The following is a 56009-nucleotide window of genomic DNA, read 5'->3' as shown; positions in this document are numbered from 1 at the left end:
GCAATCCGGCCTGCCAACGAAAAACGCCCCCTGGCTTGCCGCTTCGCGGCGGCGCGGCCCCCCACCAGGGGGCGTTTTCATCCTGGGGCGGCCCGGCAATGAAAAACGCCCGTCCGGGGACGGGCGTTCCACGGGGTTCGACCCCGCAAGTTTACCGGGTGGCGCGCCAGGGCGTTACCGGTTGTGCTCCTGTACCGGGATCTGCTGCACGCCAGCCAGCAGCCAGCCGCCATCGTTCGGCTTGAACAGGTTCCAGATTTCCTCGAATCGGAAGGCTTCCGTGCCCGGCGCCTCGCGCAGCATGCCGGAGAAGCGGACACTGGCGAGGTGGCCGTCGGAGACGGTCTCGATGCCGAGCAGCTCGGCGTTCAGCAGCACCACCTCGGTCACGTTCTGGCCCTGGCGCTGGCCGATCTGCTGGCTGAGTTCGGCCAGCAGGTCGTCGGTGACCCGGTCACGCAGCTCGTTCACGTCGCCGCGGTCCCAGACGCCTTGCAATTGCACGAAGTTGTTCTTCGCATGGCTGAGGAAATTCGCGGTGTCGAAATCGCTGGGGATGCCCCACTCGCCGGTGGGAGCAGCGCCCGCGGCAGCCGCGGCAGCCGCGGAGGCGGCGGGTACGGCCGCCGGAGCGGCGGACACCGGCGCCGCCGATGCGCGCGCCATGGTGGCGGGCGGCTCGTTGCGCGGTTGCTGGAAGCGGCTGTTGCCCGCGCCCTGGAGCGCCGGCTGCTGGCCGCCGCCGCGCAGGCGACGGACGATGAACAGCACGGCGAAGATCGCCAGCGCGATGAGCAGCATGCTGCCGATGAACTCGGCCGCGGCCCCGCCCAGGCCGAAATGCGACAGCAGGGCCGCCAGGCCCAGGCCGGCGGCGATGCCGGCGATGGGGCCCAGCCAGCGCGACATGCCGCTGCGCGCGGCGGTGGCGCCCGCGGCGGCCCCGGCGGCGGCGGGCGCCGCCGACGGCGCGGCCTGCTGGTTCTGCTGGGGCGTGCGCGCGGGCGGCATGGCCTGCCGCTGCGTCACGTTGCTGGACTGGCGGCCCATGCTGCCGCCCCCGCCCAGGCGCTTGGCCAGGGCGTCATGCGAGACGCCCAACATGGCTACGGTCGATACGGCGATGACCAGAGCCGGGATGAACCTGGAAAAAAAACGTCGGGACATTGTGTGGATTCTCCTGTAATCAATGTCGTGGCGCCGCGCTGCCGGCCCCGATGCCGGGTCTGCCGGGACAACGCGGGCGCCATTGCTGCCAGGTGGGGATGCCCGGCGCCGCGCCGCCCCCGCAGACGGGCGGTCGTAGCAGCCTTTCCTGACAATTAGCTGAAATTTAACGGACTATGGCGCAAATCGCCAGTCGGGACGCCCCGGATTTTCGAAGGAATTTGAAACAGAGGCGCTACAGCCGCACGCCCTCGTGCAGGGCGACCACCCCGGCGGTCAAATTGAAATACTGGACACGCGCCAGGCCCGCCTGTTCCAGCATGCCGGCCAGGGTGGCCTGGTCCGGGTGCATGCGTATGGATTCGGCCAGATAGCGGTAGCTGGCCTCGTCCTGGGCCACCTTGCGCCCCAGCCAGGGCAGGATATTGAACGAATACCAGTCGTAGGCCGCCCGCAGCGGCTTGGCGACCCGGGAGAATTCCAGCACCAGCAGCTTGCCGCCCGGCCGCAGCACCCGCGTCATCTCGGCCAGGGCCCGGTCCTTGTGGGTCATGTTGCGCAACCCGAACGCCACCGAAACGCGATCGAAATAGCCGTCCGGGAACGGCAGCTTCTCGGCGTCGCAGACGGCGGTGGGCATCATCAGCCCCGCGTCCAGCATCCGGTCCCGCCCCACCCGCAGCATGGAATCGTTGATGTCGGTCAGCCAGACCTCGCCGGTGGGTCCGGCACGCCGGGCGAAGGCCTTGGCCAGGTCGCCGGTGCCGCCCGCGATGTCCAGCACCTTCATGCCCGGACGCACGCCGGCGCGGGCCACGGTGAAGACCTTCCAGGCGCGGTGCAGGCCGCCGGACATCAGATCGTTCATGACGTCGTAGCGCGCGGCCACCGAGTGGAAGACCTCGGCCACCTTGCGCGCCTTGTCGGTCTCGGCCACCTGCTGGAAACCGAAATGGGTCGTACCCGGCGACGGCGTGCCGCCGGTCGGCTCGGGGGAGTGCTGCTTATCGCTCATTGCTTACCTTCACGGCGTACTTCGGTTGTTGCCATCCCGTCCCGGGGCTCCGGATCCCGCGAGGCGCCCGCCGCTTCCAGCGCGGCTAGATAATCCGCCCACAGGCGGTCCTGGTCGCGGCCCAGCGCGTGAAGGATGTCCCAGGAGTAGATTCCGGTCGAATGACCATCGGAGAACGTCGGCTGGACCCCGTAGTTGCCCACCGGTTCCAGCGAGACCAGATCCACGTCGCGCTTGCCTACCTGCAGCGTCTCCTGGCCCGGTCCGTGGCCCCGGACCTCGGCCGAGGGACTGTAGACACGCAACAGCTCGAAAGGCAGGCGGAAGTTGCTGCCGTCGTCGAAGGCGACCTCCAGTGTCCTGGACTGCCGATGCACGACGATATTGGTGGGAAGGGGGGTATTCTTGTCCAGGCCGGCCATGTTGTTCTCGCGTCAGGACTCCATGGTAGCCGATGGACGCCGCCGCCGTGCCGGCGCGCCGCCCGGGGGCCGGTTCATGTCACATACCTGAAACAATACCGCCATACTATGGACATGCTTCAGCAACCCATCCGGCATACCCATGTCCAGCACTATTCTAGTCGTCGAAGACGAACCGGCCATCCAGGAACTGGTGTCGGTCAACCTGTCCTTCGCGGGCCACAAGGTCCTGCGCGCGGCCGATGCCGAACAGGCCCAGACCTTGATCCGGGCGGAACTCCCCGACCTGATCCTGCTCGACTGGATGCTGCCCGGCACCTCGGGCGTGGCGCTGGCCCGCAAGCTGCGGACCGAGGAGCGCACCAAGGCCGTTCCCATCATCATGCTCACCGCCAAGGGCGCCGAGCAGGACAAGGTCGACGGCCTGGAGGCCGGCGCCGATGATTACATCACCAAGCCGTTCTCGCCCAAGGAGCTGATGGCCCGCATCAAGGCCGTCCTGCGGCGCCGCGCGCCCCAGCTCACCGACGACCTGATCGACGTCGCCGGGCTGCGGCTGGATCCGGTCACCCACCGGCTCAATGGCAACGGCATGACCCTGAACATCGGCCCCACCGAATTCCGGCTGCTGCATTTTTTCATGACCCACCCCGAGCGCGTATTCTCGCGTTCGCAACTGCTGGACCAGGTGTGGGGCGACCACGTCTTCGTCGAGGAGCGCACGGTCGACGTGCACATCCGGCGCCTGCGCAAGGCCCTGGAGCCCAGCAAGCACGACGGCCACGTGGAGACCGTGCGCGGCAGCGGCTACCGGTTCACCGCTCATCCTGTAGTCTGACCCCCCTACGCGCTGACGCGCGCCCCCCAGGGGGCGGCACGGGCGGACCGGCGGAGCCGGATCCGCCGTGCCCTGGAAAATTCACAAAAAACCATAAAAGACGGCAGGGTCCGGGCTCCGGGCAATGCGACAATTCGCTCCATGGTCTGGATACGCAACCTCATCGTCGTCCTCTTGTGGGCCGGCCTGGCGGCCCTTACACGGCCGATCACGGGCAGCTTCGGCTGGGCCGTCTTCAGTTTCGGCCTGGGTACGTTGCTGGTCTGGCATATCTGGCAACTCTCGCGCGTCACGCGCTGGACCACCGACCTGCAGCGGCCGCCGCCGCCCTCGGCCGGCTCATGGGACGAGGCCCTGGCCCGCATCTACCGGCACCTGCGCAACCAGGAACGCCAGCTCGCGATGCTGGAAGGGAACGTGCAGGGCTTCTTCGCCGCCGCCCAGGCGCTGCCCGACGGGCTGGTCACCCTGGACAAGGAATTCCACATCGACTGGTGCAACCGCATCGCGCGCCAGCACCTGGGCCTGCGCCTGCCGGCCGACCGCGGCCAGAACCTGCTGAACCTGGTGCGGGCCCCCGATTTCGTGACCTACGCACGCCAGGAGGACTGGCCCGCGCCACGGCTGGTACGCAGCCCCGGCGGCGGCGAGCGCCTGCTGATGGTGCAGCTCATCTCGTACAACAAGCACCAGCGCATGCTGCTGACGCGCGACGTGACGCAGATCGAGCGGCTGGAGACCACCCGCCGCGACTTCGTCGCCAACGTCTCGCACGAACTGCGCACGCCGCTCACGGTGCTGTCGGGCTTCCTGGAAACGCTGCGCGACCTGCCGACGGAGGCGCTGAGCGACGAACAGCGCGAACAGTACCTGAAGCTGATGCTGGACCAGGCGCAGCGCATGCAGGCCATCGTGGCCGACCTGCTGACCCTGTCCACCCTGGAATCGTCTCCCACCACCGACCCGCAGCCGGTGAACATGCCTGCCCTGATCGAGACAGCCCTGAGCCAGGCCCGCGCCCTGTCCGGCGGCCGCCACGAAATCGCCGGCGAGATCGATGGCGGCCTGGACATCCTGGGCACCGGCACGGAAATCTCGTCGGCCATCTCCAACCTGCTGATCAATGCCGTGCGCTACACACCCGAAGGCGGCCACATCACGGTGCGGTGGCGGCGCGAACCCGACGGCGATGCCCGCTATTCCGTCAAGGACACCGGCATCGGCATCGCCTCGCACCACCTGCCGCGCCTGACCGAGCGCTTCTACCGCGTGGACCGCAGCCGCTCGCGCGAATCGGGGGGCACTGGGCTGGGACTGGCGATCACCAAGCACATCGCCATGCGGCACGACGCCGAGCTGGAAATCGCCAGCGAGCTGGGACAGGGCAGCACGTTCGCCCTGCGTTTCCCCGAGTCGCGCATCGCGATGATCTGAGCGCCGCCGCGCGCGGACGCCTGAACCCCTGACGCCCGTAGGCTCAAGGCCATCCGCCGGCGGGCCTGGCGTTACCATAGGGACATCTGCATCACCGCCGGAGCGGCTTCCCATGGCACAAATCGTCTTGCTCGAGAACATCCATCCCAGCGCGGTCGAGGTCTTCGCCGCCGCGGGCTACAGCGACATCGCCACCCACGCCGGCGCCCTGCCGCCCGACGCGCTGCGCGATGCCCTGCGGGGCGCCAGCGTGGTCGGTATCCGCTCGCGCACCCACCTGGATGCGGGCATCATCGACAGCCTGCCCGACCTGCGCGTCATCGGCTGCTTCTGCATAGGCACCAACCAGGTCGACCTGGCCACCGCGCTGGAGCATGGCGTGCCGGTCTTCAACGCGCCGTTCTCCAACACGCGTTCGGTGGCCGAACTGGTGCTGGCCGAGGCCATCCTGCTGCTGCGCCGCATCCCCGAGAAGAACCTGCGCGTGCACCAGGGCCACTGGGACAAGAGCGCGACCGGCGCCTACGAGGCCCGCGGCAAGACCCTGGGCATCATCGGCTACGGCAACATCGGCTCGCAGGTCGGCATCCTGGCCGAGGCCCTCGGCATGCGCGTCATCTTCCACGACGTCGAAGCCAAGCTGCCCCTGGGCAACGCCCGCGCCTACCCCGACCTGTCCGCGCTGCTGGCCGAGGCCGACGTCGTCACCCTGCACGTGCCCGGCGGCCGCTCCACCGAGAACGTCATCAACGAGGCCACGCTGTCGCAGATGAAGCGCGGCGCCATCCTGATCAACGCCTCGCGCGGCACCGTGGTCGACATCGACGCGCTGCGGGCCGCGCTCGATGCCGGCCTGCTGCGCGGCGCGGCGCTGGACGTCTTCCCGGTCGAACCCAAGAGCGTGGACGAACCGCTCAAGAGCCCGCTCATCGGCCTGCCCAACGTCATCCTGACGCCGCACATCGGCGGCAGCACGGTCGAATCGCAGGAAAACATCGGCAAGGAAGTGGCCGAGAAACTCGTGCGCTTCATCCAGGGCGGCACGACCAAGGGCGCGGTCAACTTCCCCGAGCTGTCCCACCAGGACCTGGCGGGCACCTCGCGCATCCTGCACGTGCACCGCAACGAACCGGGGGCGCTGGCCATGCTCAACGCGGTCTTCGCCGAACGCAAGATCAACATCTGCAGCCAGCAGTTGCAGACCAAGGGTCCGATCGGCTATGTGCTGACCGACATCGGCAACCAGGCGGACGCGGCGCTGATGGACGCGTTGCGCGCGCTGCCGATGACGGTGCGCTGCGACCTGCTATAGCGCGGGCAGAAAACGCGCGGACAGGCGCTCCCGCAGGCGGCGGTGGAACTCCGGCACGCGCTGCGCCGCCGCCCGCGCCCGCTCGCGGAACGTGTCGGACTCGGCGCCGGGCGCCACCCGGGGCGCTGCCCAGAGTGCGTCCGGGAAATGGCGATCGCCGCGCCAGCGGGGAATGACATGCCAATGCAGGTGGGGCACCATGTTCCCCAGCGCGGCCAGGTTGACCTTGTCCGGTTGCATGTGGTCGCGCATGACGGCTTCGACCTCCAGCACCACCCGCATCATGTGCAGCCGGTCCTCGTCGTCGAGGTCGGTCATTTCCGCGACGTGGGTGCGCCATATGACGCGCACGTAGCCCGGGTAGTCCGCATCGTCGACGGCAATCACGCGCAGCCGGTCGTTGTGCCAGAGGGCCGGCGCGCCGTCGGCGGCGCAAAGGGGGCAGGAATCGGGAGAGGAACTCATTTCGGGAACACCTCGTTGGCTATGACGAACCGCCCTGGCGCAGATGCGCCTGGCTGATGAAGTGCTGCAAGGCCAGCAGGCCGTCCTCGTCCAGGCCATCCAGGGTGCAGCCCATGTGATGGCCCTGCCCCGGCTCCCGGCGCGGCGTGACGTGCATCACCTTCAGATCCACCCCCAGCCGTGTCGCCGGACCCAATACCAGCGTCGCGCGCGGCAGCCGCGCCCCCACCGGAAATCGCGGGCTGCCCGGCCGCAATAGCAATCCGACCCCGGTCATGCTGATATCGATGACTTCCAGCTCGATGGGGGAATCGGCCCGGCCCGTGCGCGCCCGCACCACCGGAACCGGGTGCGTGGCCGGGCGGACACGGAAGTACGAACGCCGCTGGAAACGATACAGCTCCAGCGGCAACAGGCAGGCCAGGCGGCTGCCTTCGGCGCCGGGCAGCCATTGCAGGTTCTGGACGCGGAACTGGATCTTGACGTGGTCCAGGTAGCCGACGGCCACCACCCACGGGGCAGCGAGCAGGCTACGCAGGCAGGCATCGCCGGCGGTGCCGAACAACCACAACAGACGCCTGCCACGGTCCACGCCGTCGATGGCCGACAGGCAGGACACCCCATCGGCGGCGGCCAGGGCCACGACTTCGGTCTGCTCGACCATGCGTCCAAGCAGCGTCAGGACCTCCAGCGGCTGGGAGATCCTGAAATCCTCGAGCGAGGCATCGCCGGCGGGCTCGGGCGTCAGCGGCAACAGCGGATGCTCTCTCATGGACAGCCCCTCCGTGCCCGCGCGCCCGCTCCCAAGGCCGGACCTACAACAGGACCCGCTCGATGCCGCCGTCGTTGGCGCGCCTGACGTAATCCTCCATCCATTGCTGCCCCAGTACGTGACGGGCGATCTCGACCACGATGTAGTCCGCGTCCAGGCTCGCGTCGTCGTTGTAGCGGCTGAGCCCCTGCAGGCACGACGGACAGGAGGTCAGCACCTTGACCTCGCCCTGGAAACCGTCGGCGCGCAGCTTGTCCGCGCCCTTGCGCAGTTCTTCTTCCTTGCGAAAGCGGATCTGCGTGGAAATGTCGGGACGGGTCACCGCCAGCGTCCCCGACTCGCCGCAGCAGCGATCGCTCTTGTCCACGCCCTCGCCCACCAGCGCCCGGACCGTCTTCATGGGATCCTGGAGCTTCATGGGCGTATGGCAGGGGTCGTGGTACATGTACCGCGCACCGGTCACGCCTTCAAGCTTGACGCCCTTTTCGAGCAGGTACTCGTGGATGTCGATCAGGCGGCACCCCGGGAAGATCTTCTCGAATTCGTAGCCGGCCAATTGGTCGTAGCAGGTGCCGCAACTGACCACCACCGTCTTGATGTCGAGGTAGTTGAGCGTGTTCGACATCCGGTGGAACAACACCCGGTTGTCGGTGATGATCTTCTGCGCCTTGTCGTCCATGCCGTTGCCGCGCTGCGGGTAGCCGCAGCACAGGTAGCCCGGCGGCAGCACGGTCTGCACGCCGGCATGCCACAGCATGGCCTGGGTCGCCAGGCCCACCTGCGAGAACAGGCGTTCCGAGCCGCAGCCCGGGAAATAGAAAACCGCCTCGGTATCGGCCGAGGTCGCGCGCGGATTGCGGATGATGGGGATGTACTTGGCGTCCTCGATGTCCAGCAGCTTGCGCGCGCCCTGCTTGGGCAGGTTGCCGGGCATCTTCTTGTTGACGAAGTGCACCACCTGCTCCCGCATGGGTGGCTTGCCCACCGAAGCGGGCGGATGCCCGGTCTGCTTGCGCGCGAACTTGGCCAGCACATCGTGGGCCAGGCGCTGGGCCTTGTAGCCGACGTCGACCATGACCTTGCGCGTGGCGTTGATGGTGCGCGGATCCTTCGCGTTCAGGAAGAACATCGCCGCGGCCGTGCCCGGATTGAACGACTTGCGGCCCATCCGGCGCAGCAGGCTGCGCATGTTCATGGACACGTCGCCGAAGTCGATGTCCACCGGACAGGGCTTCTCGCACTTGTGGCAGACCGTGCAGTGGTCGGCCACGTCCTCGAACTCTTCCCAATGCTTGATGCTGATGCCGCGCCGCGTCTGTTCTTCGTACAGGAAGGCCTCGACCAGCAGCGAGGTCGCCAGGATCTTGTTGCGCGGGGAATAGAGCAGGTTGGCGCGCGGCACGTGGGTCGCGCACACGGGCTTGCACTTGCCGCAGCGCAGGCAGTCCTTGATGGCGTGGGAAATGGCGCCGATGTCGCTCTGCTGCATGATCAGCGACTCGTGTCCCAGCAGGTTGAAGCTGGGCGTATAGGCATGCCGCAGGTCGCCGCCGGGCATCAGCTTGCCGGCGTTGAAGCGGTTGTGCGGATCGACGCGGCGCTTGTAGTCCTGGAACGGCGCCAGTTCGGCCTCGGACAGGAACTCGTACTTGGTGATGCCGATGCCGTGCTCGCCCGAGATCACCCCGTCCAGGTTGCGCGCGACGTCCATGATGCGCGCGACGGCCTCGTTGGCCTCCTGCAGCATCTCGTAGTTGTCGGAGTTGACGGGGATGTTGGTGTGCACGTTGCCGTCGCCCGCGTGCATGTGCAGCGCGACGAACACCCGGCCCTTGAGTTCCTTGTCGTGGATCTCCTGGGCCCGGACCAGGATGGGCGCGCAGGCCTGGCCGGAAAAGATGCGCGACAGCGGCGCCTTCAGCTCGGCCTTCCAGGACACGCGCACGGTACGGTCCTGCACCACGTCGAACACGCGGGCCGTGGGCTGGACCTGCAACCGTTCCTGCAAGGCCGGCAGCAGTTGGCCCAGCCCGATGCGGGCGAATTCGCCCAGCGTGTCGGCCAGCGGCAGATCCATGCTGCGCAGGATCCAGTTCCAGCGCTCGCGCACCGCCTCCAGCAGCTCCAGCGCCTGCACGGCGCGGTCGCCCAGGATTTCCTCGCGCGACAGCTTTTCGCCCTCGCCGTCCTCGCTCTTGCCCACCGGCAGCTCGCCGTCGAAGAACTCGGCCAGCCGGTCGATCAGCCGCAGCTTGTTGCGGGTCGACAGCTCGATGTTGATGCGCTCGATCTCGTCCGTGTACTCGCCCATGCGCGGCAGCGGGATCACCACGTCTTCGTTGATCTTGAAGGCGTTGGTGTGGCGCGCGATGGCGGCGGTGCGCGAACGGTCGAGCCAGAATTTCTTGCGGGCCTCGGCGCTGACCGCCACGAAGCCTTCCCCGTGGCGGGTATTGGCCAGCCGCACGACCTCGCTGGCGGCCACGGCCACGGCATCCTCGTCGTCGCCAACGATGTCGCCGATCAGGACCATCTTGGGCAGCGTGCCGCGCTTGCTCTTGGTGGCATAGCCCACCGCGCGCAGATAGCGCTCGTCCAGATGCTCCAGGCCGGCCAGGATGGCGCCGCGCGCCCGCCCTTCGCCGTCCAGGTAGCCCTTGACCTCGACGATGGACGGGATGGCGTCGCGGGCCTGCCCGAAGAACTCCATGCAGACCGTGCGCACGTGCCTGGGCATGCGGTGCAGCACCCAGCGCGCCGACGTGATCAGGCCGTCGGTGCCTTCCTTCTGCACGCCCGGCAGGCCGGCCAGGAACTTGTCGGTGACATCCTTGCCCAGGCCTTCCTTGCGGAACACGCGGCCCTGGATGTCCAGCGTCTCGGTGCGCAGCAGGCGCTCGCCCGGCTTGCCGGCGCCGTCGAACCACTTCAGCTCGAAGCGGGCCACCGGCACGTCGTGGATCTTGCCCAGGTTGTGTTCGAGACGCGTGACCTCCAGCCAGTTGCCCTCGGGGTCGACCATGCGCCACCAGGCCAGGTTGTCCAGCGCCGTGCCCCACAGCACCGCCTTCTTGCCGCCGGCGTTCATCGCGACGTTGCCGCCCACGCAGGACGCCTCGGCCGAGGTGGGATCGACGGCGAACACGAAACCGGCCTTGTCGGCCGCGTCGGCCACCCGCTTGGTGACCACGCCGGCGCCGGTGAACACCGTCGCGACCTCGCGGTCCACGCCGGGCAGCGGGCCGAGGGCGACTTCACCCAGGGTTTCGAGCTTCTCGGTGTTGATGACGGCGGACTTCCAGGTCAGCGGCACGGCGCCGCCCGTGTAGCCCGTGCCACCGCCGCGCGGGATGATGGTCAGGCCCAGTTCGATACAGCCGCGCACCAGCGCGGCGATCTCGTCCTCGCTGTCGGGCGTCAGCACCACGAACGGGAACTCCACCCGCCAGTCGGTGGCGTCGGTCACGTGCGAGACCCGGGACAGCCCGTCGAACTTGATGTTGTCGCGCGCCGTCGTGCGGCCCAGCACCTTCTGCACGCGGCGGCGCAGCTCGGCGGTCTCGTTGAATTCCTGCTCGAAGGCCCGCACGGCGCTGCGCGCCATGTCCAGCAGCCGCCCCACCTTGCCGTCGCGCTCGGCGTCGTCGGGCTCGCGCCGGCGCTCGACCTCGCGCAGCCGGTGGTTCAGCGCCTCGACCAGCAGGCCGCGGCGCTTGGGGTTGTCCAGCAGGTCATCCTGCAGATAGGGATTGCGGCGCACCACCCAGATGTCGCCCAGCACCTCGTACAGCATGCGCGCCGACCGACCGGTGCGGCGCTCGCCGCGCAGGTCGCACAGCATGTCCCAAGCCTGCGAGCCCAGCAGCCGCTGCACGATCTCCCGGTCGGAAAACGACGTGTAGTTGTAGGGAATCTCCCGCAGGCGGGTGGGGACATGCGCGGAAGCGAGGGTGGTGGGCAGAGGGGCGTTCATGGTGGGGGCTGGACTTCATCCCGAGGGTAGCCGACCATTCTAGCCCATTGCCCCGCCCCGTCGGTGGGACCGCCCCCCTTTCCCGACCCATGAAAAGGGTCATATCTCGCGGGAACTGCATCCAACGCGAGGGTATCCGGCCTTCAGCGCCCCAGCCGCTGCGTCCAGCCCGCCTCGGAGAACCCCACGCTGGCCACCCCATCCGCCGTCAGCAGGACCGGCCGCTTCACCAACGCCGGATGCTCCGCTACCAGCGCCAGCCACTGCGCCTCGCTGGCGGGCTGCTTGCGATCCTCGGGCAGGTTGCGCCAGGTCGTGGACGACCGGTTCACCAGCTTATCCCACCCCCCCACCTGTCCCGCCCAGTCCCGCAGCGCGTCCGCGCCCACCGGATGCTCGCGATAATCGATGAAATCGGCCTCCAGCCCCTGGGAAGCCAGCCATTTACGCGCCTTGCGGCAGGTATCGCAATTGTTCAGTCCGTAGACCCGCGTCGTCATATTCCAGATCCTGTTCTTGCTACTTGTCGGGAAACACCCACAGCAGGGCGGCGGTCATCGTGGCGTAGCGCCCGAACTTGCCGATGGCCATGTAGACCACGCAGGCCCGGAAATCCAGCCTCAGCCACCCCGCCACCGCGCACAGCGGATCCCCCACCAGGGGCACCCACGACAGCAGCAGCGTCTTGGCGCCATACCGCTCTATCCAGGCGTGGGCATAGGCGTGCCAGCGATCCTTGCGCGTGGGTTCATGCTCCTCGTCCTCGCCCGGCTCCACGTCATGCCCATGGGGATGCCGCGCCTCGCGCCGCGCCTTGATGCGCTCCACCGCCCGCTTGGCGCCCATCCCCATCCAATAGCTGATCATCCCGCCCACGGTATTGCCCGCCGTGGCCACCAGCACCGCCACCCAGAACATCTGCGGCGCCAGCTTCACGTAGCCAAACACCGCCGGCTCGGACCCCATGGGTAGCAGCGTGGCCGACACCAGGCTGACCAGGAAAACGGCCGACAGCCCCACTTCGGGCAGGGCCAGCGCGTGGAGCAGCCAGTGAACGGAGGATTCCAGCCATTGATGCATGGCGAGGAGTTTAGCCGAGAGGAAGCCCTCCTACGCGCTGCGCGCGCCCGGTGTGGCGGGCCTCCAGCCGCTACGCGGCAGCCCCCCCGGAGCCGGCGCCCGCGGGGGCGGCGCTGGCGGCCCCGCCGGGCCGGATCCGCGGCGCCCCGGGGTAAAAACCGGACCCGACGATTCCGCCTGCGCAGCCCCCTTGGGTCATCTGTGTCACACTAAAGGGTTACGTTTTTTTCCACCAACCCCTGACGCAGCATCATGGCTACCGACTATCTCAAGCGCATTCTCACCGCCAAAGTCTACGACGTCGCGATCGAGTCCCACCTCGACGCCGCTCCCCAGATTTCGGCGCGAATTGCGAACACGGTGCTGCTCAAAAGAGAAGACACCCAGCCCGTCTTCAGCTTCAAACTCCGCGGCGCCTATAACAAGATGGCCAACCTGCCGCCCAAGGCGCTCGAACGCGGCGTCATCGCCGCCTCGGCCGGCAACCACGCCCAGGGCGTGGCGCTGGCCGCCCAGCGCATGGGCTGCCGGGCCGTCATCGTCATGCCCGTGACCACCCCCCAGCTCAAGATCGACGCCGTCCTCGCCCGCAACGCCGAGGTCGTCCTGCACGGCGAAAGCTTCACCGACGCCTACAACCACGCCAAGCAGCTCGAAGCGAAAGAGAAACTCACCTTCGTCCACCCCTTCGACGACCCCGACGTCATCGCCGGCCAGGGCACCATAGGCATGGAAATCCTGCGCCAGCACCCCGGCCCCATCGATGCCATTTTCGTGGCCATCGGCGGCGGCGGACTCATCTCCGGCGTGGCGGCCTACGTCAAGCAGCTGCGCCCCGAGATCCGCATCATCGGCGTGCAGACCGTCGACTCCGACGCCATGGTCCAGAGCGTGAAAAAAGGCCGCCGCGTCACCCTGCCCGACGTCGGCCTCTTCTCGGACGGCACCGCCGTCAAACTGGTGGGCGAGGAAACCTACCGCCTCACGCGCAAGTACGTCGACGACTTCGTGGTCGTCGACACTGACGCCATCTGCGCGGCGATCAAAGACGTGTTCGAGGAAACCCGCAGCGTGCTGGAGCCCGCGGGCGCGCTGGCCCTGGCCGGCCTCAAGAAGTACGCCGCCCAGCACCGCCTGAAGGGCAAGACCCTGGTGGCCATCGCCTGCGGCGCCAACATGAACTTCGACCGGCTGCGCTTCGTGGCCGAGCGCGCCGACGTGGGTGAAGCGCGCGAAGCCGTGTTCGCGGTGACCATGCCCGAAGAACGCGGCAGCTTCCGCCGCTTCTGCGAACTGGTCGGCAACCGCAACGTGACCGAGTTCAACTACCGGATGGCCGACTCCGAACAGGCCCACGTCTTCGTGGGCCTGCAAACGTCATCGGCGGGCGAATCGACGAAGATCGCCGCCAACTTCCGGCGCCACGGCTTCACCGCCATCGACCTCACGCACGACGAACTGGCCAAGACCCACCTGCGCCACATGATCGGCGGCAGCGGCCCCCAGGCCAACCACGAACAGTTGTATCGCTTCGAATTCCCGGAGCGGCCCGGCGCGCTGATGCGCTTCCTGAACTCCATGTCGCCCAACTGGAACATCAGCCTGTTCCATTACCGCAACCAGGGCGGCGACTACGGACAGATCGTCGTGGGCCTGCAAGTGCCGCCGTCCGACAAGAAGGCCTTCGCGGCCTTCCTGGCGGAACTGGGCTACCGGAACTGGGACGAATCGGAGAACCCGGCCTACAAGCTGTTCCTGCGATAGGCCGCCGTCAAGCCAGCTCGAAAACGATATCCTGCGCGCCTTCCCACAGCGTCTTCACGCCCAGGGCGCGCAGGTTCTCCTTGCCCTCGACCACGGTCAGGAAATGGTTCCCCGCCAGCTGGCCCAGCTTGCTGGCGAACATGCAGCTGCCATAGGCCAGGATGATCTCGGTCTCGCTGTAGCCGCCCGGATAGAACAGGATGTCCCCCACCGACGGATGGCTGGTGTGGTTCTCGAACCCCACGCCGAGCTTGAACTCGCCCAGCGGAATCCAGCAGCCCTCGCCGCTCCAGCGCACGTGGATGATCTTCTGCTTGTAGGGCAGCAGCTTCAGGAAGGCGGCCACGGTCTGGGGGGCGTCCGGGTTGGTCTCGGCGATGAATTCGTATTCGGCGGCGCGTATGCGGATTCTGGTCATGGCGATAGGTGAGCGAATTGTCTTCCGGCCACAACGCCGGCAACAAGGGCAGGGAACGCAACGATATATTACGAAGTTCGATCCGCCAACCCTGATCAAGCCATCTCATGATAATAGGAATCGACCTCGGAACCACGAACAGTCTTGCAGCGGCATGGCGAGATGGCGGCCCGGTCCTCATCCCCAACTCCCTTGGTGAAACACTGACCCCCTCCTGCGTCAGCATCGACGATGACGGCTCCGTGCTGGTGGGATTGAGCGCGCGGGAGCGCCTGCAGACCCATCCCGCGCGTAGCGCGGCGCTTTTCAAGCGCCACATGGGAAGTGACAAGCGGCTGACCCTGGCAGGCCGCGACTATCGGCCGGAAGAGCTGTCCTCGTTGGTCTTGCGCGCGCTGAAGGCCGACGCCGAATCCTTTCTGCAAGAAGAAATCACCGAAGCCATCATTACCGTTCCCGCCTATTTCTCGGACTTGCAACGCAAGGCCACCCGTACAGCCGGCGAACTGGCCGGCCTGCGGGTCGAGCGCCTGATCAACGAACCCACCGCGGCGGCCCTCGCCCATGGGATACACGAACGCTCCGAATCACAATTCCTGGTCTTCGACCTGGGCGGCGGCACGTTCGATGTCTCCATCCTGGAACTGTTCGAAGGCGTCATGGAAGTCCGGGCCACGGCGGGAGACAACTTCCTCGGCGGAGAAGATTTCAACGCCGGCCTGATCGCCTGGTTCATCGAACAGAGCGAACTGCCCCCTGCCGCGCGGCAAGACCCTCGGCTCATCCAGCAACTGGCGGCGCAAGTGGAGCTCGCCAAACGCCGGCTGTCGACCGAAACAAACGCCACCATCGGAATCCGATGGAAGGATCTCGACTATCGCCTCGACCTGGACGAAGCCAAGCTGCGCTCGCTGTCCGAACCCCTGCTTGAACGGCTCAGGACACCGCTCGAACGTGCCCTTCGAGACGCCGACATCCGGGCGGCCGACATCGACCAGGTGATCCTCGCCGGCGGCGCAACCCGCTCGCCGATGATACGCAACCTCGTCACGCGCATGTTCGGCCGCTTTCCATCCGCTACCCAGAACCCGGACGAGATCGTCGCGGCCGGCGCCGCGGTGATGGCGGGCCTCAAGATGCGGGACATCGCCCTGCGCGAAGTCGTCATGACCGATGTCTGCCCCTACACCATGGGCGTGGAAACATCTCGGCAACTCAGCAACGGCACCCACGTCGCGGGCCAGTTCTCGCCTATCATCGAACGCAACACCGTCGTTCCGGTCAGCCGTGTGGAGACCTACTTTCCTACCAACGACGGCCAGGCGGACGTAAACCTGCAGATCTACCAGGGCGAATCGCGCCTGGTACACGACAACATCCATCTAGGCACCCTCAATGTCCCCCTCCCCTCGAAAAAACGAGAGGAAGGTGGACTGGATGTCCGCTTCACCTACGATGTCAACGGCTTGCTGGAGATCGAGGCCACTACCCATCTCGACCAGGCGCAACATCGCATGGTCATCGACAGCCGCCACAGTTCGATGACTGACGCGGATATCCAGCGCCGGCTGGCGGAACTGGCAGAGCTGAAGATCCACCCACGGGAGAAGGCTGAAAACAGAGCCTTGCTGGCGAGCGCGGAGCGCCTGTACCAGATGACCAGAGGCGATTCGCGCGATCTCATCGCAAACGAAATCGCCTTGTTCGAAGAAGCCCTACGCACCCAGGACGAGAGAACGCTCAAGCATGCCCGATCGCGCCTGCGGGCGCTCGTCCGGCACATGGACTCAGGCAGCGTCTTTGACCCGTCATTCGACGAGTGACCATGATGACCCATGAAATGTTTTCGCGTCTGGGCATCCCCGCCACCGATGATATCCGTGCCATCAAACGGGCCTACGCAACCGCGCTGAAGAGCATCGACCAACAAACCCAGCAGGCCGAGTTCGAAGCGCTCAGGAGAGCTTATGAAGCGGCGCTGGAACGGGCGAGTCGCCCTGCACCGCAAGCACTGGCGGAGAACGGCGGGCTTCAACCCGAGCCCGCCGCGCCGCCGGATGCCCTCCCGGCCGCGGCCCCCAGCGCCCATCGAGCAGCAGCGCTCGACCATTGGGGCGCCATGCTTTTCCACGCGACGCCGGGCCAAGCCTCCGGCATCCTCGACCAAGCCTTGAACGACCCAAATCTCGATAGCCTGGATGGCCGCACGGATGTCATGCAACTGGGCATGGCGGTCCTGCGCCATCACCCTGCCGAACGCGCAGAAATTTTCGAAGCACTTGCCCAACGTTTTCAGTGGCACCTGGCGGGCCAGCCGATACCCTGGGACCCAGCAGCCTCGGCCTGGATAGAACGCGTCCTCGTTCAAGAAGCAGCGTGGGCGACGCAGCCGATTGCGCAGCGGAAACCTCAAAAGCAGGCACTCGACGCGGCACGCAGCAGGGCAACTCCCAGCCGCCATGCGGCGCTACGCCACTACCCCACGCTGGCCACCCTCCACGAACATTTTCCGGATTGGCTGCTGCTTCGCGTCGACGCACCCTCCTTGCAAGCGTGGCAGAAGCGTTTTGCCGGCATTCCCGCTTACTGGCACCGAGGATGGCACGCCGCCCAGTGGGGCGTGAAGTACAAATGGGGAGTCCTCGGTGTGTGTCTTTTTGCTGTGTCACTGGCTATCAACAACGACACGCCGGCCCCCTCCCCCACCAAACGGTCAGAGCTCGCCACACCGCGTATTCTATCCAAGACATCGACCCCTGAATGGGAGGTCGAAATCACCGGCGTCCCACCGATATACCCGCTTGAAGCCAAACGCCAGCGCATTGTCGGCAGAACGCTGATCGGGATCCAGATCGATAGCGACGGGCGCTTGGCATGGGCGAAAATAGACCAGACCTCAGGTTCCGAGCTGCTCGATCACGCCGCCCTTGCGGCAGCCATCCAGATCAAGCCTCGCGTGTACCGTGGCCAACTCCCCGTGCGAACGCGAATTCCCATCGAATTCAGCCTTAGCAGCCCGACAAAGCACGACTGACTCGTTCGCAACGGCAGCGAAGGGGATCAGGCGGGGCCGGGCTCATCGAGCCACTTCGTCACAGTCGGCGCCTTCCAGCCGGCCAACCCGTCGAGCAACGCGGCCGGATCCGCCTCGATGACGATCATGTCGCGGTGCGCTTCCTTCATGAAGCCTTCCTGCACGGCATGGGTCAACATGGCGCGCATGGGTTCATAAAAACCGCGCACGTTCAGCACGCCGCAGGCCTTGATGTGGTCGCCCAACTGGGTCAGCGTGGCAGCCTCGAACAATTCCTCGTAGGTCCCCAGGCCGCCGGGCATGGCGATGAAAGCGTCCGCCAACTCGGCCATACGGGCCTTGCGGGCGCGCATGTCGAGTACGATTTCGTGCGCGCTGAGGCGAGGATGCAAATGGCCGTGATTGAACAGCCGCTGATTGATGATGCCCACCGCCCGGCCACCCGCCGCCAGCACCGTATCCGCCATGATGCCCATCAGGCCCTTGTGGGTGCCGCCATAGACCAGCGTCAGCCCGCGGGCCGCGATCTGCGCGCCCAATTCCCGCGCGGCTTGGGCGTACTCGTCCGAGAAACCGAAATTCGAGCCGCAGAAAACCGCGACCCTGCCCAGAGCAACCGCTGTAGTGTCCATGCAAAAGATCCCCATCGCCGGCACGCCTGGTCGACCGCAAGGCCTTCGACTCCCCGGTGCCGAAGGGTCAAAGTGTAAACGCAATGCCGGCCGGCACACCGGGCCCGCCGCCGGAGTCACCACCATGTAACGCGAAGCACGCAGGATGGCAGCGCTCCGCACCCGAGCCTTCTTCCATCCGTATTCCGAGAACAATGACCGAACACACCTATCCCGTCATCCCCCTGGACTTCTCCTTGCGCCGAGCCTTCCTGCTCAAGACCTTCCGCACCGCCGGCGCGGTCAGCCTGACGGGCTTCCTGGCCGCCTGTGGCGGCGACGGCGACGACTCCGTGAACCCCGCGCCGGTCGACCCCAAGCCCCCCGTTGACCCCGAACCGCCAGTCGAGAAGTTCAACCCCTTCGCCCAATTCACCGCGCTCCAGCCCGCCGACGCCAACGGCGTGATGCTGCCCAAAGGCTTCTCCTCGCGCATCGTCGCCCGCAGCGGCAAGGCGCCGGTCAGCGGCGGCAGCTTCCTGTGGCATGCCGCGCCCGACGGCGGCGCCTGTTATGCCTCCGACGACGGCGGCTGGATCTACGTCAGCAACGCGGAAATGATCGCCCCGCTGGGCGGCGTCAGTGCGCTCAAGTTCGACAAGACCGGCAAGGTCGCCGACGCCTATCCCATCCTGAAAAGCACCTCGGGCAACTGCGCCGGCGGCCCCACCCCCTGGAACACCTGGCTGTCGTGCGAAGAATTCGAACTGACCCAGCAGATCGCCGGCATGGTCTGGGAATGCGATCCCTACCACCCCTGGTCCGACGCCAACCCGCCGCGCGCCTGGCCCGCCCTGGGCAGGTACGCGCATGAAGCGGTCTGCGTGGACCCGTCCAACCGCATGCTGTACCTGACCGAGGACGCCAGCGGCGGACGGATCTACCGCTACGTCTGCGACGCCACCGACTGGCCCGCCGGCGCCGAGCGCCCCGTCAAGTTCGAGTCCGGCCAGTTGCAAGTACTGCGCATCGACGCCCTGCCCCGCGACGCCGACTCTTCCGACGCGGCCTACGCGAACCTCATCGGCTTCGGCAAGACCCCGGTTTCCGTGACCTGGGAACCCGTGGCCTTTCCCGACCAGGGCCAGAAGAACATCCGCGACACCCTGCGCAAAGGCGGCATACTGCCCCCCGGCAACTACTTCCAGAAAGCCGAAGGCATCTGGTTCTTCAACGGCATCGTCTTCTTCGTCACGTCCCGCAACAGCCGCATCTGGGCCTACGACACCGCCCATCGCACCCTCGAAGTCATCTTCGACGGCAAGCTGGGCCCGGCCGAGACCCACAGCATCGACGAACCGGACAACATCACCATCACCTCGTTCGGCGAAATGCTGGTAGCCGAAGACGCGGGCAACCTGGAAATCGGCGTGCTGCGCGACGACGGCACGTCGCAGGCGGTGATGCGGCTGGTCGGCCACGACGACAGCGAGATCACCGGTCCCGCGGTGTCGCCCGACGGCACCCGCCTCTACTTCAGCTCGCAGCGCGGCACCACGGGCAAGTCGGAGGAAGGGATCACGTTCGAGGTGTTGTTGCCGACAAAGCTGGTGGGGTAGGGTCGCGGGGGACGGGCGTGGGCAGCCTTTGCATTGGCACGGCGGAGGGGCTCGTGTGCTGCCCCGCCATCCGGTCATCAAGCTGATCGAGCGAAATCCCGAGTGCCTGGGCAATGTGGACGAGGGTCGCCTGACGCGGCCGGGCATCAGGACCTTCCATATTCGCGCAGGTCGGTTGCCGCACATCAAGGCGCGCCGCCATTTCCGCCCGGGTGATACCAAGGCACTCCCGCCACGCACGGATCAGGCTCCATCTATTCTTGACCTGAAGGCTGACCACTTCATGAGGCACCGCCTCCCCCGCAGGGATGCGCGGCTCATTGCCAGCCAGCGCGATGTATTCGTCGTAGGGAAGCACAACGAAGGCCGGCCGTCGCCAGTGTCCATGATGGTGTGGTTCGTGCTCACCGTGTTTGCCGCCAAGCTATTGCCGGGATGGGGTTTCAGTCCATCTGGCCATCGCACTGCTTCGCCTCTTGCACTTCGACCATTCGGATTTCGTGATCCGCGTCGAACAGCACACCTTTGTAGAGTCACGCAGCAGGTAGCGCGCCGGGTTCATGCCCCGGAGATCGACGGTTCGAGCCAGTCCCTCGACTTATCCCCGCTTACGCGGGGAACACCATGCCCACCGCGCGGCATCCATTGCCAGGGCCGGTTCATCCCCGCTTACGCGGGGAACACTGCCTGATGAGACATCGATCACGTTCGAAATTCGGTTCATCCCCGTTTACGCGGGGAACACGACGTGGAGGCACTGCGTCGCACCGCCGCAAACGGTTCATCCCCGCTTACGCGGGGAACACATGATGTCCTGGTCGATCTTGCGGTTCATCACCGGTTCATCCCCGCTCCCGCGGGGAACACACCAAATATAAGTGACTGTTTTAAAAAGAAAAAATCAGCCCCTTGAAATCCACCAACTTTTTAAAGAACCAATCCACCAGAAAAACAAACCGTTTTTTGCCTGCCCATCATAGCCAACCAAACTGTCAGCCACGACAAGTTGCAGGCTCTGGACGCCATACATGAACACAGGCTTCCCCGCATGTCGGAACACGACCGCCTAACCACCCGCGGGCGCTCCTCCCCTACTCGTCCGCCACCAAAAACAACCGCCGGTGCTCTTTGATGGCATACCGGTCGGTCATCCCCGCGATGTAGTCCGCGATCGCGCGCGGCTGGTCCACGTTGGCCCGTGCCTGGTACTGCGGCGGCAACAGGCGCGGGTCTTCGAGGAAGGCAATGAACAGGTCGCGCAGCACGCGCTTGGCCTTGGTGGTCATGCGCAGCACGCGGTAGTGGCGATACAGGTTGTCGCGCAGGAACACCTTGAGTTCCTCGGCCTCGGCCTTTACGTCGGGGCTGAAGCCCGCCAGGGGCGGTGCGCGGCGCACGTCGTCGATGGACGCGGGCTGGTGCCCGGCGATGCGGGCCGCCGTGGTTTCGGTCAGGTCGATGATCAGGGTGTTGATCATGCGCCGCACGGTCTCGGTGATGGCGCGCCGCTCGGGCAGGTCCGGGTAGCGCTGCACGACTTCGGCATGATGGCGGCCGAAGATGCCGACCTGCCGCATCTGTTCGAGGGAGACCAGGCCCGAGCGCAGGCCGTCGTCGATGTCGTGGTTGTTGTAGGCGATCTCGTCCGACAGGTTGGTCAGTTGCGCCTCCAGCGACGGCTGGGTGCGGTTCAGGAAGCGCTCGCCCACGTCGCCCAGGCGGGCCGCCCGGGTCAGCGAGCAATGCTTGAGGATGCCCTCGCGCGTCTCGAAGCACAGGTTCAGGCCGTTGAAGTCGCCGTAGCGTTCCTCCAGTTCGTCCACCACGCGCAGGCTTTGCAGGTTGTGCTCGAAGCCGCCGGCCTCGGGCGCGAATTCCTGCATGCAGGCGTGCAGCACGTCCTGACCGGCATGGCCGAAGGGGGTATGGCCAAGGTCATGGGCCAGCGAAATGGCCTCGACCAGGTCCTCGTTCAAGCCCAGGTTCCGCGCGATGGAGCGGGCGATCTGCGCCACCTCCAGGCTATGCGTGAGCCGGGTGCGGAACAGGTCTCCCTCGTGGTTCACGAAGACCTGGGTCTTGTACTCCAGCCGCCGGAAAGCGTTGGAATGGATGATGCGATCGCGGTCGCGCTGGAATTCGGAGCGCCCCTGGGGCGGGGTTTCGGGGTGGCGCCGGCCGCGGGTGGCGGCCGGGTCGGCGGCGTACGGAGCGAGGACTTGCGGCATGAACGTCGGGGCTCCTCCGGAGTTGGGGGGTCAGGCGAGTGTGGCTGGCTGCTCGCCCGCGGTCCTGGCGACGGTCCGGTCCAGGACCTGCCGGACCAGTCCGGCCTCGGCCGGGGACCTTACCGCTTCCCCCAGCCTGGGCAGGAGGATGAAGCGGATCTGGCCGGCTTCGGTCTTTTTGTCGCCCTGCATCAGGTCGAACCAGCGGTCGGCGCCGAGGTCGGGCGCGTATACCGGACAGCCGATGGCGAGCACCAGGCCGCGGATGCGTTCGGCGTCGGCCTGCGGCAGCCCGGAAGCGCGCGCGGACAGCTCGGCCGCCTGCACCATGCCGCAGCCGACGGCCTCGCCATGCAGCCAGGCGCCGAAGCCCAGCCCGGCCTCGATGGCGTGGGCGAAGGTGTGGCCGAAGTTCAGGATGGCGCGCAGGCCGGTTTCCCGTTCGTCCTGCGAGACGACGTAGGCCTTGAGCTCGCACGAGCGGGCGATGGCGAGGGCCAGCGCGCCCGGCTCCAGCGCGCGCAGGTCCTGGGCATGGGCCTCGCACCAGGCGAAGAAATCAGCGTCCAGGATGGCGCCATACTTGATGACCTCGGCCAACCCGGCCGACACTTCGCGCGCGGGCAGCGTGGACAGCACGTCGGTGTCGATTTCCACCGCGATCGGCTGGTAGAACGCGCCGATCATGTTCTTGCCGATGGGATGGTTGACGGCGGTCTTGCCGCCCACCGACGAATCGACCTGGGACAGCAGCGTGGTCGGCACCTGGATGAAGCGGATGCCGCGCATGTAGACCGCGGCCGCGAAGCCGGCGATGTCGCCGATCACGCCGCCGCCCAGCGCGACGATGACGGCCTTGCGGTCGCAGTGCCGGGCCAGCATGGCGTCGAAGATCAGGTTCAGGGTCTGCCAGTCCTTGTATTGCTCGCCATCGGGCAGTTCGATGCGCAGGATGGGCCGGCCGGTGGCCGCCAGGGCCTGTTCGGCACGCTCGGCGTACAGCGCCGCCACGGTGGGGTTGGTGACCACGACCAGGGTGGTGGCGTCGGCCGGCACGGCCTCGGCCAGGCGATCGAGACGGCCGGGGGCGATCCGTATGGGATAGCTCCCGCCCGGCGTCTCGACACGGACTTCTTTCATAGACACTCCAGCGGAGGCAGGTCGGCCGGCGGCCGGACCTGCTTGTTGCAGGTTGCGAGCATGGGCAGGATGCGGCCGACCAGCCGTGCCACCGACACCTTGCCCGTGTCGACGACGAGGTCGGCGATTTCCTCGTACAGCGGTTCGCGCTGGCGCAGCAGCTCGGTGATGCGGCCCAGCGGGTCGGCCGTCTGCAAAAGCGGCCGATTGCGGTCGTAGCGGGTGCGCTGGTAGAGCTCCTCGGCCTTGGCCCGCAGGTAGACGACCGTACCGCGTTGCTGCAGCATGCGGCGGTTGTCCCCGGCCAGCACGGCACCGCCCCCGGTGGCCAGGACCACCCCGGAAATCCGGCTGCACTCATCCAGCGCGTGGGTTTCGCGGCGCCGGAAGCCGCTTTCGCCTTCCAGCTCGAAAATGGTGGGGACCCGGACCCCGCAGCGCTCTTCCAGCACCTGGTCCACGTCCAGGAACTGGCGCGACAGCGCCCGGGCCAGGCCGCGGCCGATCGTGGTTTTACCCGCCCCCATCATGCCGACGAGAAACACGGGCGGCACGAATGGCGTGCCCGCCGGCCCCATGGCGGCGGCCGCGCATGAATCGCAAGAGACCTGATCCACTAGCTCGTGAGGCCGAAGCCACAAAAAATCGATATAAGATGCATTATCCCGCAAGAGGGCCGGAAGCGGAAAATCCGGCCCCGGCGCCCGGCACACCAACTGTTACAGGAACGCCCTGGCCGCCGGGCAGTCTATAAGCCGATCCGTTTCTATGTTCCTATAATGGGTCTCGTCCTCGCACGAGAAGCAGCTTCCTCATGTCCCGTATTCTCCTGAAGGTCGCCGGCGTTCTGGCCGGGCTGGCCGTTTGTGGCGCCCTCCTGGTGGGGCTGGCGCTGGCCCTCGCGTACCCGAACCTGCCCGATCTGGACGCCCTGACCGACTACCATCCCAAGATGCCGTTGCGCATCTACACCGCGGATAACGCCCTGATCGGCGAATTCGGCGAAGAAAGACGCAACGTGGTACGCATCCGTGATGTGCCGGATGTGCTGAAATCGGCGATTTTGTCCGCAGAAGACGACCGTTTCTACCAACATGGCGGCATAGATTGGTCCGGCGTCATCCGGGCGGCGCTCACCAACATGGTCAACCTGTCCAAGAGCCAGGGCGCCAGCACGATCACCATGCAGGTGGCGCGGAACTTCTACCTGTCGTCGGAAAAGACCTGGACCCGCAAGCTCTACGAGATCCTGCTGACCTTCAAGATCGAGGCCAACCTGACCAAGGACCAGATCCTGGAGCTCTACATCAACCAGATCTACCTCGGCCAGCGCGCCTACGGCTTCGCCTCGGCGGCCCGCATCTACTACGGCAAGCCGCTGTCGGAAATCACCGCCGCCGAGGCCGCGATGCTGGCCGGCATCCCCAAGGCCCCGTCACGCTACAACCCCGTGGTCAATCCGACCCGCGCCAAGCTGCGCCAGCAATATGTGCTGCAGCGCATGCTCGGCCTGGGATACCTGACCGAACCCGAGTACCGCGCCGCCCTGGACGAAAAACAGCAGGTCCGGCAGCTGGGCGGGGAGTTCGGCGTGCGCGCCGAATACGTGGCCGAACTGGCGCGCCAACTGGTCTACGACATCTATAAAGAAGAAACCTACACCCGCGGCCTAAACGTCTACACGACCGTGAACCGCGACATGCAGGACGCCGCCTACGACTCCCTGCGCGAAGGCGTGCTGGACTACGAACGCCGCCATGGCTACCGGGGGCCCGAAGCCTTTGTCGATCTGCCCGGCGGCATCGACAACAACCCCGAGAAGCTGAACGAGGCGGTCGACGACGCGCTGAACGACTACCCCGACAGCGACACGCTGCTGTCCGCCGTGGTCCTGGCCGCCGATGCCAACAAGGTCCGGGTGGCCCGCAGCTCGGGCGAAATCATCGAGATCGCCGGCAAGGGGCTCAAGTTCGTCCAGCCGGCGCTGTCGGCCAAGGCCCAGCCCTCGGTGCGTATCCGCCGCGGCGCCATCGTCCGCATCCTGAAGAGCGGAAACGAGTGGGAAATCCTGCAGACGCCCCAGGTCCAGGCGGCCTTCGTCTCCACCGACCCGCAAAACGGCGCCATCCGCGCCATGGTCGGCGGCTTCGATTTCCACAGCGGCAAGTTCAACCGCGTCACCCAGGCCTGGCGCCAGCCCGGCTCCAGCTTCAAGCCGTTCATCTACGCCGCCTCGCTGGAACGCGGGCTGACCCCCGCCACCATCATTTCCGACGATCCCTTCGTGCTCGAAGCCTCGGCCACCGGCTCGCAGCGCTGGGAACCGAAGAACTACGACGGCAAGAACGAACCGCCCATGACCATGCGCCAGGGGTTGGCCAAGTCCAAGAACATGGTGTCGATCCGCGTGCTGCAAAGCATCGGCCCGCAGTACGCCCAGGACTACATCACCCGCTTCGGCTTCGATGCCGCCCGCCACCCCGCCTACCTGACCATGGCGCTGGGCGCGGGGTCGGTCACGCCGCTGCAGATGGCCGGCGCCTATTCCGTCTTCGCCAACGGCGGCTACCGCGTCACCCCCTACCTGATCGACAAGGTCACCGACAGCACCGGCCGCGTACTGATGCAGGCCCGCCCGACCAAGGCCGGCGACGAATCCCTGCGCGCCATCGACGCCCGCACCGCCTACATCGCCGACTCCATGCTGCGCGACGTCGTGCGCACCGGCACCGCCCGCGCCGCCCTGTCGCTCAAGCGCCAGGACGTGGCGGGCAAGACCGGCACCACCAACAACTCGGTGGACGCCTGGTTCGCCGGCTACACTCCCGGCCTCGTGGGCGTGGCCTGGCTGGGCTACGACCAGCCGCGTTCGCTGGGCGTGCGCGAAACCGGCGGCGGCGCCGCCATGCCCATCTGGCTGAAATACATGCAGCGCGCGCTCAAGGAAATCCCCCAGCGCGAGCAGCCCATGCCGTCCGGCATCATCGTGCAGAACGGCGACTACTACTTCGCCGAATTCCCGCCCGGCCAGGCCGTCGCCTCCGTCGGCCTGCCGCCCCCCTCATCCGACCCCATGTCCCGGCTGATCGACAGCCTGGGCAACCTGATCAACGGCAATGGCGGCAGCTCAGGCGGCAACAGCGGCGGCGGCAACACCCGCCAGGAATACCTGCCTTAACTGCCGCCCCCCACCCGCCACAAGACGCCGCAGGCTGGGTCCGGGGCGCCCAAGGCCGGTGCGAGTTCTGCGCCCGCCCCGCCGCCCCAGCCGAAACCGGGAAGTCCCGGCAAAGCCGGGACCGGCGTCGCTGCTCCCCACCGGCCTTGGGCGCCCCGGACCCAGCCGTGTTTAGAACTCACCGAACCGGCAACTCGTCGACCACGACCTCCTCCCCCGCCTGCTCGGAACAAATCCGCGACAACGCCCGCGCCAGTTCCTCCCCCGACCGCGTATCCAGCCACTTCCCGTCCTTCAGGCGATAATGGAACCCGCCGCTGCGCGCCGCCACCCACATTTCCTGCATTGGCGCCTGGCTATTGATCACTGCCTGGCTGCGATCCGCGAAGGTCAACGTCAGCACATTGCCGCTGCGCGCTCCCTCGATATCGATGTCGCGCTTCTCGAACCACACGTCGGCCTGCCGCTCGATGGAATCCAGGATGGCATCGGCCAAGGCAAGAAACTCGCTTTCGTTCATAATTTCGACTATGTCCGACATGAAACCCACGCATCCTGCGCGCGCCGCATGCCCAGACCCCTCGTTGGTTGCTGATACCGGCATTGTAGCCAGCGCCGCCCGGCCTGCCGCGCGGCGTCTGGCCGCGCTGCTGGCGGCCCTGCCGCTCGCGCTGCTGGCCGCCTGCGGCATCAAGGGCCCGCTCTACCTGCCGGCCACGCCGGCGCCGACGGCGTCCGTCCCCGCCGCGCAGCCGGCCGCCGCGCCGGCATCCAAGACGACGGGCGACGTGGACGACATTTCCCGGCGCAACGAATCCATCTCGCATACTCCCCTGACACAATGACCACCCCCGCTTCCCTGCCCACCCCGGTCGGCAGCCCCCACTTTGCCTATCGCGACGGCATCCTCCATGCCGAAGGCGTATCCGTGGCCCACCTGGCAGACCGGCTGGGCACGCCGCTGTACGTCTATTCGCGTGCCGCGCTGCATGCCGCCTACGACGCCTACCGGCGCGGCATCGGCTCGCGCGACGTCCTGGTCTGCTACGGCATGAAGGCCAACTCCAACCTGGCGGTGCTGCGCGAGTTCGCGCGCATGGGCGCCGGCTTCGACATCGTGTCGGCGGGCGAGCTGCAACGCGTGCTGGCGGTGGGCGGCGACCCGGGCAAGGTCGTCTTCTCCGGCGTGGGCAAACAGGCCGCCGAGATGCGCCTGGCGCTGGAAGCGGGCGTCAAATGCTTCAACGTCGAATCCGTACCCGAGCTGCACCGCCTGTCCGAGGTCGCGCATGCGATGGGCAAACGTGCGCCGGTCTCGCTGCGCGTGAACCCGGACGTCGACCCCAAGACCCATCCCTATATCTCGACCGGGCTGAAAGAAAACAAGTTCGGCATCGCCATCGACGACGCCCCGGCCGCCTACCGTACCGCGGCCGCGCTGCCCGGCGTCGAGATCGTGGGCGTCGACTGCCACATCGGTTCGCAGATCACCGAGACCGCCCCCTTCCTGGACGCGCTGGACAAGCTGCTGGACCTGCTGGACCTGCTGGCCACCGATGGCATCCATGTCGAGCACCTGGACCTGGGCGGCGGCCTGGGCATCCGCTATGCCGACGAAATCGCGCTCGCGCCGGCCGACCTGCTGTCCCGGGTGTTCGAGCGCATCGACGCGCGCGGCTACGGTTCGCGCCAGATCGTGCTGGAACCCGGCCGCTCGCTGGTCGGCAACGCCGGCCTGCTGGTGACACGCGTGGAGTACCTCAAGCCCACCGAGGCCAAGAACTTCCTGATCGTCGATGCGGCGATGAACGACCTGATCCGCCCGACGCTGTACGAGGCCTACCACGGCGTGCTGGCGGTGGCGCCGCGCGCCGGCGAAGCAGCCTCGCGCTATGACGTCGTCGGACCGGTATGCGAAAGTGGCGACTGGCTGGCCAAGGACCGCGACCTGGCCGTACGCGAAGGCGACTACCTGGCCGTGGAATCGGCGGGCGCCTACGGCATGGTCATGGCCAGCAACTACAACACCCGCCCCCGCGCCGCCGAGGTCATGGTGGACGGCGACCGCTACCACGTCGTGCGCACCCGCGAGACCGTCGAGCAATTGCTGGCGCTGGAGTCGACGCTGGGCTGACCGGACCATGGCCGCGCCGGCCCGGCCATGGGAACAAAACCAGTCTGCTAAGATTCCAGCCCGTCGCGCGACGCACGCCACGCATTCATCCGAGATCGCCGCATGTCGAGCCCCCCGCCCCATCCCGCCGCCTTCCCGCCCAACGGTGCCGACCTCGGCACGCCGGCGGGCAAGACCGGCAGGATCCTGCAGATCTTGCAGGCGCGCTTCGCCAGCGGGCACTACCGCTTCGGCGAAAAGCTATCGGTGGTGGACCTGGCCCAGGAGTTCGGCGTCAGTCGCCAGCCCATCATGACGGCCATGCGCGACCTGGCCGGCGACGGCTTCGTCATCATCACGCCCCAGGTGGGCTGCGAAGCCGCCGCGCCCGACAAGAACGAGATCCAGGACTTCTTTTCGGTCTTCGCGAAAATGGAAGGGCGCATGGCGGGCATGGCCGCCGAGCGCCACGGCGACGCCGACATGCTCCAGTTGCGCGCCGCCCAGGCAAGCTTCGAACAATCCCCCGCCGGCGGCGGCCACTGGAACCTGGACAGCGTCAGCCATTTCCACAGCGTCATCCGCCACATGGCCCGCACGCCGGCCCTGGCCAACCGCATCGGCAAGTTCTGGCACATGGCCAACTACATCCTGCGCAACGGCCAGCGCGACTACCCCGAGCCCATGCGTACCGTCGGCAACCGCGAACGGGCCGGCATCGTGACCGCCATCGCACGACGCGATGCGGCGGGCGCTGAACGCGCCATGGAACAGCACGTGCTCGGCAAGCCGCATCGCGTCGGCCTGCTCTGATTCCCCCTTTCCCCAGCCAACCGCCGCACGGCCATTCCTTCGGCTAGGAGCGGCGCGCGCTTCGCGGCTTGCGCGCCTGCATGCGCCATGATCCGTTTGCTTCGTTTTTATTGACATACTAGTATCTTAGTTTTAGAGTGCCGGCCATAGACCCATCACGGAGGCCCGGTGAAGCTGCTGATCGTCGACCACTATTTCAGCCAGGCGTATGCCGAGGCCCTGCAATCGCGGTTTCCTCGCCTGGAGATCATGCACGGCCGCAGTTTCGCCGAGGTCGCCGCCGCCCATGGCGACACCGAGGCGGTATTCGCCCTGGGCCATCTGTTCAATGATGCGCTGGTCTCGCGCATGGGCTCGCTGCGGTGGATCCAGGCGCTCACTACCGGCACGGACGCGATACAGGCGCTGTCGGTGCTGCCACCCGGCGTGACGGTGACATCCGCCCGCGGTATCCACGCCCCGCAGATGTCCGAAATGGCGTTCATCCACATGCTGGCCCTGGCCCACCAGTTGCCCCGGATGCTGCGCAACCAGGCCGACAGCCGCTGGGAGCGGTGGCCGCAATCGCTGCTCTACCGCAAGCGCGTGCTGATCCTGGGCGTGGGCGTCATCGCCGAGGGCCTGGCCCGGCGCTGCAAGGCCTTCGACATGGAAGTGGCCGGCATCTCCGGCACCCCGCGCGAGGTCCCGCACTTCGATCGCGTGGCGCCGCGCACGGACCTGCACGCCGAGCTGGCACGGGCCGACTACGTGGTCAGCCTCCTGCCGGCCGGTCCCGAAACCGACGGCTCGATCGGCGATGCGTTCTTTCGCGCCATGCGCCCGTCCGCCTGCTTCGTCAATATGTCGCGCGGCAGCGTGGTGGACGAAGCCGCGCTGCTGGATGCGCTGCGGTCGGGCACCATCGCCGGCGCCGGGCTGGATGCCTTCGCCGTCGAGCCCCTGCCCGCCGGCCATCCGTTCTGGCGCGAACCGCGGATCCTGATTTCCCCCAAGCACGGCGGCACCACCGACATCTACGTCGAGCAGGTCATGCCCATCCTCGAACACAACCTGGCCTGTTACCTGGACGGCCGACCGGACGACATGAAGAACATCGTCCTGCGCGGCGCCACCCCGGCGGCCTCTTTCTCCCTGGAAGCACGATGAGCCATCCCCTTCCCGACTCGCCCGAGCAGCGGGTCCTGCATCCCATCCCTTCGCGCGAACTGGAGCGCCGCTGGCGGGCAGTCCGCGAGCGGATGGACGAACTCGGCATCGACGCGCTGGTCATGCAGAACTCCAACGACTGGCTGGGCGGCTATGTGAAATGGTTCACCGACCGGCCGGCCACCAACGCCTATCCACGCGCCATCGTCTTCCCCCGCGAGGGCCGCATGGTGTCGGTCGAACAGGGCCCGACCGGCGGCATCCGCGAGGTCGCGTCCGATGACGTGGTCGACCGCGGCGTCGAGAAGATCGTGTTCACGCCCAGCTACGCGTCCATCCACTACACCGGAACCTACGACGCGGAGCTGGTGCAAACGGAACTGCGCCGCCGCGGCTACAAGACGGTGGGCCTGGTCGGCACGGCCTGCATGTACCACGACTTCTGCGCTCACCTGAAACAGACGGCCGGCTCGGTACGCTTCGTCGATGCCACCGACATGGTCGATCACATCAAGGCCATCAAGAGCGCCGACGAGATCGAGGCCATCGGCCGCATGGCGGCCATGCAGGACGAAGTGCTGCAGGCCCTGGCCCGCCACATCCGCCCGGGCATGAAAGACTTCGAGGTCGCCGCCTATGCCCAGTACGCGGGCCAGTTGCGCGGCAGCGAGCAGGGGTTGTTCATCGGCTCGTCCTCGCCCGCGGGCCGCGCCGCGATGTACAAGCCGCGCCACCTGCAAGGGCGCGAGATGCGCGAAGGCGATTCCTTCACGCTGCTGATCGAGAACAACGGACCGGGCGGCTACTACGGCGAACTCGCCCGCACCTTCGTGCTGGGCAAGGCCTCGCAGGAGCTGCTGGACACCATGGCCCTGCTGGTCGAGGCCCAGCGCCACACGCTGGACCAGTTGCAGCCGGGCGCCATGCCCGCCGACATCCTGGCCGCCCACAACGCCTTCATGCGCGCCCGCGGCATGCGCGAGGAAACGCGCCTGTACGCCCACGGCCAGGGCTACGACATGGTCGAGCGCCCGTTGATACGCGAGGATGAGACCATGCCCATCGCCGCCGGCATGAACATCGTGGTCCACCCCGGCCACGCGACCTCCAGCGTCTTCACCACCGTCTGCGACAACTACATCGTCGGTCCCGACGGCCCCGGGGAATGCCTGCACAAAACGCCCAAGACCGTCATCGAACTCTGAGCCTACCCGCCGCGCTCCCGCGCGCGGCGCTTCGCCGCATTTCCCCTGCCCTTCCCCTCATGGAGGCATGCCATGCCACGCAACGGATCGACCGCCCTCTCCCGCCTTCCCGCGCGACGCGTCCTCGCGCCCACCCTGGCCGCCGTTGCCGCGGCGCTCGTGCTCACCGCCCCCGCGGCCCGGGCGCAGCGCTACCCGGAACGTCCCGTGCAGGTCATCGTTCCCTACGCCCCCGGCGGCAGCGTGGACGTGATCGCGCGCTCGCTGGCGCAGAAGCTGACCGAACGCATGGGCCAGACCGTGTTCGTCGAAAATCGCGCCGGCGCGGGCGGCACGATAGGCGTGAGCGCGGTGACGCGCGCCAAGCCCGACGGCTACACGCTGTTGCTGACCTCGCTGGGCGCGCTGACCGTGACGGTGCACCTGACCAAGGCCGGCTACGATCCGCTCAAGGATCTCGCGCCCGTCTCGCTGCTGGCGACCAGCGGCCTGGTGCTTTCGGTCAAGGACGACTCCCCCATCCGGTCGGTGCGCGAACTGATCGCCGCCGCGAAAGCCAGGCCCGGCGCCATCAACTACGCCGTGACCGGCGTGGGCAGCCAGACCTTCCTGGCCGGCGAACTGCTGAAGCGCTCGCTGGGCCTGGACATGGTTCCGGTGCAGTACAAGGGAGGCGGCCCCGCCGCCGCCGCGGTGGCGGCGGGCGAGGTCCAGGCGGGCATCACCGACTCCGGCCCCATCCAACCTCTGCTGCAGTCCAGGCGGGTGCGCGTACTGGCCGTGACCGGCGGCCAGCGCGCCTCGGCGATGCCCGACGTGCCGACCATGGAAGAAGCCGGCGTGCCGGGCTTCCGGATCGACTCGGCCATCGCGCTGCTCGCTCCGGCGGGCACACCGCCCGAGATCATCGACAAGCTCAATGCCGAAGTCGCCGCGGCGCTGAAATCGCCCGACCTGGTGGACCGCATCCATGCGGCCTCGCACGACCCGAAGCCCAATAGCCCGACCGAGATGAAAGCCATGCTCAAGTCGGAGTTCGACCGCTGGGGCGCGCTGGTGCGCGAAGCCGGCGTCAAGCTCGAGTAGCGCCATGAGCGGGCTCGAACTCCGTTTCGCGGCGGGTCCGTACGACCGCCTGCGGGGGCTGTACGACGGCAGCGTGGCGATCGAAGGCGTGCGCATCGTGCCGCACGTGCGCCAGCGCCCGGTGGACATCTTCAGCCCCATGATCGAACACGGCGCCTTCGACATCGCCGAGATGTCGCTCACGCACTGCTATGCCCTGACCGCTCAGCGACGCGCGAATTTCGTCACGCTGCCGGTCTTCCCATCGCGCATGTTCCGCCACGGCTTCATCTTCGTGAACGAGGCGGCCGGCATCCGGTCGCCCGCCGACCTGGCGGGCAGGCGCATAGGCGTGCAGGGCCACCAGATGACGGCCGCCGTCTGGATACGCGGCCTGCTGCGCGACGGCTACGGCGTCGACCTGGCGGACGCCGAATGGTACGAGGGGGGCGTGAACGAATATGGCGTCGCGGGCGGCGACATCATGGAACTGCGCCCCAGCCGCCCTTTGCGGGGGCAGCGCATCCCGGCCACCACCTGCCTGTCGGACATGCTGGCCGAGGGCGGCATCGACGCGCTCATCGGCGCCTTCATTCCCCGTTCGTACGGCAAGCATCCCGCCGTGCGGCGGCTGTTCCCGGACTACAAGCGCGCGGAGGCCGCCTATTACGCCACGACCGGCGTGTTTCCCATCATGCATGCCCTGGTGCTTCGGCGCGACCGCCACGAGGCGCACCCCTGGCTGGCCCCGGCCCTGGTGCGGGCCTGTGAACAGGCCAAGGACCAGGCCTGGCAGCAATTGCGGTTCAGCGGCGCGCTGGCCGCCACGCTGCCCTGGCTGATGGACCACGTCGAAGAGACCCTGGAAGCCTTTGGCGCGGACCCCTGGCCTTATGGGGTGGATCGCAACCGGGCGACCCTGGAAGCCTTCTCCACCATGCTGCACGCCGATGGCTACCTGGATCGCGCATTGCCGCCGGACGAGATCTTCGCGCGACACTGACCGCTCGCGGTCCAGCCGCGTCATATAGCCCAGGCCCGTGAAAAGCCTTAGCATGGAGGCTTCGCAGCCAATAATTAATTAAACGCTTATGAAATTGGTCAGCGGCCGCCGGGGCACTCCCGCAGCCCAAACCAGGCGCAAGGCCGGACAGAAAAAAGGCCCCGGTCGTCCCGAGGGCACCAGCGTCGTCCGGGACAATATTCTTGATGCGGCGGAAGAACTTTTCTCCAACCTGGGCTACGCGGGCACCACCCTGCGGGAGATCGCCGACCAGGCCAAGGTCACGCAGGCGCTGATCAACTATTACTTCGGTTCGAAGTACGGCTTGTACGAGGCCGTGTTCATGCGCCGCAGCCAGATCATTTCGCAGCAGCGGATCGAGAACCTGGCACAGTTGCAGGCCAAGCCGGGCCGGCCCAAGGTAAGGGATGTCGTACAGGCCTTCCTGATGCCGACGCTGGCCTTCCGCTCGACCCCCGAGGGCCGGTCGTTCCTGCGGCTGCAGGCCCGCCTGCACACCGAACCTCCGCAGATTTCCTACAAGCTGCGCACCGACGCCTACGGCAGCTCCACCCGGCTCTATGTGGACGCCGTGCGCAAGGCCCTGCCGAACCTGCCCGAGCTGGACGCGTACTGGCGCGTCACCCTGATGGTGGGCACGTATCTTTACGCGTTCTCGGATACCCACCGCATGGAAGAAATGGCGCCCGCCGGCCTTTACGATCCCGACGATACCGACAGCCTGATCGACCAGGTCACCCGCTTCGTCACCGGCGGCATGCAGGCACCCTGACCCTGGCGGGAGCCGGGGCCCCCTCCCTGGCTGTCAACCTTCCACGCGCCCGAGCAGGGACGCGTAGTCCATGACCTCGGCGTACTTCTGCGCCATGTCGAACAGGCTGGCATCGTGCGGACCGATGGCGCGGTCGCCCACGCAGTCGGCAACGACCGCGGGCCGGAAGCCCCAGCACATGGCGTCGACCACGCTCGCGCGCACGCAGCCGCTGGTCACGCAACCTGCCACCACCAGCGTACGCACACCCCGCTGCGTCAGCCAGGGAGCGAGACCGGTGGCGAAAAACGCCGATGGCACATTCTTGCGGACGACCAGTTCGCCCGGCCGGGGCGCCAGTTCCGGCACGATGGCGCTGGCCGGCGCCGCCTCGGTCAGGTCCAGCATGCCCGGTACCTTGGCGGCAAAGACATTGGCATCGGCGCCGTCATCCGCGTAGACAATGCGCGTGTGGGCGACGGGCCAACCGCGGTCGCGCGCCAGCGCGAGCAGCGGACGCGTGGACGCGATCGCCGCGGGGATATTGCCGCCGCCGAAAACGTCCGGATCGGCGAAGCCATTGACGAAATCGACGATGAGCAGGCCGAATGGCGGTGCCGGCGCCAGTCCCGCGCCGAAGCCCTGGCGCGCGTAGACCGCGGCGTCGTTCCCCGCCTCCCTCACGATGCGGCCCCCGCCCCGGCCAGCCGCTCCTCCAGCAGGCGGCCCTCGATCACCACTTCGCGGCCGTCCAGCGACACCGTGCAGCGGCGCAGCGGAATGTCCATGTGGCAGGCGGTGCTGCGGGACCCGCCTACTTCGTTGTTGGGCCCGAGCGAGAACAGGAAGTTGCCGGCATAGGCGCGCGCATCCATGCCTATCGTGGCTTCGCGATCGTACAGTCCCAGCGTGGACCAGCGCGCGCGGGTCTGCGCGCCCCAGCCGATATGCGACATGGCATAGGCTTCCGGATCGTTGAAGGACGCCATGTAGTCGCTGAGCAGCTCGGCGTCCATGCCGCCGGTGATGGACGTGACATAGCCGTCCGCCACCTCCATCACGATGGGATCGTTCACGTACGACTTCGTCGGCAGCAGGATGTCACCCTTGTCCACCACGATGCGGCCGCGCGTGGCCCGCTCGTTCGGCCAGGTCAGCGCGAAACCGCTGGGCCAATGGTCCCAGCGCCCCGGCTCGTCCACGAAACCATACTCCTTGATTACCGGGAACTCGCCCAGCGGGCACAGCAGGTCGGTGCCCGCCGCCGATGTCACCCGCATCTCGCGCGCGTTCTCCAGCAGCGCCCCGCATGCCAGCACGCGCGCGCGGTCGGCTTCGGTGGGCACCATGCGCAGCAGGATCTCGGGCGGCTCGACCGCCAGCAGGATCTTGCCCCCGCCTTGCAGGATGTCGTGCTGCTCCGGCGAAAAGAGCAGCGTCATCAGGTCGATCACGAGGTCGCTGGCCTTGAGCGCGGCAATCGCCGCTCGATTGCCGCTCAGCGGCGTGGCCCCCAGGTAGGCCAGGGAATCGCGGCTGAGCGACTTCTCGCCGTTGACCGGCGCGAGGTCGAGCCGGTTCACGCGCGCCCCCAGCAGCCCGGCCGCGGTCATCGCGCAGCGCAGGGTCTGGGGATGGGTCACGCCCTCGGTGGTCAATACCGTGACCGTGTCGCCGCGCCTCAGGCGCGACAGCGTCAGGACCTGGGTCCATGCCTGGATCAAATCGGAATCGCTGACAGCCATAGCTTGCTCCTCGCTAAACGGGGGTTCCCAGAAAAGTGCCGAAGCCCTGGAAGAAGCCTTCCTCGTCGTCCCAGGGAATCATGTGTCCGGCCTCCGGCACGGTTTGCACTTCCAGCCGGGGCACCAGGCTCCGGATCTCGTCGATGTCGCCCGCCTCGATGACGCCACCCTTGCCCGCCACCATCAGCAGCGCGGGCACCGCGATCGCGGGCAGGTCGGCATGCATGTCGTGCGTGCCGAAAGCGTGATAGGCGCACACGATCGCATCCTCGTCGCAGGTATGCAGCCACTCGGCCCGCAGCCGCAGTTGCGCCTCGGTCCACGTGGGCGAGAAGGGCCTGAGCTTTTCCCACTCCGCGCCCGCGCGCATGAGCCGGATGGAATCCACGTACCAATCGAGCTTGGCGGGATAGGGCCGGCGGCCCGGCCCCGATACGGGCGGATCCACCATGACGAGGCGCGCGAGCCCTTGCGCATGGTGGGCGGCCACGATGGCGCCGATGCGCGCGCCCATCGAATGCCCGACCAGGACATAGTCCGCCAGGCCCAGCGCCTGCGCGAAGGCCCCCACGTCCGCCGCGCAGGCTTCCAGGCTGTAGTCCATGCCCGTCGCCACTTCGGACAGGCCGCGTCCCCTGACATCGAGCACGTAGGTATCGAACTGCCGCCCCAGCCGCTCGGCCACGAAGGCCCAGGTCACGGCAGGACTGGTGATGCCCGGCACCAGCACCAGGGGGCGGCCTTTGCCGCCGAAGCGCAGGTAGTGCTGGCGTATGCCATTGGCGCGGACATGGGCGCCATGGAGAAAAGTGCTGCTCATGGATTGCTCCCTAGTAACGGCCCGACAACAGGGCGCCGGCCCCGGGCACGACAGGTTCGAGGTCCAACGCTTTCAGCATGGCGCAGGCAGTGGCGGCCGCGGCGGTCACGACCGGTTTGCCGGTCAGTGCCTCGACCTGCGCGATGACCGGCAGCGACGGCATCTGCACGCACGCCGACAGCACGACGGCATCCACGTCCGACGTATCCATCGAGGCGACGATGCCCGGCAGCTTGCGGGGATCGTGCCGCCCCACTTCCAGGTTGTCCGGAATTTCCAGCGCGCGCCACTGCGTCACCTGGACGCCCTCGTTTTCGATGTAGTCGATCACCAGCCGCGTCAGCGGCACCATGTAGGGCGCGACCAGGGCGATGCGCCGGGCGCCGAGGATTTTCAGTGCGTCGACCAGCGCGCCCGCGCTGGTCACCACCGGAGCGCCGCCGCCGTTCTCGCGGGTGCGCTGGCCGAGCCGGGCCTCGGACTCGCGGTGATAGCCCGTGCCCATCGCCATGATGGCCACCAGGCAGGCATAGCCCAGCACGTCGACCCGGGCGTCGCTCAGTTCCAGCGCGCAACGGTCGGACTCGGCGTCCATCGCGGCCAGCTCCTCCTTCGTGACGTGCTTCATGCGCATACGCGCCGAGTGGAAGGTGAACCGTTCAGGCCGGATCTGCTCGCGCAGCCGCAGCATGGCCGGGATCTCGGTTTCCATGGTCGTGTTCGAACTCGGCACGATCTGGCCGATGCGGTAGTGGGATGTCATGGATGTCCTCCGCCCCTTACGCCGCCAGCGCCTGCCGGCCGAAGCGCTTCGCGCACGTGGTCGCGTCGTAGATATAGACCCAGTTGGCCTGGATGCCCACGGCATTGGGGTTCATCAGCTCGCGCCAGCGGTACAGCAGGTCGCGCTTGAACTGCGCCCAGGGCGACGGCAGGTGATAGGTCTTGCCGCGCTCGCGGGCCTCCAGCTGCACACGGCTGGTGCGCGGCCGGCGCTCGGCCTCGTAGGCCTGCAGCGCCGCGCCGATGTCGCGGCCATAGTGCTCCAGCGCCGCGCCCAGCACGTAGCCGTCCTCGATGGCCATGGCCGCCCCCTGCGACAGGAAGGGCAGCATGGGATGCGCCGCGTCGCCCAGCAGCGTGACACGGCCCTTGGACCAGGCCTGCATGGGATCCCGGTCGAACAGCCCCCACTTGTAGACGTCCTGGGTCCGGCTGAACAGCTCGATCACGTCGGGATGCCAGCCTTCGTAGGCCTTGGTGAGTTCTTCCCGGCCGCTGCGCACGTTCCAGGACTCCTCCACCCAGGTGCGCGATTCGTTCACGGCCACGATGTTCACCGCCGCGCCGCCGTTCACATAGTAGGTGACCAGGTGCCCGTGCGGTCCCATCCAGAACGCCGCGTCCGGACTGACGAACTTCAGCGGATGACGCTCGACCGGCACCAGGGCCCGCCAGCACATGTGGCCGGTGAACTGCGCCGACTCCGTGCCGAATAGGGCGTCGCGCACCACCGAGCGCACACCGTCGGCACCCACGATCAGGTCGGCCTCGTATTCGCTGCCGTCGCTCAGGGCCGCCACCGCGGTGTCGCCTTCGGTGCGCACGCTGGTGCAATGGGTGCCCAGCGTCGCGCCCTTGCCGTCGGCCAGGTGCTGCGACAGGATGGCGTGCAGGTCGGCGCGATGGACGTGGTAGAACTCCGCGCCGTAGATCCGCGGGCAGCTTTCCTTCAACGGCGTGCGGAACAGCTCCCGCCCCGAACGCCAGTTGCGGCCGACCATGGCCTGCGGCAGGAAACCCACCCGCTCCAGGTCGTCGGTCAGCCCCAGCGCCTTGAGCACCTTGACCGCATTGGGCGTGACCTGCACGCCGGCGCCGACCTCGCCAAAGGCCGACGCCCGCTCGAACACATGATTCTCGATGCCGCGCAGCGTCAGGGCGCGCGACAGCGCCACGCCCCCGATCCCGCCACCCACGATGCCTACGCGCAAAGGACGACTCATACGGCTTCTCCTTTCCTTCCTGCAGGAACCGACGGCTTGTCGGCTCCCAATAAATAATTAAACAGAAAATTAATAATTGGTCCGGCGGGACCCGGGCCCCATCCCGCCTAGCCGCCCAGGTAAGCGGTCAACAGTTCCGGATCCTCCAGCAAGCCCACGGACTCCCGCTCCGCCACGACCCGGCCGGTCTCGAACACGTAGGCGCGCGAGGCGGCGGTCAGCGCGTTGTGTACGTTCTGCTCGACCAGGAGGACGGTCACGCCCTGCCGGCTGATCTCGCGCACCACGCCGAACACCTCGTCGGCCATCTTGGGGCTGAGGCCCAGGCTGGGCTCGTCCAGGAGCAGCAGCACCGGCTCGGACATCAGGGCCCGGCCAATCGCCAGCATCTGCTGCTCGCCGCCGCTGAGCGTGCCGGCCAGTTGCTGGTGACGCTCCTTCAGGCGCGGGAAACGTTCGTATACCTTGGCCACGCGTTGCTGCACCGTCGCCGCCGAGCGGCACAGATAGGCGCCGAGCACGAGGTTTTCATAGACCGTCATGGCCGGCCAGACATGGCGCTCTTCCGGACTCTGGGCGATGCCCAGCCCGACGATGCGGTCCGGCGCCATGCCGCCGATGTCGCGTCCGTTGAAGCGGATGTTGCCGCGCGTGGGCTTGAGCAGGCCCGAGATGGCGCGCAGCGTCGTGCTCTTGCCCGCGCCATTGGCGCCGATCAGCGCCACGGTCTCGCCCGGCTGCACGCGCAGGCTCACGCCATGCAGCGCGGCGGTCTTCCCATAACCGACGTGAAGATTGTCCAGTTCCAGCAGCGGAGCGGATGAAGCCCGAGCGTTGCTCATGCCGCGCGCCCTCCCCCAAGATAAGCCTCGATCACGCGCGGGTCGCGCTGCACGTCCGCCGGCACGCCCTCGGCCAGTTTCTCGCCGAAGTGCATCACGACCACGCGGTCCGATACGCTCATGACCAGGCCCATGTTGTGCTCGACGATCAGGATGGACTGCACCTGCGTGCCGCGCAGCTGTTTCAGGATGCGCCCCAGCTCCATGGCCTCCTGGCTGTTGAGCCCGGCGGCGGGTTCGTCCAGCATCAGGATGTCCGGCCTGGCCGCCAGCGCCAGGCCGACCTCCAGCAGACGCAGCTCGCCGCAGGACAACAGATAGGCCGGCGCGTTCATGCGTTCGCCCAGCCCCATGACATGGACGATGCGCTCGGCTTCCTCGCGCGCCGCGTGCTCGGCGGCGCGGACCGAACGACCCGGAAAGAATGTCCGCCACAGGCTCTGGCGGGCGCTCAGGTAATGGCCCGCCAGGACGTTCTCGAACACCGACAGCGACTTCAGGATGTTCGTCTTCTGGAAGCTGCGGACGATACCCTTCCTGGCCATCTGGTAGGGCTTGGCGCCGGTCAGGTCCTCGCCCTTGACGTGGACCTCGCCCGAGGTCGGCGCGTAGAACCCGGTGATCAGGTTGAAGCAGGTCGTCTTGCCCGCGCCATTGGGCCCGATCAGGCCGACGATCTCGCCTGCCTTGACCTGGAAGCTGATGTCCTTGACCGCCTTGATGCCGCCGAAGGTCTTGCACAGGCCCCGCACGTCCAGCATGGGGGCGTGGCCGATTGCATGCACAGTTGTCATTTCGGTTTCCCAAGGCGCCACGCGCCGCTTGCACCGGATAGAATGGCGCCCCCCCGACCCAGGGCACAGCGGATCTGGCTCCGCCAGTCCGCCGGTGCCGCCCCCTGGGGGGCGCGCGACAGCGCGTAGGGAGGGGTCCTCATCTCTCTACGGGTCGTCAGGAAGCCCATCAGGCCGCGCGGCAGGAACAGCACGATGGCCATCACCGCCAGGCCGAACAGCGACAGCCGCAGCTCCTTCGCCTCGCGCAGGTATTCCTCCAGGAAGGTCACCAGCAGCGCGCCGATCAGCGGCCCGATCAAGGTCCCCTTGCCGCCGACCAGCACCATGATGATCATGCTGACCATGAAGGCGAAGCGAAAGACCTCCGGCCCGACGAATGAGATGTAGTGCGCGTAGAATCCGCCCGCCATGCCGGCCAGGAAAGCGCCCAGCACGAACGCCAGCATGGCGTAGCGGAACGGCCGGATGCCGATGGACTGGGCGACGTAGCGGTTCTCGCGCACGGCCACCGCGGCCCGGCCCGCATTGGAGTAGACGAAGCGGTACGCCAGGTAGAGCGAGACCGCCAGCACGCCCCACGCCAGGTAGAAAAAGAACTGCCTGGTCGCCAGGTTGCCGGCCTGGGCCAGCCACGCCGGCTGCGGCACGCCGGCGATGCCCATCGGACCGTTGGTGAAGGCGACCCAGTTGTCCGCGACCAGGCGCAGCACTTCGGCGAACGACAGTGTCACGATGACAAAGAACGGCCCTTGCAGGCGCAGCGTGATGCTGCCGATGAGCAGGCCCATGGCCGCCGCCAGCACGCCGGCGGCTGGAATCGTGGCCCACATCGGCCAGTCCAACTGGGTGGACAGCAGCGCCGCGGCGTAGGCCCCCGTGCCCAGGAAGGCGGTATGGCCGAGCGAGAACTCGCCCACATAGCCCACGACCAGGTTCAGGCTGGTGGCCAGCACGGCATAGAACAGCACCATGATGGCCACATGCAGCAGGTACTGGTCGTGGACCACCAGCGGCAGCAGCCCCGCCACCAGCAGTGCGACCAAGATCGCGTTACGTTCGAACCGCATCTCAACTCCCCATGACGTCTGCAAATGCCCAGCCCGATCCAGGGCGCCGCGGATCCGGCTTTGCCGGTCCGCCAGCGCCGCCCCCTGGGGGGCGCCCGAAGGGCGTAGGGGGGGTCATCTATGCCCTCTCGGCGCGTTTGGAAAAAAGGCCGTAGGGCCGGAACACCAGGGTAAGGATCACGATGACGAAGCCGATGATGTCGACCCAGCCGGTGGCGACGTAGCCGCCCCATAGCGCCTCGGCCACGCCCAGCACCAGCCCGCCGACGATCGCGCCGGCGAAGCTGCCCATGCCGCCCAGGATGACCACCACGAAGGCCTTCATGCTGACCAGCCCGCCCACCGACACCTGCGCCGAGTAGATGGACCCGAGCAGCATCCCCGCCAGCGAGGCGATGACGGTGCCCAGCGCGAAAGTGCAGGCGTAGACGTTCGCCGTCCTGATCCCCGCCAGTTGGGCGGCCATCGGATCCTGGAACGTCGCCCGCATCGCGCGGCCCAGACGGGTCTTCTGGATCAGCAGGTAGGCGGCCGCGATCAGCACCGCGCAGACGGCGACGGCGAACAGCCGGACCTTGGTGACCACGATGGGCCCCAGGAACACCGGCCCGCTGGAGACCGGCCCTTCCACCTTCAGCGGCGCGGTGCCCACCACCAGCAGCGCCGTGTTGGCCAGGAAGATGGACAGGCCGATGGTCAGCAGGATGCCCGGCTCCTCACCCTGGCCGCGGATGCGCTCGATCAGCACGCGATCGACCAGCCAGCCGAACACGCCCATGATCAGGGCCACCAGCGCCAGGCCCGTCAGGAAGTCCAGGCCCAGGACGGTGGTCACCCACCAACCCAGCACGCCCCCGAGCATGTACAGCTCGCCATGGGCGAAATTGACGACCCGCATCAGGCCCAGGATCAGCGTGAGCCCCAGCGCCGACAGCGCGTAGAAAGACCCGATCACCAATCCGTTGGCCAGGAATTGTGGCAGCAAATCCATCGTTTCTCCCGCCTCGGCGCGCGCGGCTCAGGGCCGCTCGGTGGGAGACTGGGCCACCACCTTGGGTTCGCGATTCTGGATCTGCACGAGCACGACATCGAAGCCGTAGCCCTCGCCCTTCTCGGTGAACTTGAAATGGCCGTTGGGCGCGGCGTAGTCCGTCTTGCGCAACGCATCGCGGATCGCGTCGGCCTGTGTGTTGCCCGCTCGCGCGATCGCTTCCATCACGATGTTCAGCGCGTTGTAGCCGGCGGCGCCGTACTTGCCGGGCTTCTCCTTGTAGGCGGCGCTGTAGTACTGGACGAAGGACTGGTTGCGCTCGCCCGGCATGCTGGAGGCGTAGGGCACCGCCGCGTAGATGCCTTCCGAGGCGTCCCCCGTCAGGCCGATGAAGTCCGAGGTCGCCCACGAGCCCACGCCGAAGATCTTGGTCTGGATGCCGAATTCCTTGAACTGCTTGACCAGGATGGAGCCGTCCTGGGTCTCGGCCGCGACGAAGACACCGTCGGGCTTGGCCGCGCGCAGCTTGGTCAGCAAGGTATAGAAATCGGTCGCGCCATGGTCGAAGTACTCCTTCATCACCGTCTTGACCCCGAGCGCGGAGAGGTCCTTGGAAAAATCCTCCACGCCGCCACGGCCCCAGTCGTCGTTGACGCCGATGTAGGCCACCGTTTTCAGTTGCAGCTTCTGCGCCAGGATCTTGCTGAAGGTCCTGGACATCAGCCGATCGGTTTCGGCCGAGCGGAAGAAGTACTGAAGCCCCTTTTCCGTCAGGTCCGCCTTCGAGGACACCCCGGTCAGCATGGGCAGCTTGTACTTCTCGGCCACGGGCATGACCGCAGCCGTGGCCGAGCTGCAGAAAGCACCGGTCAGCGCCACGACCTTGTCGCGCACGATCAGCTTTTCGGCGGCGTTCACCGAGTTGGCGGGACGGCACTGCCCGTCCTCGATGACCAGCTCGACCTTCTTGCCCAGCACGCCGCCGGCCGCGTTGCGGCGCTCGACCGCCAGCTTGGCGCCGTTGACGTAGGTCAGTCCGTTGTAGGCGACCGAGCCCGTCAGGGGCTGGATGACGCCGATCTTGATGGTTTCCTGCGCCCATGCCGCGGGCGCTGCCCCGCCCATGGTTCCCGCCAGCAACAACGCCCAAGACAGCTTACGCATAGCGACCTCTCACAAAGGTTTCGATTGAGAATTGCCTACCGCCCGCCGATTAATTAAACAAGTAATTAATTTATCGATGAATTAGGGTTTACGGCAATCGGGTGGAGACCATCGCTTCGTAAGCATGAAGGGTGCCAGCGCGCCAGCCTGGTCAGCGCGCCTGCGTGGCGCCCCCGCGGTGCGCGCCCCGCACCAGCGGCGGTCGGCCGCGCACCGGCATGGCGCGGCCTCGGCAACGGATGGTGAGCCAAGACGGGCCATGCCGCCCGCCTGCGCCAGGCGGGCCGACGCGCCGCGCAGGCCCCCCGCAGTCGGCGAAACAGGTGCTATTCCAGCTTGGCGCCCGACGCCTTCACCATCCGCTCGACCACGGGCGCCAGCAGCTCGTACTCCTTGCGGGCATCTTCACCCGAGTTGCCGATCGCATCCATGCCGTAGGCCTGGATGCGCGCCTGCATGTCGGGGGTCGCGATCGCGGCGCGCGCTTCTTTCTCCAGCCGCCTGGATACGGCGTCGGGCATGCCCGCCGGCGCCAGCAGCGCGAACCATCCCATGGGCTTGAACTCGGTATCCGTCATGCCCGCTTCCGCCATGGTAGGCACGTTGGGAAGCTCCTTGGGCCGCTGATCGGCAATCACGGCGAGCGCGCGCAGCCGGCCGGTCTGCAAATGCGGCACCACCGGCCCCAGGGTCGTGAATCCCCACGACACCCTGCCCCCGACCAATTCCTGGATCAGCGGCACCTCGCCCTTGAAAGGCACGTGTGTCATGTCCAGGCCGCGCGAATGGCTCAGATAGGAAGCGACCAGGTGGCCTGACGTGCCCACGCCGAACGAACCGTAGTTGACCTTGCCGCGATTCTGCGCGGCCCAGTCCATGAACTCCTTCATGTTGCGCGCCGGTATCTCGTGGTTGACCACCAGGACCAGCTGGCCGCTGGATATCTGCGTGATGAAGCGCAGGTCGCGGTTCACGTCGTAGGGAACCTTGTCGAACATGTAGGGCAGCGTCAGGACCGGCGTCGAGTTCGTGACCAGCAGGGTATGGCCATCGGGCTTGGCGCGCGCCACCACGTTGGTGCCGAGCATGCCGGATGCCCCCGGCCTGTTCTCGACGATGAAGGTCGTGCCCAGCCGGCGCCCCATTTCCTCACCCAGGGTGCGCGCCAGGGCATCGGCGGCGCCGCCCGCCGGCTGCGGCACGACAAGGGTGATCGGCCGGCCGGGAAAAGGCTCGGCCGCTTGCAGCGTTCCACACGCCAACGCTACCGCCAGCAAGAGCAGGGATTTGATCATGTGCATGTCTCCTGATTTCAGTGGGCGGCCGCCGGCAATTCGGCTCCGGCTATCTCCTTGCCGAACTCGAAATCGCCGGGCCGACGCCAGGTCTTGAGCGGCTTGCCGTCGCGCAGCGCGCGCATCTCGCGCGCCCACATGCGGCGCAATACCGCGATGGCCTTGTCCGACTGTCCGAGATGCTCGGCGCCGCGGTCCGCGATCACGCCCTGCCCGCCCAACGCGACCGTGTCCTGGATAATGGGCAGCAGGGGGTGGTTCTGGTCCACGTCGTCGAGCGTCATTTCGCAACGCATGACGCGCGCGGCGATCTCGGCCGGATCCTCCACCTCGCCGGGATCGGGCAAGGCCTGGTTGAAGGTTCCGACACGGTTGACCATGGCGCTGAAGGTCGTCGTATCGTCCATCGGCACGCGCCAGGCGAGCAGGATGGACATCTTCGTGCGGTCCTGAGGAATGGGAACCTCGCGCAACAGGACATTCGGCATGAAGCCGTAGCCGACACGCTTGCGGCCATCCTCGCGCGTGGAGACGACCACCAGCCCGTGCTCGGTTTCTTCCGCGGCGACTTTGGGGATCTGGTCCAGACCGTACTTCGCCATCAGGTGCTTGTGCGTGAAGAACACATGCGCCTCGTCATGATCGTTCTCCACTCGCTGGAAGAAGTTGTAGTCGAGTACGACCGCCTGGGTGAGCAGCGCGCCGCGGCTGTCGTCTTCCAGCTCGGGGAAACGGGGAAACTCCGGCGGTTCCCCTTCCCCGACATAACAGAAGATCAGGCCCAGATACTCCCGGACCGGATAGGTACGCAGCGACAGGCTGCGCGCATAGGCCGCGCTCTCGGCGGGAAACTCCTCTCCCCGTCCTTCGGCGTCGAACTTCCAGCCATGGTAGCGGCAGCGTATGCCGTTGCCCTCGACCCAGCCGTAGGCCAGGCTCGTCCCCCGGTGGGGGCAGCGGTCCTGCGTCATGCGCGGCTGGCCGTCCTCGCCGCGGTAGAGCGTGTAGTGCGTGCCCAGCAGCTTGACGCGCGTCGCGCGGCCGGCCACGCACTTCCCGGCCAGGGCGACAGGCTGCCAGAAACGTGCGACCAGGCGGCCGGCGAGCGCGTCGCCTTCGACCCGGGCGAAGTCGACGTCGGGGTACAGACTCATGAGGGCGCTCCTCGAAAGCGTCGGATGCTTTATCAAAAAATACTATGCTTTCATATCAATGGTAAAGTTGGCACAAAGAATCCACAATGCTTATTTCGTTCGCCCCGCCCTAGTATTTCCCCCAACTCCCAGCCATGAACAAATCGACGAGCAGCAAACCCTCCCCCGGGAAAATCGCCACCCAGTCGTCCGAAGACAGCGTCGGCTACCAGATCAGCGCCACCTACCGCGTGCTCAACCGCGCGCTGCAGGCGCAGGTCGCCCGGCTCGACGTTCCCGCGGGAACCTGGATATTCCTGCGCACGATCTGGGAAGAAGACGGGCTGACGCAGCGCGAGGTCGGCCGGCGGGTGGGCATCATGGAAGCCGCCGCGGGCTCGGCCTTGAACAAGCTGGAGAGCCGCGGCCTGATCCGCCGCGTGCGCAACGCCGACGACCGGCGCAAGATCAACGTCTACCTGACCGAGCGCGGACGCGCGCTGGGACACGAACTGATGCCCAAGGCGGACGAGCTGACGGCCCGGATGATGGAAGGATTCGAGCACTTCGAGGTGGCGCAGCTGTGCAGCTACCTGATGCGGGTCAGGCGGAACCTGCGCGCGGTCGAATCGTCGGCGGGCATCAAGAGCGAAGACACCGAAAATACTATTGATTCATAGTATTTTTGAAATATTTCTCCATCGATCTCCCAAGCAGCCCAGGCGCATGCCGCTGCGGCGCGCTCGCCTCGTTTTTGCCATTCCGCTCCTCAACGCTTCTCGAATCAAGATATCTGCCAACTCTGTTTCGCAGTACCTTGCCGCGGCTCAGGCTGTTGCAATACCGGACCGTAGCGAAACGCGTACCCGTTCACACGGAACGGACCGTGAGCCGAGATGGCCCACGGCGCCGGCGCGCCGCGCGAATGACCGGTGCAACCCTGTTAGTAGAGGAGCAATGTCCATGGCCGATCTCCCCTCGATTCCCTTGCCGGCGGGCGCAAGCGTTGGCACCCGCATCGATACCCACATGCACGTCGTGCCGCCCGGCTACAAGGAATGGATGCGTTCGTTGAACCTCTGGATGCGCGATCCGCCCGAGTGGAGCGTGGACGGCGCGATCGAACTCATGGACAGAGAAAAGATCCGCACCGGGATCCTGTCGCTGTCCACACCCGGCGTGCATATCGACGACGCCGTGCACGCATGCGAGAAAACGCGCGAGTTCAATGAATTTTCTGCGGGGGTGGTCAAGCGCCACCCGGACCGCTTCGGGTATTTTGCCGCCCTTCCCCTCCCCCACGTCGATGAGGCCATTGCGGAGGCCGTGCATGCATTGGACCATCTGTGGGCGGACGGTATCGTGCTGCTTGCCAATGTCCGCGGCACGTACGTGGGCGATCCCAGCCTGGACCCACTGATGGCCGTGCTGAACCAGCGCCGGGCCGTGGTGTTCATCCATCCCACGCAGTTACCGGGTCCCGCGGTGCCCGGCCTGCCCGCCCCCGCGATTGATTTCCTGCTCGATACCACCCGCGCCGCGCTCAACATCGCCCGCAACGGCGTCCTTGAAAGGTATCCGGACATCAAGTTCGTGCTGTCGCATGGCGGCGGTTTCCTGCCCTACGCGGCACAACGGGCGGCCCGTTTCGTGGCGCCCGACGGCAGGCAGGCCGTCATGCGGCGCCTCGAGCGGCCGCAGGACCTGATTCCCGCCGGCACCGATCTCCTGCGCAGGTTCTGGTTCGACATCGCCATGCTGGGCACGCCCTACGCGATGCCCGCGCTCCTGGCCTTTGCCGACCCCACCCGGATCACGTTCGGCTCGGATTGGCCCTACGTGTCTAGACACTACGCGGCGTACCAATCCAGGCAGTTCGAAGACTTCCCGCTGTCGGATCAGATGCGGACCGCCATCGAATCCGGCAATGCGCGCAAGCTGTTTCCCCGCCTGGATACGTAAGGAGCCCCACCTACGGCCGCTCTTCGCTCGCCGTCGGCAATGGATCGGTGACGCGTCGGGCGGTCGGCCAGGCACCCTGGTCTATCAGCAGGTTCAGTTCCTGTTCGACGATGTCGCGGACCCTGCGGATCGCGAGGGCTTCCGCTTCACGGCGGCTGACGGCAAGATGCATCTTCCAGTTGACCAGGGCGGAAGAAAACGGAATCGCCACCAGGCGGCCAGCCTCCACGGCGTAGGTCCAGATCGACCCCTGGATGAAGAGCGTCATGCCCATGCCGTGCTCCACGAGGCTGCGCAGCGTATTCGTGCCATCGGTCTCGTAGACGATATGGGGACGGATGCCGCTGCGGGCCGCCAGGCTATCGACCAGCAGTCGAACAGGATGGGGCCGGAGAGGAAGGATCAGCGGGAGCCTGCCCAGATCCTCGATGGAACCGACCTCCGGTATTTTCCCGGCGAAATGGCTCATTGCCAGGGCGGGAGACGCGAACAGCAGCAAGGGTTGGACGAAGTATGGCCGCGTCGAGTAGCCGGGCCCCAGATCCGCGATATGGCTCATCGCGATGTCGGCCTCGCCGCGCATCAACCAACCATACACGTTCGAAGGCGTGCCTTCCAGGATCTCCAGGCTCACCAGCGGCAACTCGGCGCGGCAGCGCCTCAGCAGGGGCGGCGCGAGCAATCCACTGGTATGTCGCGGCAGGGCAATGCGCACCGGGCCGCTGGGGGTCTGCACGAACGACGACAGGTCTCGCTCCAGATCGTCCATTTCCGACACGAGCCGTTGCGCCCGCACGAGAAACGCCTGTCCGGCGGGTGTCAGCGCGACGCCGCGCGCGCGGCGCTCGAAGAGCTTTGCGCCCATGCGATGCTCGAGCCGCTGCACGCGCTTGCTCAGCGCCGACTGGGCAATGCACAAGTCCAGGGCCGCCTGCGAAAAACTGCCGTGGCGCGCCACCAGGACAAAGGCCTGCATGTCCTCGAAAATCACGTCCGCGCCCCCGGGTCCATGTCGCGATCCTCCAGGAGGATATACCCGGTTCGACAATAGCGGAAGGATCCGTGTCCCAGGCGCCGGATCGCGGGGTGTCGCCGCGGCGCTTCCCTGCCCACGTTTCTCGAATCGAGATGTTTGCCAACTCCGATTCGGGGTAGCTCGCCGCAGGCCTGGCTGTTTCAATACGGGCATGAACATCCGGAGGAAACATGGCAGCCTTGTTCGATCGTGTGCCGGGGGGACGTTTCGCGCACTGCCTCGTTGCGATTCTGGCAACCTTCGCGGCGAGCCATGTTCTTGCACAAAGCAAGGTGAGCATCGTGGTGCCAGCCGAGGCTGGCACAGGCCCGGACCTTATCGCACGCGTGATTTCGGGTGAACTGACGACACTGCTGCAGCAGCCTGTGATCGTCGAGAACAAGCCGGGGGCGGGCGGAAGCCTTGGCACGCTGGAAGTCATCCGGGCCAAGGCCGACGGCAACACATTGCTGATGGCGCCCATCGCGACGCTCGCGGTCACGCCGCTGCTTTACCCGTCCGCGAAGTACGATGTCGCCACGGACCTGGAAGCGGTGGGACTGGTCTCGGGCGGTCCGATGATGTTCGTTTCAACGCCGGCCACCGGCCTGAAGAGCCTCCAGGACGTGCTTGCGCTGGCCCGGACCTCGCCCGGGGAGATCACGATCAGCACAACCTCCCCCCGGGGCTCGTTGCCGCACTTGTCACTCGTGATACTGGGCATGCAAGCGGGCGTGAATTTCAGGCATGTCGTCCCGGCGACCAACAGCAGCCAGGCCGTTCAGATGCTGGTGGCCGGAGACGCGCAGGTGGCCGTTGGCTCCGTCTCGGCACTGTCGCCGCTGTTGAAGAGTGGGCGTCTTACCACGCTGGCGATGACAGGCGACGAGCCGCTTCCCGGAATGAAGGACATCCCGCTGGTCCGTGAAGCCGTGCCCGGATTTCCCTCGGTTCGCGGCTCCGTCTACGTGTTCGCGCCCAAGGGCACGCCTGCGGCGCGGCTGCTCAAATTGAACGAAGCGGTCAACGCCGCGCTGAAAACTCCGGCCGTGCTGCGAGGACTCGAATCGATCGCCAATCAGCCAGTCGGCGGCAGCATTGATCAGACACGCACCGAGTTCGTACGGGAACGGGCCATGTGGGTCGAGGCGGCCCGCAACGCCGACATGCAGCACAAATGACCGATCAGGTCTTCATCTTGTAGCCGGTGCGGAAGATCCAGGTCACGATGCCCAGGCACGCGACCAGGAACACCAGGGTCATGCCCAGGCTGACCACGACGTTGACGTCGGACTGGCCGTAGAAGCTCCAGCGGAACCCGCTGATGAGGTAGACCACGGGATTGGCCAGCGTGATCTTCTGCCAGATCGGCGGCAGCATGCTGATGGAGTAGAAGGCGCCGCCCAGGAAGGTCAGCGGCGTGACGACCATGAGCGGGATGATCTGCAGCTTCTGGAAATCGTCGGCCCACAGGCCGATGATGAAACCGAACAGGCTGAACGTGACGGCGGTCAGGACCAGGAAGCCCACCATCCAGACGGGATGCTCGATGTGATAGGGCACGAAGAGCCGCGCCGTGACCAGTATCAGCAGGCCCAGCATCATCGACTTGGTGGCCGCCGCCCCGACATAGCCGACCACCGCCTCGACGGGCGACACCGGCGCCGACAGCAGCTCGTAGATGGTCCCTGTCCATTTGGGCAGGTAAATGCCGAACGAGGCATTGGAAATGCTCTCGTTCAGCAGCGACATCATGATCAGGCCGGGAATGATGAACGCCCCGTAGCTGACGCCCCCGATCTCGCCCATGCGCGAGCCGATGGCCGTGCCGAACACGATGAAATAGAGCGAGGTGGACAGCACCGGCGAGGCGATGCTCTGGGTCAGCGTGCGGAAGGTGCGCGCCATCTCGAACCGGTAGATCGCCCGGATCGCATAGAAATTGATCATGCTTGCTCCCGCACCAGGCTCACGAAAATATCCTCCAGCGAGCTTTCGCTGGAATGCAGGTCCTTGAAGTCGATGCCCTGCTCGTTCAGGGCCCGCATCAGCGAGGCGATGCCGGTGGCTTCGCCCTGCGTGTCGAAGGTGTAGACCAGGGCATTGCCGCCATCGGCCAGCTCCAGCGCGTAGCCGGCCAGCGCCGGCGGCAGCGCCTGGAGCGGGGCCTGCAATTGCAGCGTCAGCTGCTTCTTGCCGAGCTTGCGCATCAGCGCCCGCTTTTCCTCGACCAGCACCAGTTCGCCCTTGTTGATGACGCCGATGCGATCGGCCATGTCCTCGGCTTCCTCGATGTAGTGGGTGGTCAGGATGATGGTCATGCCCTCGTCGCGCAGGCGGCGCACCATCTTCCACATGTCCCGCCGCAGCTCGACGTCCACGCCGGCGGTCGGTTCGTCCAGGAACAGCACCTTGGGTTCGTGGGCCAGGGCCTTGGCGATCAGCACGCGCCGCTTCATGCCGCCGGACAGCGTCATGATCTTGGCATTGCGTTTGTCCCACAGCGACAGGTCGCGCAGGATGCTTTCGATACGCGCCGGATTGGCCGGATGGCCGAACAGGCCGCGGCTGAAGCTGACGGTGGCCCACACCGACTCGAAGGCATCGGTGGCCAGTTCCTGCGGCACCAGGCCGATGCGCGTACGCGCCGCGCGGTAGTCACGGACGATGTCGTGGCCGTCCACCAGCACGGTGCCGGCGGTCGGGCGCGACAATCCACAGACGATGCTGATCAACGTGGTCTTGCCGGCGCCGTTGGGCCCGAGCAGGGCGAAGATCTCGCCCTTGCGTATCTGCAGGTCCACGCCCTTGAGCGCATGGAAGCCGTTGGCGTAGGTCTTGGCGAGGCCCGAGATGGAAACGATCGCGGGCGCCTCGCCGGAAAACGGGGGGCGGGTCGTGACTGGCTGCATGGCGTGATGAGCGCGCCGCGGGAGTATGGGAGGGGAACGGCGCGGTCCCGGCGGCGGAAGTCGAGTGTATAGGATAGGCATGGGCACGTCCTCAAGCCTGTTCCGCCAGCAGGGACATTTCCCGCAAGGGCCGACCCGGTATCATCCTATCTTCGCGGCCGGCAATCCGCCGGCCGCCGCACGACCGGAGCCTCCCCCATGAACCATCCCCCGGAAAACGTCAGCATGGCGCTGTTCTGCGACTTCGAGAACGTGGCCCTGGGCGTGCGCGACGCCAAGTACGAGCGCTTCGACATCAAGCTGGTGCTCGAACGCCTGCTGCTCAAGGGCAGCATCGTGGTCAAGAAGGCCTACTGCGACTGGGACCGCTACAAGGGCTTCAAGGCCACCATGCACGAGGCGAACTTCGAGCTGATCGACATTCCCCACGTGCGCCAGTCCGGCAAGAACTCAGCCGACATCCGGATGGTGGTCGACGCGCTGGACCTCTGTTACACCAAGTCGCACGTCAACACCTTCGTCATCATCAGCGGCGACTCCGACTTCTCGCCGCTGGTCTCCAAGCTGCGCGAGAACGCCAAGCAGGTCATCGGCCTGGGCGTCAAACAGTCCACCTCGGACCTGCTGATCGCCAACTGCGACGAATTCATCTTCTACGACGACCTGGTCCGCGAGACCCATCAGGCGGCCCGGCGCGAGCCCCGCGGCGCCCAGCCGGCCAACCGCCGTCCGCACGACGAGGACAAGGCACGCCGGGACGAACTGGAATCCCGGCGCGAGAAAGGCATCGCGCTGGCGGTCGAGACCTTCGATGCGCTGGTGTCCGAACGCGGCGACACCGGCAAGATCTGGGCGTCGGTACTGAAGGAAGCCATCAAGCGGCGCCGCCCGGACTTCAACGAGTCCTATTACGGGTTCCGCGCTTTCGGCAACCTGCTGGAGGCGGCCCAGTCGCGCGGGCTGCTGGAATTCGGCCGCGACGATAAATCGGGCGCCTATGTCTATCGCGCCAGCAGCGACACAGCGCCGGTCGAGCCGGCGGCGCCCAGGCCGGCGCCGCCGGCGGCGGTGCCGGCCGCCGAGCCCGTCGAAGCCCCCGCCGCCGAGGCGGCGGCCCCCAGGACGGACAAGCGGCGCAACCCCCGCGGCGCGGGCAAGAGCGCCACGCGCCGGGAACGGCCCGCGGCCGAAGCGGCCGGGGACACGGCCCGGCAGGAATCGGCCCCCCCGCCCTTGCCTGCCGCCGAACCTGCTCCGCGCCCCAGGGCCGAGGCACGGCCGGCTCCTGCCGCCACGCAACCCGAGCCGGTCCCGCCGCCCGCCGCCGAAACGGCCGGATCGGGAACGGCCAAGGCCGCGGCCGGGAAGGCCGGAACACCGGCCAAGAAGGCCGCACGCAAGACCGCCAGCAAGACGACGGCCGCGCGTCCCCGCGCGCGCAAGACCGCCGCGAAGGCTCAGGAAGGCTGACCAGCCGCGGGACGGCCGCCGAAGGCGCGCGCCAGCGTCAGCACCCCGCCGGTCTCCACCGGCTCATAGCCTGGCAGCGCCTCCAGGCGCCGCACGAAGCCCGGCGCCTTCAGGATGGCCAGCACGTCATCCAGCCGCCGGGCATCCAGCGCCGACTGCTCCACGGCGAAGAAATAGCGCTCGGTCACCAGCGGCACGAAATCCAGCCCGAAGCGCCGGGCGGCGGTCTCGATGCCGAATCCGACATCGGCCATGCCGCTGGCGATGTAGGCGGCCACCGCCGCATGCGTGAACTCCGTGCTGTCAAAACCGTTGATCGCTTGTTGCGGCACCTGATCGCGCGCCAGCATCAGCTCCAGCAACATGCGCGTGCCCGAGCCCGCCTGTCGGTTGACGAAGCGCACGCCCGGCCTTGCGAGGTCGGCCAGCGTCCCGATGCGCTTGGGATTGCCGGGCGCCACGCACAACCCCTGCACACGCAGCGCGAGCTGGACCAGCACGTGCTTGCGCGGATCCAGCCATTGCAGGTACTGGCGCACCGCGTCCGGCTCGAACGAGCCGATGGGTACGTGGAAACCGGCGAGGTCGCACTCACCCCGCGCCAACGCGGCCACCGCCTCGGTACTGTTCCGGTAGCGCAATTCCACCGGCATCTGGGCGGTGTTGATCCAATCCACCAAGGCCGCCACGGCGAAGCCATGGCTGGCATACAGCCGCAACGGTGAACGGTCGGGCGCCACCGCCTTGCGGATCTCGGCCTCCAGCTCCGAGGCCAGGCTGTCCAGCGTGGGCGACAGGCGGGCGCGGATCCGGTCCTCGGCCAGCAGCAGTACCGTACCCAGATGACTGAGGCAAGTGCCCTTCCCTGGACGCTTCTCCAGAAGCGGCGTGCCGAACATCTGTTCGGCGCTGCGCAAGAGACCCCAGACGTGGCGATAGGACAGCCCTTCGATACGCCCTGCCGCCGCGATCGAGCCCGACTCGCGGATGCTGGCCAGGAGGCGCAGCAGCAGGGACGTATCCACCGCGGGAGAGGCTTCGGCCCCCGTCCCCTGGATGTGCCAACCGGGCTGGATCGCGATCTTGAACATTTATGTAATCCTGAACATATTTTTCGCTGGAAGTTTCTTTGTTAGAGTGAGTTGCATCACGACACATATGTTCTGAATTTCATATATTAGCCGTTTCCGCCCTTCGCGACGCACGGCACGGAACCCCCATGGACCAGAAAGTCATTCCCATCGTCGCTGCGGCGCCCACGCGCGAACGCAAGCGCCAGCAGCCCAAGGGCCGGCGCGTCGATCCGGCCGCGCTGGCCGAGGTGCGCGCACTGCTGGGGGACGCGCCGCGCCGGCGTGACCTGCTGATCGAACACCTGCACCGCATCAACGACCGCTACGGCCAACTGGGCACCCGCCATCTGGCGGCGCTGGCCCAGGAGCTGCGCATGGCACAGGCCGAGGTCTACGAAGTCGCCTCCTTCTATCATCACTTCGACGTGGTCCGGGACGACGGCCAGGCCGAATCCGGCACCGCGCCGCTGACCGTGCGGGTGTGCGGCAGCCTGTCCTGTGAGCTGGCGGGCGCCGGGCCGCTGCTGGAGCGCCTGCAGCGACTGCTGGGCGCCGGCGTGCGGGTGGTGCCCGCTCCGTGCCTGGGACGCTGCGAACAGGCTCCCGTGGCGATGGTGGGCCAGCGGCCCATCTCCTGTGCGACGCCGGAAGCGGTGCGCACGGCCGTCGAGGGCGGCGACACCCGCGACCTGCCCGGCGCCTACATCGACTACGCCGGCTACGTCGCGCAAGGCGGCTACCGCGTGCTGCGCGAATGCGCGTCCGGACAGCGCGACGTGGAGTCCGTGCTCAGGGCCATGGAAGACTCGGGCCTGCGCGGCCTGGGCGGCGCGGGCTTTCCGGCCGGCCGCAAGTGGCGCGCGGTGCGCGCCGAACCCGCGCCGCGGCTGATGGCGGTCAACGTGGACGAAGGCGAGCCCGGCACCTTCAAGGACCGCTACTATCTCGAGCGCGATCCCCATCGCCACCTGGAAGGACTGCTGATCGCGGCCTGGGCCGTCGAGGCGCAGGCCATCTACCTCTACCTGCGCGACGAATACCACGGCTGCCGTGCCATCCTGCAGGCCGAGCTGGACCGCCTGCGCGACGATCCGCCCGTTCCCGGCCTGCCCCGCATCGAATTGCGA

General features: G+C 67.0%; 52 protein-coding genes and 1 tRNA gene (1 of these 53 cut by a window edge). 22 read left to right on the top strand and 31 right to left on the bottom strand.

Translation table 11 applies throughout. The features are described from left to right. Positions 1–174: 174 nt before the first annotated feature. The 3 genes from AC1Q6E_RS26255 to AC1Q6E_RS26245 form a co-directional block, all read right to left on the bottom strand. Positions 175–1167, bottom strand: coding sequence for a Tim44 domain-containing protein (locus AC1Q6E_RS26255; RefSeq protein ID WP_492573827.1), 993 nt, complete (start codon positions 1165–1167; stop codon positions 175–177). Between the two features lie 235 nt (positions 1168–1402). Next, positions 1403–2182: a bifunctional demethylmenaquinone methyltransferase/2-methoxy-6-polyprenyl-1,4-benzoquinol methylase UbiE gene (gene ubiE, locus AC1Q6E_RS26250; protein ID WP_152793772.1), complete on the bottom strand. Its 780-nt coding sequence runs from the start codon at positions 2180–2182 to the stop codon at positions 1403–1405. Further along, the gene (locus tag AC1Q6E_RS26245; protein WP_152793773.1) at positions 2179–2604 is read right to left on the bottom strand and encodes a gamma-butyrobetaine hydroxylase family protein; all 426 of its coding nucleotides are present in this window, start codon (positions 2602–2604) and stop codon (positions 2179–2181) included. Before AC1Q6E_RS26245 ends, ubiE begins: the two co-directional genes overlap by 4 nt. Before the next feature lie 142 nt (positions 2605–2746). Between AC1Q6E_RS26245 and phoB the strand changes: the two genes are divergently transcribed. The 3 genes from phoB to serA all read left to right on the top strand — a co-directional run bounded on the left by phoB (position 2747) and on the right by serA (position 6188). After that, complete coding sequence (phoB, locus tag AC1Q6E_RS26240; RefSeq protein ID WP_152793774.1) at positions 2747–3442, top strand: phosphate regulon transcriptional regulator PhoB; 696 nt, start codon at positions 2747–2749, stop codon at positions 3440–3442. A gap of 141 nt (positions 3443–3583) precedes the next feature. After that, complete coding sequence (phoR, locus tag AC1Q6E_RS26235; protein WP_152793775.1) at positions 3584–4876, top strand: phosphate regulon sensor histidine kinase PhoR; 1293 nt, start codon at positions 3584–3586, stop codon at positions 4874–4876. A 112-nt stretch (positions 4877–4988) separates the two neighbouring features. Continuing rightward, on the top strand, positions 4989–6188 hold the full coding sequence (gene serA, locus AC1Q6E_RS26230; RefSeq protein ID WP_492573826.1) for a phosphoglycerate dehydrogenase: 1200 nt from the start codon (positions 4989–4991) through the stop codon (positions 6186–6188). Here the strand turns inward: serA and AC1Q6E_RS26225 are convergent. The 5 genes from AC1Q6E_RS26225 to AC1Q6E_RS26205 all read right to left on the bottom strand — a co-directional run bounded on the left by AC1Q6E_RS26225 (position 6183) and on the right by AC1Q6E_RS26205 (position 12478). Beyond that, positions 6183–6653 carry an HIT family protein gene (locus AC1Q6E_RS26225; RefSeq protein WP_152793777.1) on the bottom strand — a complete coding sequence of 157 codons (471 nt, stop codon included), beginning with the start codon at positions 6651–6653 and terminating at the stop codon, positions 6183–6185. The genes serA and AC1Q6E_RS26225 overlap by 6 nt on opposite strands. 19 nt (positions 6654–6672) lie before the next feature. Next, a complete protein-coding gene (locus AC1Q6E_RS26220; protein WP_296558559.1) occupies positions 6673–7425 on the bottom strand; it encodes a flagellar brake protein in 753 nt (250 codons plus the stop codon). Positions 7426–7468: 43 nt separating this feature from the next. Continuing rightward, the gene (locus AC1Q6E_RS26215) at positions 7469–11398 is read right to left on the bottom strand and encodes a DUF3683 domain-containing protein (protein ID WP_492573825.1); all 3930 of its coding nucleotides are present in this window, start codon (positions 11396–11398) and stop codon (positions 7469–7471) included. Positions 11399–11541: 143 nt separating this feature from the next. Then, positions 11542–11898 carry an arsenate reductase gene (locus AC1Q6E_RS26210; RefSeq protein ID WP_296558563.1) on the bottom strand — a complete coding sequence of 119 codons (357 nt, stop codon included), beginning with the start codon at positions 11896–11898 and terminating at the stop codon, positions 11542–11544. Positions 11899–11917: 19 nt separating this feature from the next. Next, positions 11918–12478 carry a YqaA family protein gene (locus AC1Q6E_RS26205; protein ID WP_152793623.1) on the bottom strand — a complete coding sequence of 187 codons (561 nt, stop codon included), beginning with the start codon at positions 12476–12478 and terminating at the stop codon, positions 11918–11920. 252 nt (positions 12479–12730) lie between these two features. Between AC1Q6E_RS26205 and ilvA the strand changes: the two genes are divergently transcribed. After that, positions 12731–14242, top strand: coding sequence for a threonine ammonia-lyase, biosynthetic (gene ilvA, locus AC1Q6E_RS26200; protein ID WP_152793624.1), 1512 nt, complete (start codon positions 12731–12733; stop codon positions 14240–14242). A gap of 7 nt (positions 14243–14249) precedes the next feature. On the opposite strand, the gene AC1Q6E_RS26195 is transcribed toward ilvA, so the two are convergent. Next, positions 14250–14660 carry a DUF3830 family protein gene (locus tag AC1Q6E_RS26195; RefSeq protein WP_152793625.1) on the bottom strand — a complete coding sequence of 137 codons (411 nt, stop codon included), beginning with the start codon at positions 14658–14660 and terminating at the stop codon, positions 14250–14252. Positions 14661–14767: 107 nt separating this feature from the next. On the opposite strand from AC1Q6E_RS26195, the gene AC1Q6E_RS26190 reads away from it, so the two are divergent. Together AC1Q6E_RS26190 and AC1Q6E_RS26185 are read left to right on the top strand one after the other, a co-directional pair. After that, positions 14768–16483 (top strand): Hsp70 family protein, encoded by a 1716-nt coding sequence (locus AC1Q6E_RS26190; protein ID WP_492573824.1) that lies wholly within the window; start codon positions 14768–14770, stop codon positions 16481–16483. 2 nt (positions 16484–16485) lie between these two features. Continuing rightward, a complete protein-coding gene (locus AC1Q6E_RS26185; protein ID WP_492573823.1) occupies positions 16486–17694 on the top strand; it encodes a TonB family protein in 1209 nt (402 codons plus the stop codon). Between the two features lie 26 nt (positions 17695–17720). Here the strand turns inward: AC1Q6E_RS26185 and AC1Q6E_RS26180 are convergent, their stop codons facing one another. Further along, on the bottom strand, positions 17721–18326 hold the full coding sequence (locus tag AC1Q6E_RS26180) for an LOG family protein (protein ID WP_492573822.1): 606 nt from the start codon (positions 18324–18326) through the stop codon (positions 17721–17723). Between the two features lie 194 nt (positions 18327–18520). Here AC1Q6E_RS26180 and AC1Q6E_RS26175 point away from each other — a divergent pair, with 194 nt between their 5' ends. Next, a complete protein-coding gene (locus AC1Q6E_RS26175; protein WP_492573821.1) occupies positions 18521–19924 on the top strand; it encodes an alkaline phosphatase PhoX in 1404 nt (467 codons plus the stop codon). Here the strand turns inward: AC1Q6E_RS26175 and AC1Q6E_RS26170 are convergent. After that, the gene (locus tag AC1Q6E_RS26170; RefSeq protein ID WP_492573834.1) at positions 19884–20204 is read right to left on the bottom strand and encodes a helix-turn-helix domain-containing protein; all 321 of its coding nucleotides are present in this window, start codon (positions 20202–20204) and stop codon (positions 19884–19886) included. The genes AC1Q6E_RS26175 and AC1Q6E_RS26170 overlap by 41 nt on opposite strands. Before the next feature lie 252 nt (positions 20205–20456). Between AC1Q6E_RS26170 and AC1Q6E_RS26165 the strand changes: the two genes are divergently transcribed. Beyond that, positions 20457–20523, top strand: a tRNA-Met gene (locus tag AC1Q6E_RS26165). A gap of 492 nt (positions 20524–21015) precedes the next feature. On the opposite strand, the gene AC1Q6E_RS26160 is transcribed toward AC1Q6E_RS26165, so the two are convergent. Genes AC1Q6E_RS26160 through AC1Q6E_RS26150 form a run of 3 tightly spaced genes read right to left on the bottom strand, consistent with a single transcriptional unit; the run spans position 21016 to position 23870 of the window. Beyond that, positions 21016–22152: a deoxyguanosinetriphosphate triphosphohydrolase gene (locus tag AC1Q6E_RS26160; protein ID WP_296559999.1), complete on the bottom strand. Its 1137-nt coding sequence runs from the start codon at positions 22150–22152 to the stop codon at positions 21016–21018. 30 nt (positions 22153–22182) lie between these two features. Then, complete coding sequence (gene aroB / locus AC1Q6E_RS26155) at positions 22183–23292, bottom strand: 3-dehydroquinate synthase (protein ID WP_152793629.1); 1110 nt, start codon at positions 23290–23292, stop codon at positions 22183–22185. After that, positions 23289–23870: a shikimate kinase gene (locus AC1Q6E_RS26150; protein ID WP_492573833.1), complete on the bottom strand. Its 582-nt coding sequence runs from the start codon at positions 23868–23870 to the stop codon at positions 23289–23291. Before AC1Q6E_RS26150 ends, aroB begins: the two co-directional genes overlap by 4 nt. A 236-nt stretch (positions 23871–24106) precedes the next feature. On the opposite strand from AC1Q6E_RS26150, the gene AC1Q6E_RS26145 reads away from it, so the two are divergent. After that, positions 24107–26470 carry a penicillin-binding protein 1A gene (locus AC1Q6E_RS26145; protein WP_152793630.1) on the top strand — a complete coding sequence of 788 codons (2364 nt, stop codon included), beginning with the start codon at positions 24107–24109 and terminating at the stop codon, positions 26468–26470. 178 nt (positions 26471–26648) lie between these two features. Here AC1Q6E_RS26145 and cyaY read toward each other — a convergent pair whose 3' ends face one another. Then, on the bottom strand, positions 26649–26990 hold the full coding sequence (cyaY, locus tag AC1Q6E_RS26140; RefSeq protein ID WP_152800330.1) for an iron donor protein CyaY: 342 nt from the start codon (positions 26988–26990) through the stop codon (positions 26649–26651). A gap of 64 nt (positions 26991–27054) precedes the next feature. Here cyaY and lptM point away from each other — a divergent pair, with 64 nt between their 5' ends. From lptM to AC1Q6E_RS26100, 8 genes are all read left to right on the top strand, one after another. After that, positions 27055–27315 (top strand): LPS translocon maturation chaperone LptM, encoded by a 261-nt coding sequence (gene lptM / locus AC1Q6E_RS26135; RefSeq protein ID WP_296558328.1) that lies wholly within the window; start codon positions 27055–27057, stop codon positions 27313–27315. Further along, positions 27312–28604: a diaminopimelate decarboxylase gene (gene lysA / locus AC1Q6E_RS26130; protein WP_492573820.1), complete on the top strand. Its 1293-nt coding sequence runs from the start codon at positions 27312–27314 to the stop codon at positions 28602–28604. The genes lptM and lysA overlap by 4 nt, the downstream gene beginning before the upstream one ends. A gap of 102 nt (positions 28605–28706) precedes the next feature. Beyond that, positions 28707–29396, top strand: a complete 690-nt coding sequence (locus tag AC1Q6E_RS26125) for a GntR family transcriptional regulator (protein WP_152793578.1) — start codon at positions 28707–28709, stop codon at positions 29394–29396. A gap of 168 nt (positions 29397–29564) precedes the next feature. Then, positions 29565–30545: a D-2-hydroxyacid dehydrogenase gene (locus tag AC1Q6E_RS26120; RefSeq protein ID WP_296558324.1), complete on the top strand. Its 981-nt coding sequence runs from the start codon at positions 29565–29567 to the stop codon at positions 30543–30545. Beyond that, positions 30542–31750, top strand: coding sequence for a M24 family metallopeptidase (locus tag AC1Q6E_RS26115; protein WP_492573819.1), 1209 nt, complete (start codon positions 30542–30544; stop codon positions 31748–31750). Before AC1Q6E_RS26120 ends, AC1Q6E_RS26115 begins: the two co-directional genes overlap by 4 nt. Positions 31751–31822: 72 nt before the next feature. Beyond that, positions 31823–32836, top strand: a complete 1014-nt coding sequence (locus tag AC1Q6E_RS26110; RefSeq protein WP_152793581.1) for a tripartite tricarboxylate transporter substrate binding protein — start codon at positions 31823–31825, stop codon at positions 32834–32836. Between the two features lie 4 nt (positions 32837–32840). Further along, the gene (locus tag AC1Q6E_RS26105; protein WP_152793582.1) at positions 32841–33818 is read left to right on the top strand and encodes a substrate-binding domain-containing protein; all 978 of its coding nucleotides are present in this window, start codon (positions 32841–32843) and stop codon (positions 33816–33818) included. An 88-nt stretch (positions 33819–33906) separates the two neighbouring features. Beyond that, complete coding sequence (locus AC1Q6E_RS26100; protein WP_296558316.1) at positions 33907–34611, top strand: TetR/AcrR family transcriptional regulator; 705 nt, start codon at positions 33907–33909, stop codon at positions 34609–34611. Between the two features lie 33 nt (positions 34612–34644). Here AC1Q6E_RS26100 and AC1Q6E_RS26095 read toward each other — a convergent pair whose 3' ends face one another. The 12 genes from AC1Q6E_RS26095 to AC1Q6E_RS26040 form a co-directional block, all read right to left on the bottom strand. Then, positions 34645–35277 (bottom strand): isochorismatase family protein, encoded by a 633-nt coding sequence (locus tag AC1Q6E_RS26095; RefSeq protein ID WP_492573832.1) that lies wholly within the window; start codon positions 35275–35277, stop codon positions 34645–34647. After that, positions 35271–36335 carry a 2,5-dihydroxypyridine 5,6-dioxygenase NicX family protein gene (locus tag AC1Q6E_RS26090; RefSeq protein WP_296558312.1) on the bottom strand — a complete coding sequence of 355 codons (1065 nt, stop codon included), beginning with the start codon at positions 36333–36335 and terminating at the stop codon, positions 35271–35273. Before AC1Q6E_RS26090 ends, AC1Q6E_RS26095 begins: the two co-directional genes overlap by 7 nt. Positions 36336–36348: 13 nt before the next feature. Next, positions 36349–37155: an alpha/beta fold hydrolase gene (locus tag AC1Q6E_RS26085; RefSeq protein WP_492573818.1), complete on the bottom strand. Its 807-nt coding sequence runs from the start codon at positions 37153–37155 to the stop codon at positions 36349–36351. 10 nt (positions 37156–37165) lie between these two features. Next, positions 37166–37918 carry a maleate cis-trans isomerase family protein gene (locus AC1Q6E_RS26080; RefSeq protein ID WP_492573817.1) on the bottom strand — a complete coding sequence of 251 codons (753 nt, stop codon included), beginning with the start codon at positions 37916–37918 and terminating at the stop codon, positions 37166–37168. A 16-nt stretch (positions 37919–37934) separates the two neighbouring features. Continuing rightward, positions 37935–39161, bottom strand: a complete 1227-nt coding sequence (locus AC1Q6E_RS26075) for an FAD-dependent monooxygenase (protein WP_492573816.1) — start codon at positions 39159–39161, stop codon at positions 37935–37937. A gap of 107 nt (positions 39162–39268) precedes the next feature. Further along, positions 39269–40003, bottom strand: coding sequence for an ABC transporter ATP-binding protein (locus tag AC1Q6E_RS26070; RefSeq protein ID WP_492573815.1), 735 nt, complete (start codon positions 40001–40003; stop codon positions 39269–39271). Next, positions 40000–40797 carry an ABC transporter ATP-binding protein gene (locus AC1Q6E_RS26065; protein ID WP_296558304.1) on the bottom strand — a complete coding sequence of 266 codons (798 nt, stop codon included), beginning with the start codon at positions 40795–40797 and terminating at the stop codon, positions 40000–40002. The genes AC1Q6E_RS26070 and AC1Q6E_RS26065 overlap by 4 nt, the downstream gene beginning before the upstream one ends. Next, positions 40794–41867, bottom strand: coding sequence for a branched-chain amino acid ABC transporter permease (locus AC1Q6E_RS26060; RefSeq protein WP_152793590.1), 1074 nt, complete (start codon positions 41865–41867; stop codon positions 40794–40796). Before AC1Q6E_RS26060 ends, AC1Q6E_RS26065 begins: the two co-directional genes overlap by 4 nt. 118 nt (positions 41868–41985) lie before the next feature. Then, entirely contained in the window at positions 41986–42858 is an 873-nt protein-coding gene (locus AC1Q6E_RS26055) for a branched-chain amino acid ABC transporter permease (RefSeq protein WP_152793591.1), read from the bottom strand. Between the two features lie 27 nt (positions 42859–42885). Then, positions 42886–44022, bottom strand: coding sequence for an ABC transporter substrate-binding protein (locus AC1Q6E_RS26050; RefSeq protein ID WP_296558299.1), 1137 nt, complete (start codon positions 44020–44022; stop codon positions 42886–42888). Positions 44023–44348: 326 nt separating this feature from the next. Then, positions 44349–45317: a Bug family tripartite tricarboxylate transporter substrate binding protein gene (locus AC1Q6E_RS26045; RefSeq protein WP_296558297.1), complete on the bottom strand. Its 969-nt coding sequence runs from the start codon at positions 45315–45317 to the stop codon at positions 44349–44351. Between the two features lie 17 nt (positions 45318–45334). Then, complete coding sequence (locus tag AC1Q6E_RS26040) at positions 45335–46471, bottom strand: Rieske 2Fe-2S domain-containing protein (protein ID WP_492573814.1); 1137 nt, start codon at positions 46469–46471, stop codon at positions 45335–45337. Positions 46472–46605: 134 nt separating this feature from the next. Between AC1Q6E_RS26040 and AC1Q6E_RS26035 the strand changes: the two genes are divergently transcribed. Further along, entirely contained in the window at positions 46606–47130 is a 525-nt protein-coding gene (locus AC1Q6E_RS26035) for a MarR family winged helix-turn-helix transcriptional regulator (RefSeq protein ID WP_152793594.1), read from the top strand. A gap of 283 nt (positions 47131–47413) precedes the next feature. After that, positions 47414–48412, top strand: coding sequence for an amidohydrolase family protein (locus AC1Q6E_RS26030; RefSeq protein WP_152793595.1), 999 nt, complete (start codon positions 47414–47416; stop codon positions 48410–48412). Positions 48413–48422: 10 nt separating this feature from the next. On the opposite strand, the gene AC1Q6E_RS26025 is transcribed toward AC1Q6E_RS26030, so the two are convergent. After that, positions 48423–49403, bottom strand: a complete 981-nt coding sequence (locus tag AC1Q6E_RS26025) for a LysR family transcriptional regulator (RefSeq protein ID WP_296558293.1) — start codon at positions 49401–49403, stop codon at positions 48423–48425. 215 nt (positions 49404–49618) lie between these two features. On the opposite strand from AC1Q6E_RS26025, the gene AC1Q6E_RS26020 reads away from it, so the two are divergent. Next, entirely contained in the window at positions 49619–50608 is a 990-nt protein-coding gene (locus AC1Q6E_RS26020) for a Bug family tripartite tricarboxylate transporter substrate binding protein (RefSeq protein WP_152793596.1), read from the top strand. Positions 50609–50612: 4 nt separating this feature from the next. Here AC1Q6E_RS26020 and AC1Q6E_RS26015 read toward each other — a convergent pair whose 3' ends face one another. Beyond that, complete coding sequence (locus tag AC1Q6E_RS26015) at positions 50613–51374, bottom strand: ABC transporter permease (protein WP_296558335.1); 762 nt, start codon at positions 51372–51374, stop codon at positions 50613–50615. Continuing rightward, on the bottom strand, positions 51374–52339 hold the full coding sequence (locus AC1Q6E_RS26010) for an ABC transporter ATP-binding protein (RefSeq protein WP_152793598.1): 966 nt from the start codon (positions 52337–52339) through the stop codon (positions 51374–51376). Before AC1Q6E_RS26010 ends, AC1Q6E_RS26015 begins: the two co-directional genes overlap by 1 nt. Before the next feature lie 198 nt (positions 52340–52537). On the opposite strand from AC1Q6E_RS26010, the gene AC1Q6E_RS26005 reads away from it, so the two are divergent. Then, positions 52538–53809, top strand: a complete 1272-nt coding sequence (locus tag AC1Q6E_RS26005) for an NYN domain-containing protein (protein WP_492573813.1) — start codon at positions 52538–52540, stop codon at positions 53807–53809. On the opposite strand, the gene AC1Q6E_RS26000 is transcribed toward AC1Q6E_RS26005, so the two are convergent. Further along, positions 53797–54900, bottom strand: coding sequence for a substrate-binding domain-containing protein (locus AC1Q6E_RS26000; RefSeq protein ID WP_492573812.1), 1104 nt, complete (start codon positions 54898–54900; stop codon positions 53797–53799). The genes AC1Q6E_RS26005 and AC1Q6E_RS26000 overlap by 13 nt on opposite strands. 128 nt (positions 54901–55028) lie before the next feature. Between AC1Q6E_RS26000 and AC1Q6E_RS25995 the strand changes: the two genes are divergently transcribed. Beyond that, positions 55029–56009 carry the 5' portion of an NADH-ubiquinone oxidoreductase-F iron-sulfur binding region domain-containing protein gene (locus AC1Q6E_RS25995; RefSeq protein ID WP_152793601.1) on the top strand. The gene runs 756 nt beyond the window's last position, so the window shows 981 of its 1737 coding nt (coding positions 1–981); the start codon lies at positions 55029–55031; its stop codon lies beyond the right edge, outside the window.

It is taken from the genome of Pigmentiphaga sp. MLSB6-MA01, from assembly GCF_058793475.1.
Note: the sequence above shows the minus strand (reverse complement) of the source record. Positions and strands in the feature narration are given on the sequence as shown.

What these genes read in the sequence shown, in the direction of transcription:
- AC1Q6E_RS26255 (WP_492573827.1), bottom strand. Translation starts at nt 1,167, where the DNA reads ATGTCCCGACGTTTTTTTTCCAGGTTCATCCCGGCTCTGGTCATCGCC.
- ubiE (WP_152793772.1), bottom strand. Translation starts at nt 2,182, where the DNA reads ATGAGCGATAAGCAGCACTCCCCCGAGCCGACCGGCGGCACGCCGTCG.
- AC1Q6E_RS26245 (WP_152793773.1), bottom strand. Translation starts at nt 2,604, where the DNA reads ATGGCCGGCCTGGACAAGAATACCCCCCTTCCCACCAATATCGTCGTG.
- phoB (WP_152793774.1), top strand. Translation starts at nt 2,747, where the DNA reads ATGTCCAGCACTATTCTAGTCGTCGAAGACGAACCGGCCATCCAGGAA.
- phoR (WP_152793775.1), top strand. Translation starts at nt 3,584, where the DNA reads ATGGTCTGGATACGCAACCTCATCGTCGTCCTCTTGTGGGCCGGCCTG.
- serA (WP_492573826.1), top strand. Translation starts at nt 4,989, where the DNA reads ATGGCACAAATCGTCTTGCTCGAGAACATCCATCCCAGCGCGGTCGAG.
- AC1Q6E_RS26225 (WP_152793777.1), bottom strand. Translation starts at nt 6,653, where the DNA reads ATGAGTTCCTCTCCCGATTCCTGCCCCCTTTGCGCCGCCGACGGCGCG.
- AC1Q6E_RS26220 (WP_296558559.1), bottom strand. Translation starts at nt 7,425, where the DNA reads ATGAGAGAGCATCCGCTGTTGCCGCTGACGCCCGAGCCCGCCGGCGAT.
- AC1Q6E_RS26215 (WP_492573825.1), bottom strand. Translation starts at nt 11,398, where the DNA reads ATGAACGCCCCTCTGCCCACCACCCTCGCTTCCGCGCATGTCCCCACC.
- AC1Q6E_RS26210 (WP_296558563.1), bottom strand. Translation starts at nt 11,898, where the DNA reads ATGACGACGCGGGTCTACGGACTGAACAATTGCGATACCTGCCGCAAG.
- AC1Q6E_RS26205 (WP_152793623.1), bottom strand. Translation starts at nt 12,478, where the DNA reads ATGCATCAATGGCTGGAATCCTCCGTTCACTGGCTGCTCCACGCGCTG.
- ilvA (WP_152793624.1), top strand. Translation starts at nt 12,731, where the DNA reads ATGGCTACCGACTATCTCAAGCGCATTCTCACCGCCAAAGTCTACGAC.
- AC1Q6E_RS26195 (WP_152793625.1), bottom strand. Translation starts at nt 14,660, where the DNA reads ATGACCAGAATCCGCATACGCGCCGCCGAATACGAATTCATCGCCGAG.
- AC1Q6E_RS26190 (WP_492573824.1), top strand. Translation starts at nt 14,768, where the DNA reads ATGATAATAGGAATCGACCTCGGAACCACGAACAGTCTTGCAGCGGCA.
- AC1Q6E_RS26185 (WP_492573823.1), top strand. Translation starts at nt 16,486, where the DNA reads ATGATGACCCATGAAATGTTTTCGCGTCTGGGCATCCCCGCCACCGAT.
- AC1Q6E_RS26180 (WP_492573822.1), bottom strand. Translation starts at nt 18,326, where the DNA reads ATGGACACTACAGCGGTTGCTCTGGGCAGGGTCGCGGTTTTCTGCGGC.
- AC1Q6E_RS26175 (WP_492573821.1), top strand. Translation starts at nt 18,521, where the DNA reads ATGACCGAACACACCTATCCCGTCATCCCCCTGGACTTCTCCTTGCGC.
- AC1Q6E_RS26160 (WP_296559999.1), bottom strand. Translation starts at nt 22,152, where the DNA reads ATGCCGCAAGTCCTCGCTCCGTACGCCGCCGACCCGGCCGCCACCCGC.
- aroB (WP_152793629.1), bottom strand. Translation starts at nt 23,292, where the DNA reads ATGAAAGAAGTCCGTGTCGAGACGCCGGGCGGGAGCTATCCCATACGG.
- AC1Q6E_RS26150 (WP_492573833.1), bottom strand. Translation starts at nt 23,870, where the DNA reads ATGGGGCCGGCGGGCACGCCATTCGTGCCGCCCGTGTTTCTCGTCGGC.
- AC1Q6E_RS26145 (WP_152793630.1), top strand. Translation starts at nt 24,107, where the DNA reads ATGTCCCGTATTCTCCTGAAGGTCGCCGGCGTTCTGGCCGGGCTGGCC.
- cyaY (WP_152800330.1), bottom strand. Translation starts at nt 26,990, where the DNA reads ATGAACGAAAGCGAGTTTCTTGCCTTGGCCGATGCCATCCTGGATTCC.
- lysA (WP_492573820.1), top strand. Translation starts at nt 27,312, where the DNA reads ATGACCACCCCCGCTTCCCTGCCCACCCCGGTCGGCAGCCCCCACTTT.
- AC1Q6E_RS26125 (WP_152793578.1), top strand. Translation starts at nt 28,707, where the DNA reads ATGTCGAGCCCCCCGCCCCATCCCGCCGCCTTCCCGCCCAACGGTGCC.
- AC1Q6E_RS26115 (WP_492573819.1), top strand. Translation starts at nt 30,542, where the DNA reads ATGAGCCATCCCCTTCCCGACTCGCCCGAGCAGCGGGTCCTGCATCCC.
- AC1Q6E_RS26110 (WP_152793581.1), top strand. Translation starts at nt 31,823, where the DNA reads ATGCCACGCAACGGATCGACCGCCCTCTCCCGCCTTCCCGCGCGACGC.
- AC1Q6E_RS26105 (WP_152793582.1), top strand. Translation starts at nt 32,841, where the DNA reads ATGAGCGGGCTCGAACTCCGTTTCGCGGCGGGTCCGTACGACCGCCTG.
- AC1Q6E_RS26100 (WP_296558316.1), top strand. Translation starts at nt 33,907, where the DNA reads ATGAAATTGGTCAGCGGCCGCCGGGGCACTCCCGCAGCCCAAACCAGG.
- AC1Q6E_RS26090 (WP_296558312.1), bottom strand. Translation starts at nt 36,335, where the DNA reads ATGGCTGTCAGCGATTCCGATTTGATCCAGGCATGGACCCAGGTCCTG.
- AC1Q6E_RS26085 (WP_492573818.1), bottom strand. Translation starts at nt 37,155, where the DNA reads ATGAGCAGCACTTTTCTCCATGGCGCCCATGTCCGCGCCAATGGCATA.
- AC1Q6E_RS26080 (WP_492573817.1), bottom strand. Translation starts at nt 37,918, where the DNA reads ATGACATCCCACTACCGCATCGGCCAGATCGTGCCGAGTTCGAACACG.
- AC1Q6E_RS26075 (WP_492573816.1), bottom strand. Translation starts at nt 39,161, where the DNA reads ATGAGTCGTCCTTTGCGCGTAGGCATCGTGGGTGGCGGGATCGGGGGC.
- AC1Q6E_RS26070 (WP_492573815.1), bottom strand. Translation starts at nt 40,003, where the DNA reads ATGAGCAACGCTCGGGCTTCATCCGCTCCGCTGCTGGAACTGGACAAT.
- AC1Q6E_RS26065 (WP_296558304.1), bottom strand. Translation starts at nt 40,797, where the DNA reads ATGACAACTGTGCATGCAATCGGCCACGCCCCCATGCTGGACGTGCGG.
- AC1Q6E_RS26060 (WP_152793590.1), bottom strand. Translation starts at nt 41,867, where the DNA reads ATGCGGTTCGAACGTAACGCGATCTTGGTCGCACTGCTGGTGGCGGGG.
- AC1Q6E_RS26055 (WP_152793591.1), bottom strand. Translation starts at nt 42,858, where the DNA reads ATGGATTTGCTGCCACAATTCCTGGCCAACGGATTGGTGATCGGGTCT.
- AC1Q6E_RS26050 (WP_296558299.1), bottom strand. Translation starts at nt 44,022, where the DNA reads ATGCGTAAGCTGTCTTGGGCGTTGTTGCTGGCGGGAACCATGGGCGGG.
- AC1Q6E_RS26045 (WP_296558297.1), bottom strand. Translation starts at nt 45,317, where the DNA reads ATGATCAAATCCCTGCTCTTGCTGGCGGTAGCGTTGGCGTGTGGAACG.
- AC1Q6E_RS26040 (WP_492573814.1), bottom strand. Translation starts at nt 46,471, where the DNA reads ATGAGTCTGTACCCCGACGTCGACTTCGCCCGGGTCGAAGGCGACGCG.
- AC1Q6E_RS26035 (WP_152793594.1), top strand. Translation starts at nt 46,606, where the DNA reads ATGAACAAATCGACGAGCAGCAAACCCTCCCCCGGGAAAATCGCCACC.
- AC1Q6E_RS26030 (WP_152793595.1), top strand. Translation starts at nt 47,414, where the DNA reads ATGGCCGATCTCCCCTCGATTCCCTTGCCGGCGGGCGCAAGCGTTGGC.
- AC1Q6E_RS26020 (WP_152793596.1), top strand. Translation starts at nt 49,619, where the DNA reads ATGGCAGCCTTGTTCGATCGTGTGCCGGGGGGACGTTTCGCGCACTGC.
- AC1Q6E_RS26010 (WP_152793598.1), bottom strand. Translation starts at nt 52,339, where the DNA reads ATGCAGCCAGTCACGACCCGCCCCCCGTTTTCCGGCGAGGCGCCCGCG.
- AC1Q6E_RS26005 (WP_492573813.1), top strand. Translation starts at nt 52,538, where the DNA reads ATGAACCATCCCCCGGAAAACGTCAGCATGGCGCTGTTCTGCGACTTC.
- AC1Q6E_RS26000 (WP_492573812.1), bottom strand. Translation starts at nt 54,900, where the DNA reads ATGTTCAAGATCGCGATCCAGCCCGGTTGGCACATCCAGGGGACGGGG.